General features: G+C 72.4%; 59 protein-coding genes. 27 read left to right on the top strand and 32 right to left on the bottom strand.

The genetic code is table 11. The features are described from left to right. Positions 1–613 (bottom strand): maltotransferase domain-containing protein (locus ACIBK5_RS33850; protein WP_399025651.1); only part of this gene is annotated, 613 nt, incomplete at its 3' end. Between the two features lie 75 nt (positions 614–688). Further along, on the bottom strand, positions 689–1012 hold the full coding sequence (locus ACIBK5_RS33855) for a DUF5133 domain-containing protein (protein WP_382589715.1): 324 nt from the start codon (positions 1010–1012) through the stop codon (positions 689–691). Between the two features lie 365 nt (positions 1013–1377). Between ACIBK5_RS33855 and ACIBK5_RS33860 the strand changes: the two genes are divergently transcribed. Together ACIBK5_RS33860 and glgX are read left to right on the top strand one after the other, a co-directional pair. Continuing rightward, positions 1378–1890, top strand: a complete 513-nt coding sequence (locus ACIBK5_RS33860; RefSeq protein WP_399025653.1) for a pep a2 — start codon at positions 1378–1380, stop codon at positions 1888–1890. Further along, positions 1887–4031 carry a glycogen debranching protein GlgX gene (glgX, locus tag ACIBK5_RS33865; protein ID WP_399025654.1) on the top strand — a complete coding sequence of 715 codons (2145 nt, stop codon included), beginning with the start codon at positions 1887–1889 and terminating at the stop codon, positions 4029–4031. The genes ACIBK5_RS33860 and glgX overlap by 4 nt, the downstream gene beginning before the upstream one ends. A gap of 6 nt (positions 4032–4037) precedes the next feature. Here the strand turns inward: glgX and ACIBK5_RS33870 are convergent, their stop codons facing one another. Further along, positions 4038–4841: a VOC family protein gene (locus tag ACIBK5_RS33870; RefSeq protein WP_399025656.1), complete on the bottom strand. Its 804-nt coding sequence runs from the start codon at positions 4839–4841 to the stop codon at positions 4038–4040. A 251-nt stretch (positions 4842–5092) separates the two neighbouring features. On the opposite strand from ACIBK5_RS33870, the gene ACIBK5_RS33875 reads away from it, so the two are divergent. Further along, the gene (locus ACIBK5_RS33875; protein ID WP_399025657.1) at positions 5093–5413 is read left to right on the top strand and encodes an ANTAR domain-containing protein; all 321 of its coding nucleotides are present in this window, start codon (positions 5093–5095) and stop codon (positions 5411–5413) included. 20 nt (positions 5414–5433) lie between these two features. Here ACIBK5_RS33875 and ACIBK5_RS33880 read toward each other — a convergent pair whose 3' ends face one another. Beyond that, positions 5434–6225, bottom strand: a complete 792-nt coding sequence (locus ACIBK5_RS33880) for an RNA polymerase sigma factor SigF (protein ID WP_328336187.1) — start codon at positions 6223–6225, stop codon at positions 5434–5436. A gap of 248 nt (positions 6226–6473) precedes the next feature. On the opposite strand from ACIBK5_RS33880, the gene ACIBK5_RS33885 reads away from it, so the two are divergent. From ACIBK5_RS33885 to ACIBK5_RS33900, 4 genes are all read left to right on the top strand, one after another. After that, a complete protein-coding gene (locus ACIBK5_RS33885) occupies positions 6474–6929 on the top strand; it encodes a MarR family winged helix-turn-helix transcriptional regulator (RefSeq protein WP_399025660.1) in 456 nt (151 codons plus the stop codon). Continuing rightward, positions 6926–7783: an ABC transporter ATP-binding protein gene (locus ACIBK5_RS33890; protein ID WP_399025661.1), complete on the top strand. Its 858-nt coding sequence runs from the start codon at positions 6926–6928 to the stop codon at positions 7781–7783. The genes ACIBK5_RS33885 and ACIBK5_RS33890 overlap by 4 nt, the downstream gene beginning before the upstream one ends. After that, the gene (locus ACIBK5_RS33895) at positions 7743–8603 is read left to right on the top strand and encodes an ABC transporter permease (RefSeq protein ID WP_399025662.1); all 861 of its coding nucleotides are present in this window, start codon (positions 7743–7745) and stop codon (positions 8601–8603) included. The genes ACIBK5_RS33890 and ACIBK5_RS33895 overlap by 41 nt, the downstream gene beginning before the upstream one ends. Positions 8604–8794: 191 nt before the next feature. After that, positions 8795–9316, top strand: a complete 522-nt coding sequence (locus tag ACIBK5_RS33900) for a hypothetical protein (RefSeq protein ID WP_215123975.1) — start codon at positions 8795–8797, stop codon at positions 9314–9316. Positions 9317–9344: 28 nt separating this feature from the next. Here ACIBK5_RS33900 and hemC read toward each other — a convergent pair whose 3' ends face one another. From hemC to ligD, 4 genes are all read right to left on the bottom strand, one after another. Further along, positions 9345–10280 (bottom strand): hydroxymethylbilane synthase, encoded by a 936-nt coding sequence (hemC, locus tag ACIBK5_RS33905; RefSeq protein WP_215123976.1) that lies wholly within the window; start codon positions 10278–10280, stop codon positions 9345–9347. A gap of 68 nt (positions 10281–10348) precedes the next feature. Continuing rightward, positions 10349–11371 carry a questin oxidase family protein gene (locus ACIBK5_RS33910; protein ID WP_399025665.1) on the bottom strand — a complete coding sequence of 341 codons (1023 nt, stop codon included), beginning with the start codon at positions 11369–11371 and terminating at the stop codon, positions 10349–10351. A gap of 98 nt (positions 11372–11469) precedes the next feature. Further along, positions 11470–12243 (bottom strand): NPP1 family protein, encoded by a 774-nt coding sequence (locus tag ACIBK5_RS33915; protein WP_399025667.1) that lies wholly within the window; start codon positions 12241–12243, stop codon positions 11470–11472. A 142-nt stretch (positions 12244–12385) separates the two neighbouring features. Continuing rightward, positions 12386–13366: a non-homologous end-joining DNA ligase gene (gene ligD / locus ACIBK5_RS33920; RefSeq protein ID WP_399025669.1), complete on the bottom strand. Its 981-nt coding sequence runs from the start codon at positions 13364–13366 to the stop codon at positions 12386–12388. Between the two features lie 134 nt (positions 13367–13500). Here ligD and ACIBK5_RS33925 point away from each other — a divergent pair, with 134 nt between their 5' ends. From ACIBK5_RS33925 to ACIBK5_RS33940, 4 genes are all read left to right on the top strand, one after another. Next, the gene (locus tag ACIBK5_RS33925) at positions 13501–14241 is read left to right on the top strand and encodes a response regulator transcription factor (RefSeq protein ID WP_399025671.1); all 741 of its coding nucleotides are present in this window, start codon (positions 13501–13503) and stop codon (positions 14239–14241) included. 129 nt (positions 14242–14370) lie between these two features. Next, complete coding sequence (locus ACIBK5_RS33930) at positions 14371–15600, top strand: cytochrome P450 (protein ID WP_399025673.1); 1230 nt, start codon at positions 14371–14373, stop codon at positions 15598–15600. Positions 15601–15632: 32 nt separating this feature from the next. Next, positions 15633–15827, top strand: a complete 195-nt coding sequence (locus ACIBK5_RS33935; protein WP_399025675.1) for a ferredoxin — start codon at positions 15633–15635, stop codon at positions 15825–15827. A gap of 48 nt (positions 15828–15875) precedes the next feature. After that, a complete protein-coding gene (locus ACIBK5_RS33940) occupies positions 15876–16391 on the top strand; it encodes a MarR family winged helix-turn-helix transcriptional regulator (RefSeq protein WP_399025677.1) in 516 nt (171 codons plus the stop codon). A 140-nt stretch (positions 16392–16531) separates the two neighbouring features. On the opposite strand, the gene ACIBK5_RS33945 is transcribed toward ACIBK5_RS33940, so the two are convergent. Continuing rightward, positions 16532–17689 (bottom strand): MFS transporter, encoded by a 1158-nt coding sequence (locus tag ACIBK5_RS33945; protein ID WP_399025937.1) that lies wholly within the window; start codon positions 17687–17689, stop codon positions 16532–16534. Positions 17690–17779: 90 nt separating this feature from the next. On the opposite strand from ACIBK5_RS33945, the gene ACIBK5_RS33950 reads away from it, so the two are divergent. The 4 genes from ACIBK5_RS33950 (at position 17780) to ACIBK5_RS33965 (ending at position 21849) form a co-directional block, all read left to right on the top strand. Next, a complete protein-coding gene (locus ACIBK5_RS33950) occupies positions 17780–18526 on the top strand; it encodes an AraC family transcriptional regulator (RefSeq protein WP_399025679.1) in 747 nt (248 codons plus the stop codon). A gap of 75 nt (positions 18527–18601) precedes the next feature. Further along, complete coding sequence (locus tag ACIBK5_RS33955; RefSeq protein ID WP_189729852.1) at positions 18602–18982, top strand: DoxX family protein; 381 nt, start codon at positions 18602–18604, stop codon at positions 18980–18982. Then, positions 18979–19446, top strand: a complete 468-nt coding sequence (locus ACIBK5_RS33960; protein ID WP_399025681.1) for a peroxiredoxin — start codon at positions 18979–18981, stop codon at positions 19444–19446. The genes ACIBK5_RS33955 and ACIBK5_RS33960 overlap by 4 nt, the downstream gene beginning before the upstream one ends. 60 nt (positions 19447–19506) lie before the next feature. Beyond that, a complete protein-coding gene (locus tag ACIBK5_RS33965; RefSeq protein ID WP_399025683.1) occupies positions 19507–21849 on the top strand; it encodes a SpoIIE family protein phosphatase in 2343 nt (780 codons plus the stop codon). A gap of 15 nt (positions 21850–21864) precedes the next feature. Here ACIBK5_RS33965 and ACIBK5_RS33970 read toward each other — a convergent pair whose 3' ends face one another. Both ACIBK5_RS33970 and ACIBK5_RS33975 read right to left on the bottom strand, forming a co-directional pair. After that, on the bottom strand, positions 21865–22473 hold the full coding sequence (locus ACIBK5_RS33970; protein WP_399025685.1) for a DNA polymerase ligase N-terminal domain-containing protein: 609 nt from the start codon (positions 22471–22473) through the stop codon (positions 21865–21867). Between the two features lie 36 nt (positions 22474–22509). After that, the gene (locus ACIBK5_RS33975; RefSeq protein WP_399025686.1) at positions 22510–23340 is read right to left on the bottom strand and encodes an aldo/keto reductase; all 831 of its coding nucleotides are present in this window, start codon (positions 23338–23340) and stop codon (positions 22510–22512) included. A 104-nt stretch (positions 23341–23444) separates the two neighbouring features. On the opposite strand from ACIBK5_RS33975, the gene ACIBK5_RS33980 reads away from it, so the two are divergent. Beyond that, positions 23445–24509 (top strand): LacI family DNA-binding transcriptional regulator, encoded by a 1065-nt coding sequence (locus ACIBK5_RS33980; protein WP_399025688.1) that lies wholly within the window; start codon positions 23445–23447, stop codon positions 24507–24509. Here the strand turns inward: ACIBK5_RS33980 and ACIBK5_RS33985 are convergent. The 4 genes from ACIBK5_RS33985 to ACIBK5_RS34000 are packed head-to-tail and all read right to left on the bottom strand — an operon-like array spanning position 24472 to position 29085. After that, on the bottom strand, positions 24472–25854 hold the full coding sequence (locus ACIBK5_RS33985; protein WP_399025689.1) for a glycoside hydrolase family 32 protein: 1383 nt from the start codon (positions 25852–25854) through the stop codon (positions 24472–24474). The genes ACIBK5_RS33980 and ACIBK5_RS33985 overlap by 38 nt on opposite strands. Continuing rightward, the gene (locus ACIBK5_RS33990) at positions 25851–26705 is read right to left on the bottom strand and encodes a carbohydrate ABC transporter permease (RefSeq protein ID WP_399025690.1); all 855 of its coding nucleotides are present in this window, start codon (positions 26703–26705) and stop codon (positions 25851–25853) included. Before ACIBK5_RS33990 ends, ACIBK5_RS33985 begins: the two co-directional genes overlap by 4 nt. A gap of 17 nt (positions 26706–26722) precedes the next feature. Next, on the bottom strand, positions 26723–27679 hold the full coding sequence (locus tag ACIBK5_RS33995) for a carbohydrate ABC transporter permease (protein WP_399025692.1): 957 nt from the start codon (positions 27677–27679) through the stop codon (positions 26723–26725). Then, positions 27676–29085, bottom strand: coding sequence for an extracellular solute-binding protein (locus tag ACIBK5_RS34000; protein ID WP_399025694.1), 1410 nt, complete (start codon positions 29083–29085; stop codon positions 27676–27678). Before ACIBK5_RS34000 ends, ACIBK5_RS33995 begins: the two co-directional genes overlap by 4 nt. 163 nt (positions 29086–29248) lie before the next feature. On the opposite strand from ACIBK5_RS34000, the gene ACIBK5_RS34005 reads away from it, so the two are divergent. The 3 genes from ACIBK5_RS34005 to ACIBK5_RS34015 all read left to right on the top strand — a co-directional run bounded on the left by ACIBK5_RS34005 (position 29249) and on the right by ACIBK5_RS34015 (position 32383). After that, positions 29249–30787, top strand: coding sequence for a glycoside hydrolase family 32 protein (locus ACIBK5_RS34005; RefSeq protein WP_399025696.1), 1539 nt, complete (start codon positions 29249–29251; stop codon positions 30785–30787). A gap of 89 nt (positions 30788–30876) precedes the next feature. Further along, positions 30877–31851 (top strand): TauD/TfdA dioxygenase family protein, encoded by a 975-nt coding sequence (locus ACIBK5_RS34010; protein ID WP_399025698.1) that lies wholly within the window; start codon positions 30877–30879, stop codon positions 31849–31851. 106 nt (positions 31852–31957) lie between these two features. Next, positions 31958–32383 carry a peptidoglycan-binding protein gene (locus tag ACIBK5_RS34015; protein WP_399025700.1) on the top strand — a complete coding sequence of 142 codons (426 nt, stop codon included), beginning with the start codon at positions 31958–31960 and terminating at the stop codon, positions 32381–32383. Here the strand turns inward: ACIBK5_RS34015 and ACIBK5_RS34020 are convergent. The 5 genes from ACIBK5_RS34020 to ACIBK5_RS34040 form a co-directional block, all read right to left on the bottom strand. Beyond that, positions 32284–33432, bottom strand: a complete 1149-nt coding sequence (locus ACIBK5_RS34020) for an LLM class flavin-dependent oxidoreductase (RefSeq protein ID WP_399025702.1) — start codon at positions 33430–33432, stop codon at positions 32284–32286. The genes ACIBK5_RS34015 and ACIBK5_RS34020 overlap by 100 nt on opposite strands. Positions 33433–33517: 85 nt before the next feature. Next, positions 33518–35023, bottom strand: a complete 1506-nt coding sequence (locus tag ACIBK5_RS34025; protein ID WP_399025704.1) for a metallophosphoesterase family protein — start codon at positions 35021–35023, stop codon at positions 33518–33520. A gap of 46 nt (positions 35024–35069) precedes the next feature. Further along, positions 35070–35915 carry an MHYT domain-containing protein gene (locus ACIBK5_RS34030; protein ID WP_399025706.1) on the bottom strand — a complete coding sequence of 282 codons (846 nt, stop codon included), beginning with the start codon at positions 35913–35915 and terminating at the stop codon, positions 35070–35072. A 122-nt stretch (positions 35916–36037) separates the two neighbouring features. After that, positions 36038–36793 (bottom strand): dienelactone hydrolase family protein, encoded by a 756-nt coding sequence (locus ACIBK5_RS34035; protein WP_399025708.1) that lies wholly within the window; start codon positions 36791–36793, stop codon positions 36038–36040. A gap of 193 nt (positions 36794–36986) precedes the next feature. Further along, entirely contained in the window at positions 36987–37607 is a 621-nt protein-coding gene (locus ACIBK5_RS34040; RefSeq protein ID WP_399025710.1) for an L-threonylcarbamoyladenylate synthase, read from the bottom strand. 136 nt (positions 37608–37743) lie between these two features. Between ACIBK5_RS34040 and ACIBK5_RS34045 the strand changes: the two genes are divergently transcribed. Further along, on the top strand, positions 37744–39237 hold the full coding sequence (locus ACIBK5_RS34045; RefSeq protein WP_399025712.1) for a helix-turn-helix domain-containing protein: 1494 nt from the start codon (positions 37744–37746) through the stop codon (positions 39235–39237). Between the two features lie 213 nt (positions 39238–39450). Here the strand turns inward: ACIBK5_RS34045 and ACIBK5_RS34050 are convergent, their stop codons facing one another. Genes ACIBK5_RS34050 through ACIBK5_RS34075 form a run of 6 tightly spaced genes read right to left on the bottom strand, consistent with a single transcriptional unit; the run spans position 39451 to position 45066 of the window. Continuing rightward, positions 39451–40677 carry a cytochrome P450 gene (locus tag ACIBK5_RS34050; RefSeq protein ID WP_399025713.1) on the bottom strand — a complete coding sequence of 409 codons (1227 nt, stop codon included), beginning with the start codon at positions 40675–40677 and terminating at the stop codon, positions 39451–39453. Then, the gene (locus tag ACIBK5_RS34055) at positions 40674–41912 is read right to left on the bottom strand and encodes a cytochrome P450 (protein ID WP_399025715.1); all 1239 of its coding nucleotides are present in this window, start codon (positions 41910–41912) and stop codon (positions 40674–40676) included. The genes ACIBK5_RS34050 and ACIBK5_RS34055 overlap by 4 nt, the downstream gene beginning before the upstream one ends. Further along, on the bottom strand, positions 41909–42535 hold the full coding sequence (locus tag ACIBK5_RS34060) for a GTP-binding protein (RefSeq protein WP_399025717.1): 627 nt from the start codon (positions 42533–42535) through the stop codon (positions 41909–41911). The genes ACIBK5_RS34055 and ACIBK5_RS34060 overlap by 4 nt, the downstream gene beginning before the upstream one ends. Beyond that, the gene (locus tag ACIBK5_RS34065) at positions 42507–42869 is read right to left on the bottom strand and encodes a DUF742 domain-containing protein (protein WP_399025719.1); all 363 of its coding nucleotides are present in this window, start codon (positions 42867–42869) and stop codon (positions 42507–42509) included. Before ACIBK5_RS34065 ends, ACIBK5_RS34060 begins: the two co-directional genes overlap by 29 nt. Next, a complete protein-coding gene (locus ACIBK5_RS34070) occupies positions 42866–43288 on the bottom strand; it encodes a roadblock/LC7 domain-containing protein (protein WP_399025721.1) in 423 nt (140 codons plus the stop codon). Before ACIBK5_RS34070 ends, ACIBK5_RS34065 begins: the two co-directional genes overlap by 4 nt. Then, positions 43285–45066: an ATP-binding protein gene (locus ACIBK5_RS34075; protein WP_399025723.1), complete on the bottom strand. Its 1782-nt coding sequence runs from the start codon at positions 45064–45066 to the stop codon at positions 43285–43287. The genes ACIBK5_RS34070 and ACIBK5_RS34075 overlap by 4 nt, the downstream gene beginning before the upstream one ends. 253 nt (positions 45067–45319) lie before the next feature. Between ACIBK5_RS34075 and ACIBK5_RS34080 the strand changes: the two genes are divergently transcribed. From ACIBK5_RS34080 to ACIBK5_RS34090, 3 genes are all read left to right on the top strand, one after another. Then, positions 45320–45520 carry a hypothetical protein gene (locus tag ACIBK5_RS34080; RefSeq protein WP_399025725.1) on the top strand — a complete coding sequence of 67 codons (201 nt, stop codon included), beginning with the start codon at positions 45320–45322 and terminating at the stop codon, positions 45518–45520. A gap of 209 nt (positions 45521–45729) precedes the next feature. Further along, a complete protein-coding gene (locus ACIBK5_RS34085) occupies positions 45730–46791 on the top strand; it encodes a hypothetical protein (protein WP_399025727.1) in 1062 nt (353 codons plus the stop codon). A 320-nt stretch (positions 46792–47111) separates the two neighbouring features. Then, positions 47112–48539 (top strand): alkaline phosphatase family protein, encoded by a 1428-nt coding sequence (locus ACIBK5_RS34090; RefSeq protein ID WP_399025729.1) that lies wholly within the window; start codon positions 47112–47114, stop codon positions 48537–48539. A 49-nt stretch (positions 48540–48588) separates the two neighbouring features. Here ACIBK5_RS34090 and ACIBK5_RS34095 read toward each other — a convergent pair whose 3' ends face one another. Continuing rightward, positions 48589–49443 (bottom strand): fructosamine kinase family protein, encoded by an 855-nt coding sequence (locus ACIBK5_RS34095; RefSeq protein ID WP_399025731.1) that lies wholly within the window; start codon positions 49441–49443, stop codon positions 48589–48591. Positions 49444–49504: 61 nt separating this feature from the next. Then, positions 49505–49960, bottom strand: a complete 456-nt coding sequence (locus tag ACIBK5_RS34100; protein ID WP_399025733.1) for a hypothetical protein — start codon at positions 49958–49960, stop codon at positions 49505–49507. Positions 49961–50183: 223 nt separating this feature from the next. Here ACIBK5_RS34100 and ACIBK5_RS34105 point away from each other — a divergent pair, with 223 nt between their 5' ends. Next, positions 50184–50507, top strand: coding sequence for a hypothetical protein (locus tag ACIBK5_RS34105; protein WP_399025735.1), 324 nt, complete (start codon positions 50184–50186; stop codon positions 50505–50507). Between the two features lie 30 nt (positions 50508–50537). Here the strand turns inward: ACIBK5_RS34105 and ACIBK5_RS34110 are convergent, their stop codons facing one another. Further along, positions 50538–51074: a hypothetical protein gene (locus ACIBK5_RS34110; RefSeq protein ID WP_399025737.1), complete on the bottom strand. Its 537-nt coding sequence runs from the start codon at positions 51072–51074 to the stop codon at positions 50538–50540. After that, complete coding sequence (locus tag ACIBK5_RS34115) at positions 51071–51703, bottom strand: hypothetical protein (protein WP_399025938.1); 633 nt, start codon at positions 51701–51703, stop codon at positions 51071–51073. Before ACIBK5_RS34115 ends, ACIBK5_RS34110 begins: the two co-directional genes overlap by 4 nt. 253 nt (positions 51704–51956) lie before the next feature. On the opposite strand from ACIBK5_RS34115, the gene ACIBK5_RS34120 reads away from it, so the two are divergent. Continuing rightward, a complete protein-coding gene (locus ACIBK5_RS34120) occupies positions 51957–52487 on the top strand; it encodes a hypothetical protein (protein ID WP_399025739.1) in 531 nt (176 codons plus the stop codon). Between the two features lie 118 nt (positions 52488–52605). Then, a complete protein-coding gene (locus tag ACIBK5_RS34125; protein ID WP_399025741.1) occupies positions 52606–53571 on the top strand; it encodes an NAD-dependent epimerase/dehydratase family protein in 966 nt (321 codons plus the stop codon). Between the two features lie 149 nt (positions 53572–53720). Here ACIBK5_RS34125 and ACIBK5_RS34130 read toward each other — a convergent pair whose 3' ends face one another. Further along, positions 53721–54284 carry a hemerythrin domain-containing protein gene (locus ACIBK5_RS34130; protein ID WP_399025743.1) on the bottom strand — a complete coding sequence of 188 codons (564 nt, stop codon included), beginning with the start codon at positions 54282–54284 and terminating at the stop codon, positions 53721–53723. Between the two features lie 80 nt (positions 54285–54364). After that, positions 54365–54898 (bottom strand): DoxX family protein, encoded by a 534-nt coding sequence (locus ACIBK5_RS34135; RefSeq protein WP_399025745.1) that lies wholly within the window; start codon positions 54896–54898, stop codon positions 54365–54367. 209 nt (positions 54899–55107) lie between these two features. Here ACIBK5_RS34135 and ACIBK5_RS34140 point away from each other — a divergent pair, with 209 nt between their 5' ends. Further along, positions 55108–55296, top strand: coding sequence for a hypothetical protein (locus ACIBK5_RS34140; RefSeq protein ID WP_399025747.1), 189 nt, complete (start codon positions 55108–55110; stop codon positions 55294–55296). The last annotated feature ends 177 nt before the right edge of the window (positions 55297–55473 follow it).

The following is a 55473-nucleotide window of genomic DNA, read 5'->3' on the forward strand; positions in this document are numbered from 1 at the left end:
CGTACCAGGAGCCGTACAGGGCCCGCTCCCGCTCGACGAGGAGCGGCAGCGGCTCGGAGGTGGTGACCAGGTCCCGCAGCGGATGCCGGGCCAGCGCCTCCTCCACCTCCGGCGTCAACGCCGCCGCAAGCCGCTCCGGAGGAGGCAGTGAGTCGTCGCGCAGCGTCTCCGCCGCGCCCAGCAGTACGCCGCGGCCGTCGTTCTTCGGTACGCCCGCCGCCGCGCGCTCGTGGAGTTCGGCGCCCTCCTCCAGGACCAGGCCCGGGTCGATGCCGGCCGGCACCTTGATGCCCGCCGCACGGCGCCAGGTGGCCACCGGATCGCTCCAGGCCTGCACCCGGTACGACCAGCGGCCGACCGCGTCGGCGGTGACCTCGGCGCCCCAGCGGTCGCTGCCCGGGGCCAGCTCCCGCATCGGCGTCCACGGCCCGGGGCGGCCCTCGGGGTCCTTGAGCACGACATTGGCGGCCACCGCGTCGTGCCCCTCCCGGAACACGGTGGCGGTGACCTCGAACGCCTCTCCCACGACCGCCTTCGCCGGCCGGTTGCCGCTCTCCACGGCCGGCCGGACATCCCGTACCGGGATACGGCCGATGGCCCGGGTCCTACTCATGGTCCTCACCTCCACCGTGCTCGAAACCGGGCCCCCAGGGCCCGGTTCATGGGGACAAGATGTGCGGGAAGGCCCTTACCTTCCCGCTGGGTACCGCCGCTCCGCCGTCGGCGGTCTTCGTCGCACCGCGGTGGCCGGACGGGGCCGTTCGTTCTGTTCCTGCAGACAGGTGACCTGCTGTTCCTGCAGATACGTGAGCTGGTTGGTGCGCAGATACCGCTCGGCCGCGTCCGCCGCCTCCCGCGCGCAGCGCTTCCCCATCAGCACGCAGAGCGTGTAGCCGGAGTCCTCGAACGTGGTCCGCACCGTGCGGTCGTTGGGTGCCGCGAGCATCACGCGTTCCCAGGCCCGGTAACGCCGCAACTGCCGGGCGACTTCGGCTTTGGCGGGTAGCAGCATGGCGCCGATCACCTTTCGGGCTCGAGGGGCACGGTCTCCCGACGGTCGGACGGCGGCCGCGCGCACAGCGACACGGACCCGTCCCGGCGATCGAGTTCTGTCACACATGGTGCATGTATGACCACGCAACGTCCTGTTAGAGCTTCAACCAGTGGCGCGTCCGGGTGATCCGTCCAAGCCGTAGAGGTCCGTTCGGTCGCAGGCCCCGACCGCCCCGGCCGTGCGCTCGTGTTGCACGAACGGGCTAGCCCCCTCACTCTGAGGGTGACTCAGAAGCGATACACGCTCACGTTCCGTGCTCGGGGCTCGTCCCGCAGGACTGCGGGAGCGAGGAGGAGCTGAGCCTCGCGGTGAGGAGCCGACCGATGAAGACCGCAGTGCCCTGCTACTACCACCTCGACGTGGAAGTCAGCCCGGAACGGGTGGGACAGGTCAGCCGCATTCTGGCCGCTCACCTGAAGTTCTGGGACCTGGACAACCTGATCCAGCCCGTCTGCGGCGGTGCCGAGATGCTGCTCGAGGCCATCGACGAACACGCCACGGACAAGAACACCTCGATCGAGATGTGGTGGAACGGGCAACACCTGATCACCGCCATCGGGGACAACGACCGCGCCCTGCGACCCGACCGGGAACTGCGAGGCTGCCTGGAGCACCTCGCGGCGATGAGCGACGGCTGGGGCTGCTGCGCCACCGAGACCGGCAGCAAGGTCATCTGGTTCTCGCAGCGCGCCCGCGCCGGCGAACGCGTCCCGCTGGTACCGACCGCGCCCGCCCCGCGGGCGAGCGAGGGCCTCGACGTGCCCCGCGAGGTGCGCGTCGCACAGCTGGCCGGCCCCGCGGGCACACCGGACGAGGTCCTGGAGGAGGCCCGGTGACCCGTCGGCAGCACCGGAGAGGGGCGTCCGCCTGGAGCGGGCGCCCCTATCCGCTGGGCGCGTCCTACGACGGGGAGGGCACCAACTTCGCCCTCTTCAGCGAGGTCGCCGAGCGTGTCGAGCTGGTCCTCGTCGACGACGACGGCACCCACACCCGGGTGCCGCTGGCCGAGGTCGACGGCTTCGTGTGGCACGGCTACGTTCCCGGCGTCGGCCCGGGCACACGCTACGGCTACCGTGTGCACGGCCCCTGGGCGCCGGCCGCCGGCCACCGCTGCAACCCGGCGAAGCTGCTCCTCGACCCGTACGCCCGTGCGGTGGACGGGCAGATCGACAACCACCCCTCGCTCCACGAGCGCGACCCGGACGGCCCCGACCCGGCCGACAGCGCCGGGCACACCATGCTCGGCGTGGTGACCGACCCGGCCTTCGACTGGGGCGACGACCGCCCGCCCAGCCGTGCCTACGCCGACACGGTGATCTACGAGACCCACGTCAAGGGCTTCACACGCACCCACCCCGGGGTGCCCGCCGAGCTCCGCGGCACCTACGCCGGACTGGCACACCCCGCGGCCGTGGAGCACCTCACCTCGCTGGGCGTCACGGCCGTGGAGCTGATGCCGGTCCACCAGTTCGTCCAGGACGGCGTGCTCCAGGGCCGCGGCCTGGCCAACTACTGGGGCTACAACACCATCGGCTTCTTCGCCCCGCACAACTCCTACGCCGCGCACGGCACCCGCGGCCAGCAGGTCGCCGAGTTCAAGTCGATGGTGAGGACCCTGCACGCGGCCGGGCTCGAAGTGATCCTCGACGTGGTCTACAACCACACCGCCGAGGGCAACGAGAAGGGCCCCACCCTCTCGTTCCGCGGCATCGACAACTGCTCGTACTACCGCCTGGTGGACGGCGACTGGGAGCACTACTACGACACCACCGGCACCGGCAACAGCCTGCTGATGCGCCACCCCTACGTGCTCCAGCTGATCATGGACTCGTTGCGGTACTGGGTCACCGAGATGCACGTCGACGGCTTCCGCTTCGACCTCGCGGCCACGCTGGCCCGGCAGTTCCACGAGGTGGACAGGCTGTCGGCGTTCTTCGACCTCATCCAGCAGGACCCGGTGATCAGCCGCGTCAAGCTGATCGCCGAGCCGTGGGACGTCGGCGAGGGCGGCTACCAGGTGGGCAACTTCCCGCCGCTGTGGTCGGAGTGGAACGGCATGTACCGCGACGCCGTCCGCGACTACTGGCGCGGCGAGGACCATACGCTCGGCGAGTTCGCCTCCCGGCTGACCGGGTCCTCCGACCTCTACGCCCACAGCAGGCGCCGGCCCCGCGCCAGCGTCAACTTCGTCACCGCGCACGACGGTTTCACCCTGCGCGACCTCGTCTCCTACAACGACAAGCACAACGAGGCCAACGGCGAGGACAACCAGGACGGAGAGAGCACCAACCGGTCCTGGAACTGCGGCGCCGAGGGCGCCACCCGCGACCCGGCCGTACGGGAACTGCGCACCCGCCTGCAGCGCAACCTCCTCGCCACGCTGCTGCTGTCCCAGGGCATCCCGATGCTCTCCCACGGCGACGAACTCGGACGCACCCAGCTCGGCAACAACAACGCCTACTGCCAGGACAACGAGATCTCCTGGATCGACTGGCGGCTCACCGAGGAGCAGCGCGATCTGCTGGAGTTCACCCGGTACGTCATCCGGCTGCGCACCGGGCACCCCGTGCTGCGTCGGCGCCGCTTCTTCCTGGGCGAGACCCTGACCCGCGCGGACCAGCCGCTGCCCGACCTGGTGTGGCTGGCGCCCGACGCCCGGGAGATGGCCGACGACGACTGGCAGCGCGGCGACGCGCACTCGGTCGGCGTCTTCCTCAACGGCGACGCCATCGCCGAACCCGACCCCCGCGGCAGGCCCGTCGTCGACGACTCCTTCCTGCTGCTGACCAACAGCCACTGGGAGCCGGTGGACTTCCTCCTGCCGGACGCCGCCTACGGCGAGCGCTGGACGGCGCTGATCGACACCGCGGACCCAGGGGGCACCCCGGACGAGGCGGAACACAAGGCGGGCACGGGCCTCACCGTCGGAGCGCGCAGTCTGGTCCTGCTGTCCCGGCCGTCCCGGAAGAGCGGCTGAGCCTGCTCAGCGGCCGCGGCGCGAGGTGACCGTGAACTGGGCGCCGTCGTGGTCGCGCAGCACGGCCTCGTCGCCGCCCTTGGACAGCACGCTGCCGCCGTGCAGCTCCGCGGTCCGGGCGCAGGCCTCCACGTCGTCGACGGTGAAGTGGACCTGCCAGTGCGGCCGGATCGTGGGGTCGGGGGCCGCCTCCAGTGCCCCCGACTCGATCCGTGCCACCACGTCACCGCGGCTGCGCAGCACGACCTCCCCGCCCTCGTAGTGGACCTCGCAGCAGCCGGGGCGCTGCGTCGCCCAGTCGAGGACCTCGCCGTAGAAGATGGCCGCGTCGAAGGCGTCACGCGTGTGCAGCGTGATGAAGACCGGCTGCGCGTTGCGCCAGGTCTCCCAGTCGGTGAACAGGTCACCCTCCCAGATACCGAAGGTCGCCCCGTCCCGGTCCGCCAGCAGCGCCGCCCGCCCCGGCGGCAGGGAGATCGGCCCGACCGCTACCGTGCCCATGCGCTCCTGCACCCGCGCCACCGCCTCGTCGGCGCTGCGTACGGCGAAGTACGGCGTCCACGCCACTGCCATCTGCCACATGGTCGCCACGCCCGCGATGCCGGCCACCGGCGAGCCGTCCGCCAGCGCGATCCGGTGCCGGTCGCCCAGCTTGGCCGGCCGCCACTGCCAGCCCAGCACGGCACTGTAGAACTCCTCCGTCGCCTTGACGTCCCGGCTGGTCAGGCTCACCCAGCAGGGCGCGCCGACCACGGAGTGTGATGAGACGACGTCCTTGGTGCCGGAGGGGGCGGGCATGTCGTGGTTCATGGTGTCGCGTCCTGATCTCGTCGGCCTGGCAACCACCGGAGGATTGCACCCAGTGTCCAACCGGAACCGCTGTGGGCGCCTGCCGAGTACCCCGGCGACGACGCACAAACGGTGTCCCGAACCGGCCTGGTCCGCCCCGGTGGCACCGGGCGGGCCGAGTGACGACGATGGATGGGTCGGACACTGCGTCAAGGCACTCAAGCACCCTGTGAGGCCACACGGACAGCGGCGCACCGGACCCGGAGGTGACCATGCCCACGGACGGGGGCTCGGAGCGGATCTTCGCGCTGGAGGAGGAGATCCAGCAGCTGAAGGAGGCGGTCGTCTCCCACGCCGTCGTGGACCAGGCGATCGGGATGGTCGTGGTGCTCGGCCGGGTCTCGCCCGACCAGGGGTGGGCCGTACTGAAGGAGGTCTCCCAGCACACCAACATCAAGCTGCGCAACGTCGCGGAACTGATCCTCGTCTGGGGGCGCACCGGCATGATGCCCGGGGAGATCCGGGCCGCACTGGAGGACGCCCTCGACCGCGCCGGACCGACGCAGATCCCGGGAACACCGCCGGAGGCGTGATCCCCGGCGGTCCGCGTCGCTCACCCGGTCTCGGTCAGCAGTTCCTCACGCAGATGGGCGAAGCAGCTGCTGAGCAGCCGGGAGACGTGCATCTGCGAGATGCCGAGCTGCTCGGCGATGCGGCTCTGCGTCATGCCCTTGAAGAACCGCAGATAGAGGATGATCCGCTCGCGCTCCGGCAGCGCTTCCAGGCAGGGCCGGACGGCCACCCGGTTGACGACGGTGTCGAAGGCCGGGTCCGGCCCGCCGATCGCGTCCCCGAGGGCGTAGCCGTCCGTCCCCGGCATCTCCGCCTCCAGCGACAGCGCGGAGAAGCACTCGAGGGCCTCCATGCCGGTGCGTACCTCGCCCTCGGTGAGGTGGGCGTACTCGGCGATCTCGGCGACCGTGGGGGAGCGGCCGGGGGTGGTCTGCGACAGCTCCTTGGCGGCGTGCCGCACCCGGTTGCGCAGGTCCTGCACCCGGCGCGGCACGTGCAGCGTCCACATGTGGTCACGGAAGTGGCGCTTGATCTCGCCGGTGACCGTCGGCACGGCGTACGCCTCGAAGGCGTTGCCGCGCGCCGGGTCGTAGTGGTCGACGGCCTTGACGAGACCGAGGGCGGCCACCTGGTACAGGTCCTCCAGGGCCTCGCCCCGGCCGCGGAAACGGACGGCGATCCGCTCGGCCATGGGCAGCCAGGCCTCGACCAGCTCGTCGCGCAGGGCCTTGCGCTCGGGTCCCTCGGACAGCCGCGCGAGACGTTCGAACGCCGCGGCGGTGTCGGGGGCGTCGTCGTGGGGGTGCGTTCTGGTGCTGCCGGCGATACGCATGGTGCGCACCTCCCTGAGCAGGTGCCGAATGGACAGACACCGTGGGAAGCGCGGACTCGGACCTCACGGCAGGCACCGGGGGCCCGGGCGGCTCCCACGGACGTGCCTCCTGTCCGAAGCACTTCACAGCCCATTCCCGGGCGGGAAGATTACGAAACAATTCAGACAATACGCCCACTGGCCTTTCTTGACTTCTCTTGACCTCTCCTTGGATCGATTAGCTCTGCTACAGAACTAATCTCGGCCGCATGGAGCCCGAGACCTTCCCCGACGAGCTGGCCGACGCGCTCGTCGGGGTCCAGCGGCTGATCCGACGGCGTCTGCGGAGGGACATGCCCGACCCGCGGCTGCGCGGCGCCGAGGCGGAACTGCTGCGGCTGGTCGTGACACGGCCCGGGATCGGCGTCTCCGACGCCGCCAACGACCTGGGTCTGGCGGCCAATTCGGTGTCGACCCTCGTCAATCGGCTGGCAGGGGCGGGCTATCTGGTCCGCGAGACCGACCCGGCCGACCGGCGGGCCGCCCGGCTGCTGCCCACCCCCGCCGCACGGACCCGGCTCGACGCATGGCGCAGGCGCCGCGCCGCCCTCGTACGACGCCATGTGTCCCGCCTCGACGAGCCGGACCGCCAGGCACTGCACGCCGCGATCCCGGCCCTGCGCAAGCTGGCCGACACCCTGCACGAGGAGGCCGAGGAGTCATGACCCGGGACACTGCACCGCCCCAGGACGACGCCGTCACCTGCACCGGGCTCGCCTACGCCTTCGGCGACACCAACGCCGTGGACGGGCTCGATCTCACGGTCCGGCGGGGCGAGGTCTTCGGGCTGCTCGGCCCCAACGGCGCCGGCAAGACCACGGCCATCCGCTGCGTCACCACCCTGCTGCCGGTCCCCGCCGGGATGGTCCGCGTCTTCGGCCACGACATCGCCCAGGACCGCATGGCCGTACGCCGTCTGCTCGGCTACGTACCGCAGCAACTGTCAGCGGACGCCGGTCTCTCCGGCCGGGAGAACGTCGCCCTGTTCGCCCGCGTCTTCGACGTACCGCGCCGGGAACGTGCCGAACGCGTGGGCCAGGCCCTGACGGCCGTCGGCCTCGCCGACGCCGCCGACCGGCTGGCCGCCACATACTCCGGCGGCATGGTCCGCCGGCTCGAACTCGCGCAGGCCCTGGTCAGCGCCCCGCGCCTGCTGATCCTCGACGAGCCCACCATCGGCCTCGACCCGATCGCCCGCACCGGCGTGTGGGAGCACATCGGTGCCGTCCGCGCGGCCACCGGCATGACCGTGCTCGTGACCACCCACCACATGGACGAGGCCGACCAGTACTGCGACCGGGTGGCCCTGATGCACCGCGGCCGGATCCGGGCCCTCGGCACCCCGGCCGAGCTCAGGGAAGCGCTCGGCGCGCGCCGCCGCGCCGCGGGCAGGGCCCCGGATGCGCTCCCCACGCTGGAGGACGTCTTCCGTGACGTGGCCGGCAGTGGTCTCGACGACGAGGCAGGAGATTTCCGCGATGTCCGAAGCACCCGCCGCACCGCCCGCCGGGTCGGCTGACCCCGTCCGTGACGACGCCGTCGCACTGCTGCTGAAACCCCCGCGGCCCCGCGCGGGATGGCGGCTGCTGCCCGCCCGTGTCGGCGCGATGTGCGCGGTCGAACTGCAGAAGCTGCGCCACGACCGCACCGAGCTGTACACCCGGGCCGTCCAGCCGGCCCTCTGGCTGCTGATCTTCGGTCAGACCTTCACCCGCGTCAGGGCGATCCCCACCGGCGGCATCCCCTACGTCGACTACCTGGCGCCCGGCATCATCGCCCAGTCCGCGATGTTCATCGCCATCTTCTACGGCATCCAGATCATCTGGGAGCGCGACGCCGGAATCCTCAACAAGCTCCTCGTCACGCCGACTCCGCGATCCGCGCTGATCACCGGGAAGGCCTTCGCGGCGGGTGTGAAGTCGCTGGTCCAGGCGGTCGTCGTGCTGCTCATCGCGGCCCTGCTCGGTGTGGCGCTGACCTGGAACCCGATCGAACTGCTCGCCGTCGCCGCGATCGTCGTCCTCGGCTCGGCCTTCTTCTCCTGCCTGTCGATGACCATCGCCGGCATCGTCCTGAGCCGTGACCGCCTCATGGGCTTCGGGCAGGCGATCACCATGCCGCTGTTCTTCGGCTCCAACGCCCTGTACCCGGTGTCCGTGATGCCGGGCTGGCTCCAGGCCGTCAGCAAGGCCAACCCGCTCAGCTACGAGGTGGACGCCCTGCGCGGCCTCCTCCTCGGCACACCCCACCAGCTGGCGGCCGATTTCGCGGTGCTGCTCGTCGCCGCCGCGCTCGGGGTCACCGCGGCATCGGCCCTGCTCGGTCGGCTGGCCCGTTGATCTTCACTCGGGAAAGTGATGTGCGGCACGCCTCGGCAACCGCTTTCTCCAACTGTTTCCGGATAACCGCTGGGCACGGCTTGATCGCCGATCAAATGGGGTGAACTGCCTGGCCACAGCGCATTCTGCTCATTTGACAGTGCGCTGAGACCACAGATAGGAAGCAGCTTCCAGAGGTCGAGAGGGGCACCGTGTACGAGCCGAACGTGGTCGGGGACTGGCAGGAGTACGACGAGCATGCCGGTCTGCGGGTCCGCGTCCACCGTCTGGAACCGGCCGAGCCGCCCCGCGGCCGTGACGACGCCGCCGACGGGCTGACGTACTTCTGCCTCCGCGTGACGGTCGAGAACCGCGGCCGCCGGCACCTCGGTGTCCACCTCGAGGACGGTCAGATCGACGTACGGATCGGCCCGGACGGGGAGAGTGCCTTCCTCGACTGGCGCAACTCGCAGTTCATCGAGGGCTTCGACGTCTATCCGCTGCGCCGGGCCACCGCCGTGCTGTACGCGGCCGGCACCGAGGCGTCCCTGAGCCTGGTGGACGTCCAGGTCCAGCTGCGCGTCGAGGAGGAGTGGACCGAGCGCCGGCTGTGGTCGGGCGGCATCGGTGTCCACGAGGGGCCCGCGGGGACCCAGCAGGGCGCGGTGCGGGACAGCCTGGCGCACCAGGTGAGCGTGTTCCTGCGGGACCAGGCGGAGGAAGGCACCGCCTGATCCGGCGTGAGCGCCGCAATTCCGCCGGTCAGTGCGGGATGCCGTCGATGATCTCGCGGGCGCCCTGGCGCAGCAGGGCCACGGCGACCGAGGTGCCGAGCGTGGCCGGGTCGAGCCGGCCCGCCCACTCGTGGGCGTTCAGCCGCGTCTTGCCGTCCGGGGTGAACACGCAGGCCCGCAGGGACAGTTCACCACTGCGGTCCACCCGTGCGAACCCGGCGATCGGGCTGTTGCAGTGCCCCTGCAGCACATGCAGGAACATGCGCTCGGCGGTCGTCTCCCGGTAGGTGTCCGGGTCGCCGAGGCCGCTCACCGCGTCGATGAGGTCCGCGTCGCCCTCGCGGCACTGGAGCGCCAGCACGCCCGCGCCGATGGGCGGCATCATCGCCTCGGTGGACAGGATCTCGCTGATCACGTCCTCGCGGCCGATGCGCTCCAGGCCCGACACCGCGAGCAGCAGCGCGTCGGCCTCTCCGGCGGCGAGCTTCGCCAGGCGACGGTTGGCGTTGCCGCGGAACGGCACGCACTCCAGGTGCGGATGCGTGGCGGCCAGCTGTGCGACCCTGCGGACCGAGGAGGTGCCGATCCGGGTACCGGCCGGCAGTTCGTCCAGGGTGAGCCCGCCGGGGTGGATCAGGGCGTCCCGGATGTCGTCCCGCTTGAGGAACGCGGCGAACACGGTGCCCGCGGGGAGCGGCCGGTCGGCGGGCACGTCCTTCATACAGTGCACGGCGAGATCGGCCTCCCCGGCCAGCAGTGCCGCGTCGACCTCCTTGGTGAACGCGCCCTTGCCCTCGACCTGGGACAGATCGCCCATCCACTTGTCGCCGGTGGTCTTCACCGGCACGACCTCGGTGCGCACTCCGGGGTGGGCGGCGGCCAACTCGGCCCGGACACGCTCCACTTGGGCGAGCGCCATGGGCGAGTCGCGGGAGACGATGCGGATCAGTTCGGGGACGGACATGCGGACACGATAGACCCTCCCGGGGATGCGTTCGTGCCGTACCTCCCCCGACCGCCCGGCATCGCGCGTCAGTTCGGGACGAGCGGCTCGCTCAGTTCGACCGCGCGCAGGGCCGCGGCGAGGGCCCGCTCGTCGCCGACGTCGAGAGCGGTGTCGGTGAGCTTGATGACGTGCTCGTCGCCATGGGCGAGGGCCGCTTCCAGCACCTCCTCCGCCGTGCGGCCCGGTGCGGGGACGGCGGCGACGGGCTCGGCGGGGGCGTACATGGCGGTGACCGCCGCCGACGCCGTCCACGCCGCGTGCAGGCTCGGTGCCCACAGCTCACGCGGGAGGGAGGGGAGAGAGCGCAGTACGGCGTTGGGCGCCGTCGCCGCGTGCACCAGCATGGTCTCCTCGCCGTGCCCGTGGGTGGCGTACCGGTGGGTCGCGGCCCGCACCAGCTCGGTGAGACGGGCCCGGGCCGTGTCCGGATCGGTCACGTCGCCCGCCCACAGCGGCAGTCGCCGTACGGCAGTCAGCCGGTCGGGGAATCCGCCTCGGGGATCGTCGATCGGGGGCACGGCGCCCAGGGACCGCGCCGCGTCCGGGTCGGCGGGCAGGGGTGCGATGCCGGAGACGGGGCGGTGCCGGGCCGCCCAGTAGCCCAGGCCGTGCGCGAGTTCGGCGAGCCGCGGCGCGTTCCCGCCGGCCTCCAGGGCGCGTACGGCATGCCCGACGCGGATCACGGGATGAGTGGAGCCGCCGTACATGCCGGGCAGCAGCCGCGGCCACCACACGGCGAGGACGTCCCGCCACGGACGCTCGGCGAGCGCGCGGGTGAAGTGGGCGATCCAGTCGGCGGCCCGGCGCGGATCACCCAGGGCCTCCCGCCAGTTGGCGTCGGTCACGGGGGCGAGGGGTGCGGGGAAGTCCTCCAGCTTGTGCCGGTACAGATCCAGCCAGCGGTGCACGGCACCCGGCCGGCCGTGCGCGGTGAGCGCCTCCACGACCATGGGGGCGTGGTTGGTGAGTCTGCCGAGCCGCTCCGGGCCCGAGCCGTGGAGCCGTTCGAGAGCTTCCTCGAGGGTCCCGGTCGTGTCGTGGGTGTCCATGGCGGGACGCTATGCGGCTGCCCCGCGCCGGCGGATCGGACGCGGGGCGGAAGCCGGACCCGCCGGGGGGCCTAGGCCCCCCGGCGGACCGGGCGAGATCAGGCGTAGGGGTCGAACGCGATGCCGGAGGGCTTGGCCGAGGCCAGGTGGTTGGCGAAGTTGGCGTCCTTGAGGCCGAAATTGGCGCTGCCGAAGTTGTACGCGGAGAGCTTGTCGCGCACGCCCGCCGGGTAGCCGTTCCAGCCGACCAGCGGCGGGTACTGCCAGGTGCCCTTGTGGTTCTCCGGCGGCTCGTCGTTGGAGTTGGCCAGGCGGAAGCAGTGCGTGCTGACGCCGTCCTTGTGATACACGATCTTCGCGTGCGTGCCGTCGAAACGGACCGCGGACGCCGCGTGCACGTCGAACGAGCCGTGGGCGGACGTCGACACATACTTGACCTGGTTGTCCTGCACGAACACCGCGACGTGCTCGAAGTCGTGCCGGTGGCCGCCGATGCCGCTCCCGGCGACGGCCTGGTCCTTCTCGAAGTAGAGGGCGTACAGGATGGCGCACCAGCCGTTGTTGCACTTGGAGCGCGAGTAGCCGTTGGTGTTGTCGAGGTCCGAGGCGTCACGGCAGTCGCCGTTGAGGGCGCCGGTCGGGTTGAGCCCGCCGTTGACCGTGCCGTCCGCGCCGATGGCGGGCGTGGAGTAACAGCCGTCGGTGTCGTAGTCGTAGGCGGGCTGGTACGTCTGTTCCAGCGACTCCGCGTTGGCGGGCAGCGCCCTCGGCGGCGCGGCGAAGGCCGTGGCGGGGAAGGCGAGGACGAGGGCGGCGGCACCGGCCAGTCCGGTGAACCATCTCCTGCGGTGTGCGAACGGGCGTGACGACACTGCGTCCTCCTCATGTCCGGGCGCAGCCCAACGGCTGTGGGGGAAAGGGAGGTTCAGCTTCCACGGTGAACGCGTTCATGCCAAGAGTGGTGGGGATCCGAGGAGTGAATCACTGCCCAACAGTCGGCGCCCGGGTGCCGCTTCAGACCAAGTCGTCCGGGATGTCGGCCGCCGCCTCCCCGGGCGCGAGGTCCGGCCGGAGCCGCAGCCAGGACGGCTGCCGCAACAGGCCCTCCCGGGTGCGGGTGCTGTAGCGGACCTCGCCGACCAGTCGGGGGACGACCCAGTGCGCGCCCGGAGCGCGTGGGGCCGGGTCGAAGGGGCAGACATCGCTCGCGGCGGCCCGCAGCAGCCCGGCGAGTTCCGTCCGTTCGGCCTCGCTCCAGCCGGTGCCCACGCTCCCGACATAGCGCAGCCGTCCGGCGGCGCGCTGCCCGACCAGCACCGCGCCCGGCAGTCCGGTGAGTCGTCCCTTGCCGGGCTGCCAGCCGCCGACCAGGACGTCCTCGGTGCGCATGTTCCGGATCTTGATCCAGGCCCGGGAGCGCGTCCCCGGTTCGTACACCGAGTCCAGCCGTTTGCAGACCAGGCCCTCCAGACCGTGCGCGCGGGTGGCGGCCAGGGCCTCGGCGCCGTGGCCGACCAGGGCGGCCGGGGTCGACCAGGCGGGCCCGGCCAGCCCGAGGTCCTCCAGCGCCGAGCGACGTCGCGCGTAGGGGAGCCGGATCAGCGAGTGGGTGTCCAAGTGCATCAGATCGAACAGCACGAGATGGACCGGGACCTCCGCCGCCCGCCGCGCCGCCCTGGCCGGCGCGTGGGCCAGGCCCATACGGGACTGGAGCAACTGGAAGTTCGCACGGCCCTGTTCGTCCAGGGCCAGGATCTCCCCGTCCAGCACGGCGGGCGTGGGCCCGAGGGCGGTGCCCAGCGGCCGCAGTTCGGGGTACGCGGCCGTGATGTCCTCCCCGGACCGGGCCCGCAGCAGCACGCTGCCGTCCCCGGGGAGATAGGCCACCACGCGCTGGCCGTCCTGCTTGGTCTCATAGGCCCAGCGCGCGTCCTGCGCGGCGGACGGCAGGGTGCCGGGCGTGGCGAGCATGGGCGGGATCAGCGGCAGGTCCACGGGTTGAGGTGTGGACGTACCGGAGTGCGGTCACGCGCGTTTGCCGCGTCTTTCGCCTGAACGGCGTCGATGCCCGGAGTCGGGCGAAGGTGAGTATTGCTTGAGTCAGGCAAGTAGAGCGGTAGGGTGGGCGTATGGCTACCTCGTCGCCGTACGGCACTCTCCGTGAGACGTCGACGCTCGCGCGCGGCGACGGGCAGCGTGTGCTGGTCGTCGCGCGGGAGCCGGAGCTCGCGGAACTGCTGTCCACGACACTGCAGTTGGCGGGATACCGGATCGGTCTGGCCGACTCCGGGGCGGCGGCGCTTGCGCAGGTCGAGCGGCAGCGGTTCGATCTCGTCGTCCTCGACGGGGAACTGCCCGACATGGCGGAGCTGGGCCGACGGCGTCCCGCCACGCTCGTCCACCGTCCGCCGGCTCTCCTGCTGACGGTGTGCGACTCCCTCCCCGCCCTGCTGCCCGAACTCGGCCCGGGGGAGAGGGACTACGTCACCAAGCCCTTCCGAGTGGCCGAAGTCCTGGCCCGTATCCACGTCTTACTGCGTGCCTCGGTCCCCGACCCGGGCCGTGCCGAGGAGCTGGGCTACGGCGATCTGATCCTGGACGACGCCCGGTGCCGGGCGCGCCGCGGGGGGCGAGCGCTCGACCTGACCCCCGCGGAGTACCGCCTCCTGCGTCACCTCCTGGTCAACGCGCACCGGGTGCTCTCCAAGGTGCAGATCGGCAGAATCGTCTGGGGCGACCCGCGTGGCGGCAACGCGATCGAGCAGCTCGTCTCCCGGCTGCGCCGCAAGGTCGACCAGGACGCACCGGCGCTGATCCACACCCGCCGCGGCTTCGGCTACTGGCTCGGGCGTGCCGACCTCGAACCCTGACGCCCTGTGAGCCGGGTCACGTCAGCCTTCTGTCAGGGGACTGACGGGAGGGCGTCAGCCTCCTCTGTTTGCATGGGCGCACCGAGGCCTCGACAGCGCACTCAGCCCCCCCCACGACCGAGGAGAAGCATGGCCGACACCCTCGCCGGCGCGGCAGCGGTCCACGAGTACCCCATGGCCTACCCCATGGCCCGGGCCGCCGGCTGTCCCTTCGACCCGCCCCCTGACCTCACCGCCCGGCAGGACGAGGGCCGGCTCGTCAAGGTCCGCCTCTGGGACGGCAGTACGCCCTGGCTCGTGACCCGGTACGAGGATCAGCGCGCCCTGCTCCTCGACCCCCGGGTCAGCGCCGACATCACCCGGCCCGGATACCCGCTCCAGGCCGCGGCCGGCGGTGGTGAGAACAACGCCAGCTTCATCCTCATGGACGACCCGGAACACGCCCGGCTGCGCCGCATGGTGACCGCGCCGTTCGCGATCAGGCGCGTGGAGGCGATGCGGCCCGGCGTGCAGAAGATCGTGGACGACTTGATCGACGACATGCTCGCCGAGTCCGGCCCGGTCGACCTGGTGGAGGCGTTCGCGCTGCCGGTGCCCTCGCTGGTGATCTGCCAGATGCTCGGAGTGCCGTACGAGGACCACGACTTCTTCCAGGAGAACAGCCGGATCCTCATCAAGAGGGACGCGGCCATGGAGGACCGCATGGCCGCCCACGGGCGGCTCGTCGCGTACCTCGACGAGCTGATGGGCGAGAAGACGGCCCGCCCGGCGGACGACCTGCTCTCCGGGCTCGTCGAGCGGGTCAGGTCCGGGGAGCTGTCCCGGCTCGAATCGGCCCGTATGGGCGTGCTCCTGCTCATCGCCGGGCACGAGACCACCGCCAACATGATCGCGCTCGGCACCCTGGCCCTGCTCGAACACCCGGAGCAGCTCGCGCGGCTGCGCGACACCGACGACCCCAAGCGGGTCGCCGCCGCCGTCGAGGAACTGCTGCGCTATCTGACCATCGTGCACAACGGCCGCCGCCGCGCCGCCCTCGAGGACATCGAGATCGGCGGGCGGACCATCCGGGCCGGCGAGGGCATGGTCATGCCCAACGACCTGGCCAACCGCGACCCCGCCGCCTTCACCGACCCGGACCGGCTGGACCTGAGCCGCGACGCCCGCCGGCACATCGCCTTCGGCTTCGGCGTGCATCAGTGCCTGGGCCAGCCGCTGGCCCGGATGGAACTCCAGGTCGTCTACGGCACCCTCTACCGCCGCATCCCCACCCTGAAGCTCGCCGCCCCGGTGGAGAGCCTGCCGTTCAAGCACGACGGATCCGTCTACGGCGTCTACGAACTGCCCGTCACCTGGTGACACCGGCACCCGATTCGAGCGAGGAGACAACCGTGCGAGTGGAACTCGACGAGCCGAAGTGCGTGGCGTCGGGGCAGTGTGTGATGGCCGCCCCCGAGGTCTTCGACCAGCGTGAGGAGGACGGCGTCGCCTTCGTGCTGGACGAGCGGCCTCCGGCGGACTCACTGGAGGAGGTGCGCGAGGCCGTGGCGATCTGCCCGGCCGCCGCGATCAGGCTGGTGGAGTGAGCCACTCGATTTACTTGAGTTACGCAACGAGATGGTAAAGTGGCCTCCATGTCCACACCACCGCTCCCCGACGTCCCCTCCCCGGAAGTGATCGAGATCGAGCGCGCGCTCACCCGTATCACGTACCTGAGCACGCGCGCCCGCCAGCACGAGCGACTGATGGCTCTGGCGGGCGTGCCGCTCGACCGGGCCGCCGTCGCACTGCTGCGGCAGGTCGCCGACTCCGAGCCGCTGCGCCCGGGGGAACTCGCCGCGCGGCTGGGTGTGGAGGCCTCGCACGTCACACGCACGGTGCAGCAGTTGCAGAAGTCGGGCTACGTCACCCGCGTCCCCGACCCCGACGACCGCCGCGCCCAGCGCATCGAGCTCACCGACGCCGGGCGGCAGGCCATCGCCAAGGTCCGAGAGGCGGGCGTCCGCGGCATGCAGATGGCCCTGTCCGCCTGGTCGCCCGAGGAACTGCGGCAGCTCGCCGGCCTCTTCCACCGCATGGTCGACGACTTCCTCGCCCACGCCGTCGAGGAGGAGCCCGAACCCCAGACCGCCCCGGTGGGCCGCGCCTGATCCGCCGGCGCCGCGTGATTCCGGGTCGCCATACGCCCCGGCGGGCAGCCTGTGATCCCCGGGGTGCACGCGGCCACCGAGCGGGCAGTGTCTGCCCCGGTTCCGTCCGTCCCGGCGGGCGGGCAGGGTGTGAGCCCCGGTCATCGTGCGGCCGGGTCACGCGGGTCCGCCCGCTCGGCGACCGCGGGGCCAGGTGGCGCGGGCTCGGGCAGCCGGGACAGGAGCAGCCGGCCCAGCGCGGGCAGCGCGATCAGCGGCAGCAGCGCGGTCCGCAGGGACGTCGCGTCGGCCAGCGCCCCGATCGCGGGAGCGGCGAGGCCCCCGACGCTCACGGTCAGACCCAGCGTGACACCGCTCGCCGTGCCCACGCGCCCCGGCAGAAAGTCCTGACCCAGGGTGATGTGCAGCGAGAACGGCACGTACAGGCCCGCCGACGTCAGCGCGACGAACAGATACACCGGCGGCCCGGGCACCAGGACCAGCCCGGCCACGGCCAGGACGGTCAGGGCGTACGACCGGCGCACCACCGCCATCCGCCCGTACCGCTCGGCCAGCCTGCCCCCGGCCAGCGTGCCCACCGCACCCCCGGCGTAGAGCACGAACAGCGCCGCGGTGCCGGCCGCCTCCCCACCACCGACGCGCTCCCGCACGTACAGCGAGACGAACGCGCTCAGACCGACGAACACGACCGAGCGGCACACCACCGCACCGGACATCCGCAGGAAGGACGCCCAGTCGTCCCGGCCTGTGGCGACGGACGAACCGGCACTGCCGGCGGCGGACCCGGCCGAACGCACCGCCGCCGCGCACAGGGCCGCTCCCGCCAGGGCCGGGACGACCAGGAGCGGAGAGGCGCGCAGTCCGCCCGTGGCCACCACGGCGAAGACCAGCAGGGGTGCCAGCGCGAAACCGGCGTTGCCGCCGAAGGAGAACCAGCTCATCCCCGTGTGCCGGCCGCGGGCCACGGCCCGTGCCACCCGGGCGGCCTCCGGATGGTAGGCGGCCACACCGACCCCCGACACGGCGACCACCGCCAGAGTCAGCGGGTAGGAGCCGGTCACCCCGCTCAGCGCCACGCCGGCCCCGGCCGTCAGCGCGCTGAGCGGCAGCAGCCACGGCATCGCCCACCGGTCGGTGAGCACCCCGAACAGCGGCTGCACCAGCGACGACAGCAGCGAGGCCGCCAGCACGACACCGGAAGCGGCGGCATAGGAGTAGGCGCGCTCGGCGACGAAGTACGGCACCAGAGCGGCCACGGCCCCCTGGTACACGTCCACGCAGGCGTGCCCCAGGGACATCAACAGGACGGGTCGGTCGCGTCTCGAAGCGGTCACCCGGCGATCGTCGTCCGCCGCGCCCGTGGCCCGCTTCCGATAATCTGCCGGACTGTGCCGAACATCCGCCACACCCCCGAGGCGCCGACCCGCGCCCAGCGCCTGACCGCCGGCGACCGCATCGACGCGCACCGGCACGACGACCACCAGATCGTCTACGCGGGCTCCGGCGTCGTCGCCGTCACCACCGACGCCGGCACCTGGTTCGCGCCCGGCACGCGCGCCATCTGGGTGCCCGCCGGCACCGTGCACGCCCACCGCGCCCACGGCCGCCTCGACCTGCACCTGGTCGGCCTGCCCGCCGACGACAACCCGCTCGGCCTGGACCACCCCGCCGTCCTCGCCGTCAGCCCGCTGCTGCGCGAGCTGATCCTCGCCTACACCCGCGACCCCGGTGACCACAGCCCCGAGCGCCGCCGGCTGCGCGACGTCCTGCGCGATCAGCTGCGCCTCTCGCCGCAGCAGCCGCTGCGCCTGCCCACGCCCGCCGATCCGCGGCTGGCCGCCGTCTGCGCGCTCGTGCACGCCGATCCCGCCGACACGCGCACCCTCGCCGCGCTCGGCGCCGCGACCGGGGTGGGGGAGCGCACCCTCAGCCGGCTCTTCCGCGCCGAGTTCGGCATGACCTTCCCGCAGTGGCGTACGCAGTCGCGGCTCTACCACGCCCTGCGGATGCTGGCCGACGGCCTGCCCGTGACGACCGTCGCCCACCGCTGCGGCTGGTCCTCCGCCAGCGCGTTCATCGATGTCTTCCGCCGCTCGTTCGGCTACACCCCTGGCGCGCACAACCGCCGCGCCTGACCTGGTGAACCCCCCGCTCCGCCCGCCCCTTTACCGCCCGGTAATATCGCGCGGCAGGCCATCAGAGGAGGAACCGTGTCCCGGTCCGAACGCTCGCCCCTGCTGCTCGCCGGCCTGCTGGCCGCCGCGGGGGTCGCCCACTTCGCCGCCCCACGCTCGTTCGACGCGACCATTCCGCGCGGCCTGCCGGGCACGCCCAGGACCTGGACCTACGCCAGCGGCGCCGCCGAGCTGGCGCTGGCCGCCGGACTGGCGGCGCCGCGTACCCGCAAGGCGGCCGCGCTGGCCACGGCGGCCTTTTTCGTCGGGGTGTTCCCCGCCAATGTGAAGATGGCGGCCGACTGGCGCCACCGCCCCACGCCGCAGAAGGCGGCGGCCTTCGGGCGCCTGCCGCTGCAGGTCCCCCTCGTGCTCTGGGCCCGCGGCGTCGCACGGAACGCGGAGGGCCGGTCGTGAGCGCGCGCGTGGAGACCGGGGACAAGGTCGAGGACTTCGAGCTGCCCGACGAGACCGGCACCGTCCGCAGCCTGTCCGGGCTGCTCGCCGAGGGGCCGGTCGTGCTCTTCTTCTACCCGGCGGCCCTGACCCCCGGCTGCACCGCCCAGGCCTGCCACTTCCGCGATCTCACCGCCGAGTTCGCCGCCGCCGGCGCACGCCCCGTCGGCATCAGCGGGGACACCGTCGAGCGCCAGCAGGAGTTCGCCGGAGCGCACTCCCTCGGCATGCCCCTGCTGTCCGACGCCGACGGCACGGTCCGCGAGCGGTTCGGCGTGAAGCGCGGCTTCTCCCTGGCCCCCACCAAACGGACCACGTTCGTCATCGCCCAGGACCGCACCGTCCTCGACGTCGTCCGCAGCGAGCTGCGCATGAACGCCCACGCCGACCGGGCGCTCGCCGCCCTGCGTGCTCACCGGAGCTGACACCGTCACGAATGCGGCGCCGCAGTTGATAGCGGGCGGCAAAGGGATGATCCTGGACGAATGGAGGACGCCTCCGCTGCTGCGATCATCGACGCCCGCGGCATCGTGACGGGGTGGAGCGACGGTGCCCGGCGGCTGACCGGCTATCCGGCCGAAGAGGCCGTGGGCCGGGCCGTACGGGAACTGCTCGCCGAGGACGTGCCGCGCGAGGCGGTGTCCGCGCGGTCGGGCACCGTCATGGTGCGGCACCGCGACGGCTATCTGGTCGGGGTCCGGGTCAGCGGGTGTGCCGTGACGGGCCCGGGCGGGGAGCCCGGCGGATTCGTGATCACCGCCGAGCCGCCCGGCGGTGAGGAGACGTCCCTGGCCGGGCAGGCGTTCCAGCAGGCGTCCATGTCGATGTCCGTGTTCGACGTCGGCCAGCGGTACATGCGGCTCAACGACGCGGCCTGCCATGTCATGGGCGTGTCCGAGGAGACCCTGCTGGGCCGGCACTTCCCGGAGACCGTCGAGGAGGCCGAGCACAGCAAGGGCTTCAACTGGCATCTCCGGCACGTCGTCGAGACGGGCCGGCCGCTCCGCTACGAGAGCTACACCGGCGCCCCGGCCCTGAACCGGGAGCACGCCTGGGTCACCGAGATGTGGCCGGTCCGCGACCCCTCCGGCGAACTCCTCGGCACCGCCCTCGCCGCCTTCGACAGCACCGAGCAGTACTGGGCCCGGCAGCGGCTGGCCCTGCTGAACGAGGCCGCGGCCACCATCGGCACCACCCTGGACGTGGTGCGCACCGCCGAGGAACTCATCGAGGTCGTGGTGCCCCGGTTCGCCGACTTCGCCAGCGTGGACCTCTTCGACTGGGTCCTCGGCGCCGAGGAGTCGCCCACCGTGCCCACCGAGGAGATCGTGCTGCGCCGCGTCGCCCACGGCTCCCACACCGAGGGCACCCCGGAAGCCGCCGTCCGCCTCGGCGAAGTGGACGTCTACCCCGGCTTCTCGCCCATCGCCCGGGCGATGCGGGAGGGCCGCGCGATCCTCAGCCAGGCGGGGGAGCCGTCCTTCATGCGGTGGGTCGCCGAGCGCAACACGCGCGCCCCGCAAGGACGCCCCTACCGCAAGGGCGTCCATTCGATGATGGCGGTGCCGCTGCGGGCCCGCGGCACCACCCTCGGCGTCGCCGTGGCCGTGCGCATCAAGCAGCCGGACGACTACGCCGCCGACGACGCCGTCTTCGCCGAGGAACTCGCCAGCCGGGCCGCGGTCTGCGTCGACAACGCCCGCCGCTTCGCCCGGGAGCGCACCACCGCGCTGGCCCTCCAGCACAGCCTGCTGCCGAGAGGGCTCCCCGGCCAGGCCGCCGTCCAGGTGGCCCACCGCTATCTGCCCTCCGGCTCGGCGGCCGGCATCGGCGGCGACTGGTTCGACGTCATCCCCCTCTCCGGCAGCCGGGTCGCGCTGGTCGTCGGGGACGTCGTGGGACACGGCATCCCCTCCTCGGCGACGATGGGCCGGCTGGTCACGGCCGTACGCACCCTCGCCGACGTGGACCTGCCGCCGGACGAACTCCTCACCCACCTGGACGACCTGGTCACCCATCTCGCCTCGGACGACGAGGGCGACGAGGTCGCCGAACTCGGCGCGACCTGCCTCTACGCCGTCTACGACCCTGTCACGCGCCGGCTGAACCTGGCCGCGGCCGGGCACCCCGCCCCCGCCCTGGTGCTGCCCGACGGATCCGCCCGGCTGATTCCCATGAGCGCGGGGCCCCCGCTGGGCGTCGGCGGGCTGCCGTTCGAGGCGACGGAGCTCCAACTGCCCGAGGGCTCCGTCGTCGCCCTCTACACCGACGGACTCATCGAGGACCGCGACCGCGACGTCGACCACGCCACCGACGAGCTGTGCCGCGCCCTGACCGTGCCCGCCGACTCGCTCGACGCCCTCTGCGACACCGTGCTGAAGGCCGTACTGCCCGAGGAGCCCAGCGACGACGTGGCGCTGCTGCTGGCCCGCACCCGGGCGCTGGGCGCGGACCGGGTCGCCACCTGGGACGTCACCGGGGACCCCGCGGAGGTGGCCGCCACCCGGCAGGCCGCCACCGACCAGCTCACCGCGTGGGGGCTGGACGAGACGGCCTTCGTCACCGAACTGGTCGTCAGCGAACTGGTCACCAACGCCATCCGGTACGGCGCCCCGCCCATCCAGCTGCGCCTGATCCGCGACCAGACCCTCATCTGCGAGGTGTCCGACGGCAGTTCGACCTCCCCGCACCTGCGGCGGGCCCACCAGGACGACGAGGGCGGCCGCGGACTGCTGCTCGTCGCCCAGCTCACCCAGCGCTGGGGCAGCCGGCAGACCACCAGGGGCAAGACCATCTGGTGCGAACAGCCGCTCACCCCGCTGTTCTGACCACGTCCCGGCGCGTCATTCCCCGGCCGCGTCCGAGGCCACCTGGGCGAGGGTGCGGCCGGACCTGGCCGAACGCGCCCGGCGCGGATCGGGTGCGCCGTGCGTACGGGCGCCCCCGGCCCGCCTCACCAGCAGCCAGGCCTCCTCGCCCCCGTCCGACCCGTCGCGGAACCGGGTGAGGGCGTACTCGCCGCGCAGCTTCGACCCGCTCAGCCGGAACGTGGCGTGCCCGCGCTCCAGCGACTCCGCGAAGTCCACGGGCCTGCCCTCGCGGTCGTGGCTCAGCGGCTCGTACGTGCCGTGGTCCCAGACGATCACGGTGCCGCCGCCGTACTCGCCGCGCGGGATCACGCCCTCGAACTGCTCGTACTCCAACGGATGGTCCTCCGTGGGCATGGCCAGCCGCTTGTCCTTCGGATCCGCCGAGGGGCCCTTGGGGACCGACCAGGACCTCAGCACGTCGTCCACCTGCAACCGGAAGTCGAAGTGCATCGTGCGCGCGTCATGGATCTGCACCACGAACCGGGGCCCGTGCCCTGAGGCCGCCCCACGCCCCCGGGGCTCGCCGGTCCGGCCGAAGTCGCGTTTGCCGCAGTAGTCCCGCAACCGGTCCCGCTCAGCCACGAGCCGCTCCTTCCTGCCGGGGGCCCCGGGTACCCGTCAGAACTCCTCGTGCACCTCCGGGTCCCCGCCGACCCGCCGGTGCGCCCGGTCGGCGACGGCCCGCAGCTCGTCCTCGCTCAGCTCGAAGGCGAACACGTCGAGGTTCGCGCGCTGCCGCTCGGGGTTCGCCGACTTCGGGATGGGCACCGCGCCCAGCTGTGTGTGCCAGCGCAGGACCACCTGCCCGGCCGACACCCCGTGCGCCTCGGCGATCCGCGCCACGGCCGGGTCGTCCAGCAGGGGCGTGCCCCGGCCCAGCGGACTCCAGCTCTCGGTGACGATGCCCTTGCCCGCGTGGAAGGCGCGCAGCTCCTCCTGCGGGAGGAACGGGTGCAGCTCGATCTGGTTCACGGAAGGCAGGACGCCGGTCTCCTTCTCCAGGCGCTCGATGTGCCCGGCCGTGAAGTTGGAGACGCCGATCGACCGGACGAGCCCGTCCTCGCGCAGCTTGATCATGGCGTTCCACGAATCGACGTACCGGTCCTGGCGCGGCAGCGGCCAGTGGATCAGGTAGAGGTCGACGTACTCCAGGCCGAGGCGGGCCCGGGACTCCTCGAACGAGGCGAGGGTCTCCTCGTAGCCGTGGTGGCGGCCGGGGAGCTTCGTCGTCACGACGATCTCCTCACGTGGCACCACGCCGGAGGCCACGCCGCGGCCGACCCCCGTCTCGTTGCGGTAGTTCGTCGCCGTGTCGATCAGGCGGTAGCCCCCTTCCAGGGCCGAGAGCACCGCCTGCTGGGCCTCGTCGTCGCCCAGTGGCCAGGTGCCGAGGCCGAGGGCGGGGAGCGTCGTACCGTCGTTGAGTGTGTGCGTCGGGATGCTGATCACTGTCGGACCTTCCCGTTGACTGTCGGCTGTGTCCTCCCTCCAGCGTCACGGATAGGGTGGGCGATGATCAACCGGACAGGTGGGGGATGAGGACGGCGGACGGCATGGACAGCGCCGGGAAGAAGCCGGTGACGGGATCGGGACGTCCCACCTCGCGGGACGTGGCCCGGCTCGCCGGCGTGTCGCACACGGCGGTGTCCTTCGTGTTCAACGGCCGGGCCGACGGCAACCTCTCGCCCGCCACCCAGGAACGCATCCGGCAGGCCGCGACCCAGCTCGGCTACCGGCCCGACCCCGTCGCCCGCGGCCTGCGCCGCAGCCGTACGGCCGTGGTCGGCCTGGTCACCGACGAGATCGCCTCCTCGCCCTTCGCCGGACGGCTGCTGCGCGGCGCCATGGACACCGCCTGGGCCGGCGAGCACCTGGTCCTCACCGTCGACTCCGGCGGCGACCCGGCCAAGGAGGACGCGGCGGTCGCCGAGCTCCTCGACCGGCGTGTCGACGGCATCATCTACGCGGCCATGTCCCTGCGCCGTGTCCGCGTCCCCGAGGGACTGCACCGCACCCACTCCGTGCTGGCCAACTGCCTGCCCGAGGACGGCTCGCTGCCCGCCGTCATCCCCGCCGAGCGCGCGGGCGGCCGGACGGCGGCCCGGCTGCTGCTGGAGCAGGGGCACCGGCGGGTCGCGCTCGTCGGCGGGCAGGACGACATCGCCTCGGTGGAGCGGCTGCGCGGCTTCCGCGACGCGCTGCGCGCCGAGGGCATCACGGTGCCCAGGGACTGGGTCGTACGGACCGGAGGCGAGATCTCCGGCGGATACGAGGGCGCCCTCCGGCTCTTCGACGGGACATCGGCCGACCTGCGGCCCACCGGGATCTTCGGCTACAACGACCGGGTCGCGGCGGGTGTCCTGCACGCCGCGGCCCGGCTCGGGATCTCCGTGCCCGGTGAGTTGTCGGTGGTGGGCTACGACGACCAGGAACACATGGCCGCCTACCTCGCACCGCCCCTCACCACCGTCGCGCTGCCCCACCGGGCGATGGGGGAGGCCGCGGCGGGCCTCCTCCTCGAGGCAATCGCCACCGGACGAACACCGCCCGCCACCGTGCGGCGCCTGGCCTGCCCGGTGATCAGCCGCGCGTCGGTGGGACCAGCGCCCATCCGGTGACGGCCGCCCCGGAGGGCACGCTCAACTCCCCTGCGTCATCGGCGCGTCGGTAGATCCGCTCGGTGACCGTGGCCCGGTCGCCGACGAACAGCTCGTACAGCGAACCGTCGACGAGGAAGCGCACCGTGAGCTCCTCGTCGGGCGGTACCTGGACGACGATCGGCTCGGCTGTCCCGGCCTCCTTGCGGGGCCAGCCGGCCCGGTCGAGTGTCACGGTGCCCTCGCCCGGGTCCAGGGACACCGTGAGCTCGGCGCCCGAGGCCGACCGCAGCAGCGTCACGGTGGTGCGGTCGCGGGCGCTGACGGTCAGGTCGTAGGCCCCCGGGAGCGCGGTACGGCCCGGGGCGGTGACGAACGGCTCCGCCGCGTGCAGCCGGTGCAGCTCCGGGGCCGGGGCCACCCGCAGGGCACCGTCCGGATGGACGTCGACGACGCGGGGGGCGGTCAGGACACCGGCCCAGTCGTGCTCGCCCTGCTCCCGGGCCTCCCACGACCAGCCCCACATCAGGGCGCGGTCCGGCTCCTGGAGCACGGCGGGCGCGTAGAAGTCACGGCCGTGGTCGAGCAGGCCGCCCGTGCGCGCGGTGAAGCGAAGATCCGCGTCCAGACGGCCCGTCAGATAGCCGGTGGTCCACGGCTGGCCGTCCCACAGCGACACCACCAGCACCCACTCGCCGCCCCGCGTCGCGTACAGCTGCGGGCACTCCCAGCCGGTCGCCCGGCCACCGAACGCGGCCCGGGCGGCCGGGTCATGGCCGTCCAGGAGCACTCCCGCGAACCGCCAGTCGGTGAGATCGTCGCAGTCGTACAGCAGCACCGACGGCGTGCCGTCGCCGTGCCCCGCGCCGACCAGCGCCCAGCGCCGTCCCTCGTGCCGGAAGACGAACGGGTCGCGGAACATCACCACGTCCAGCCCCGCGGGCGGGCCCGACACGACCGGCGTGGGCAGGGGAGTCCACTCGGTCAGCGTCTCGTCGCCGGGATCCGCCGCACGGGCCAGGCAGATCGCGCCGAGGCCGGTGTGGTGCCGGTCGACCCCGGTGTAGACGGCCGTCGGCACGCCGTCGTCGTCGACCACACACCCCGACCAGCAGCCCGCCTCGTCCGGGCCGCCCGGTGCCGGGGTGAGCGCGACCGGATGGTGCTCCCAGTGCACGAGGTCGGGGCTGGAGGCGTGCCCCCAGTGGACGTTCGCGTGCACCGGGGCGTCCGGGTTGTGCTGGTAGAACAGGTGGTGGCGGCCACGCCAGCGGAAGGGCCCGTTCGGGTCGTTCATCCAGTTGGCGGGCGGGCGGACCCGGTAGCGCGGGGCGTGCGGGTCCTGCGGGGGAGCGGTGAGGCTCAACGGTTGACTCCTGCGGAGGTGATGCCCTCGCGCAGAGGGCGCTGGCCGACGACGAACACGGCGACGGCGGGAATCATGGAGAGGACGACACCGGCGAGCACGACGGAGATCGAGCCGGTGCCGAGGTTGCCCTGGAGGGACACGAGACCCAGCGGCAACGTGTAGTTCTGCCCCGACGTCTCGAGGATCAGCGGCCGGAAGAACTCGTTCCAGTGGTAGTTGAAGGCCAGGACGCCGACGATCGCGAGGCCGGGCGCGGCCAGCGGGGCGTACACGGACCGGAAGGTCCGCCAGGGCCCGGCGCCGTCCAGCATCGCCGCCTCGCCCAGGTCCTTGGGCATGCCCAGGAAGTACTGCCGCATCAGGAACGTGCCGAAGGCGGTCGGGAAGGCCGGGATGATCAATCCCAGCAGGGTGTCGGTGAGGCTCATCGACTTCAGCACCAGGAACACCGGCACGATGGTGACCTGCAACGGCACCATCATCGTCGCCAGGACCAGCCCGAACAGCGGCTTCTTGAAGCGGAACTCCAGCCGTGCGAAGGCGTATCCGGCAAGGCCCGCCGTGATCATCTGGCCGATCGCGATCAGCGCGGTGACCAGGGTGGAGTTCAGCGCCAGCAGCCAGACGTCGATCTGGTCGAACACCCCGCTGTACGCCTCGGTGGAGGGGTTGGACGGGATCAGCTGCGGCGGCAGGTCGAACGCCTCGGCGGGGGTGCGCAGCGAGGTGGAGACCGTCCACACCACCGGCCCGAGGGTGAGCAGGGCGCATACGGCCAGACCGGCGATCCGCGCCCAGGGCGCCAGCCGGTACCGCACACGGCCGGAGGAAAGGGTTGCTTGGCTCATGGGAGGACTCACCCGGCTCACTGGTAGTGGACGAAACGCCGGCTGAGCCGGAACTGGAGGGCCGTGACCGCCATGATCAGCACGAACAGCAGCACACCCACCGCGGACGCCTCACCGAAGCGGAGCTGCTCGAACGCCGTCTCGTAGATGACCATCACGACCGTGCGGGTGGAGTCGCCCGGACCGCCGTTGGTGAGGACGTACGGCTGCTCGAAGACCTGGAGCGCGTTGATGATGCCGACCACCGAGGCGACCAGCAGCGTCGGTGACAGCAGCGGCAGGGTGACGGTGAGGTGCTTGCGCAGGCCGGTCGCGCCGTCGAGGGCGGCGGCCTCGTGGATCTCCTTCGGGATGTTGTTCAGACCGCCGACGAACAGCAGGAACGAGAAGCCGAACTGCTGCCAGACATAGACCAGCACCACGGTCGCCATCGCCGCGTTCTCCGACGTCAGCCAGGGCACCGGCGCGATCCCGACGAAGCCGAGCAGCCAGTTGATGACCCCGAAGTCCTGGTTGAACAGGTACTTCATCACCACCGAGATCGACGCTGCGGACAGCACCAGCGGGAAGAAGAACGCCGAGCGGAACACCGACCGCAGCCACACCGGCATCCGCCCGTTCAGCGTCAGCGCGAGGGCCAGCGCGACGAACAGTTGCAGTGCCACCGCGAACACCATGAACACCAGCGTGTTGCGGAAGGACACCAGGACGGTCTCGTCGCCGAACACCTCCCCGTAGTTGGAGAGCCCGGCGTAGGACGGCGAGTCGATGACGTTCCAGTGGAAGAGGCTCAGCACGACCGAGCCGGCGATCGGCACGACCGTGAAGACGACGATGCCTACGATCGTCGGCGTCAGGAACAGCGTGGCCAGCAGGCGGCTGCCACGGTCGCGGGCCGGGGGACCCTTCGGCGCCGGGGCCGGCGGGTCCGCGGGGCGTTCGGCGCGCGCCGGCGGTATCTGGGTGTTCGTCATGCGTCACGCTCCATGGCCTTCTCCAGGTCGCCCTGCATCCGGCGCAGCGCGGGACGCACCGAGCGCGGGGAGGCCAGGGCCGTACCGGTGTGCTTCAGCAGCACCTGCTCGACCTCCGCGACCTGCGGCGGCGCCGGAATCGGGCCCGTGTCGGGGAACCGGTCGAGGGTGTCGTAGAAGACCGGCCAGTGCTCCGGGCCCGTCTTCTCGTAGCGGTCGGCGGTCAGCAGCGAGCGGCGCGCCGGGGTCGTCTGGTTCGTGGCGAACAGCCGCGTCAGGGTGTCCTTCTTCGCGGCGTACTTGATGAACTCCCACGCCTCGTCCTGCATCTTCGAGGTGCGCAGCAGCGCGTAGCCCGCCGCCCCGTACTGCATGCGCTGGGTGCGCCAGCGCGGGAAGTACTGCACGTCGAACCCGTCCCGCTCCATGCCGGCCAGGTGCAGGCCGCCCGCCCAGAAGCCGCCCGCCGGTGTGACACCGACCCGGCCGGTGGAGAACACGCCGATGAGGTTCTGGCCGTTGCCGCCCTCGGGGCGCGTGCACAGGCCGTCCTGGATGAGGGAGGCGAGATAGTCGTAGACCTCCTCCACGCGGTCGTGGGTTGCCTGCGGCGTCGTCCAGCGGAAGCCGCCGCCGCGGCCCTTGCGCCGATCCGCCGGATAGAAGCCGTCCCAGAGCCACTGCCCGCCGGGCGCCTTGGACTCGGTGAGCAGGTTGGTGTCGTTCGCGAACAGCCAGGGCACCACGCCGCCCCAGAGCCGGTTGGTCCAGAAGTACGGTGTGAAGCGTGAGCCGCCGGACTCCTTCATGTCCCGCAGCAGGGTGGTGAAGTCGTCGCGGGTCCAGTCGGCCGGCGGGAAGTCGGCTCCGGCCCGGCGCAGCACCTGCCGGTTGAAGTACATGTCGGCCGCGTTGAACTCCACCGGGAGCTGGTAGAGGCTGCCCTCGTACATCATCGACTCCACCAGCGACGGGTGGACGTCGGCGAAGTACTCCTTCAGCTCGGCAGCGTCCCGCCGCACCCACTTGTCCAGGGCCACGCCGAGCCGCTGCGCGAACAGCTGGACGCCCTCGGTGGCGACGTAGACGAGGTCGGGGGCGGTGCCGGCGGCGACCTGGGTGAGGATCTTCGCGAAGAAGTCCGACCAGTCGACGGCCTGGACCGCGTTGATCCGGAGTTTGATGTCGGGGTGCAGCTCGCGGAAGCCGTCCTGGAGCGTGCGGATGGCCTCCGGCCCGTAGGCGGGGCCCAGCGTGGCGACGACCAGGGAGCCGTCGTCGCGGCCGGGGATGTCGGCTCCGGTGAGCCGGTCCCAGCTCGCGGCGGTGCCGGCCAGGGCGGCGGCACCCGTGCCATAGGCGCCGTACCGCAGCAGGGTGCGGCGGGTGAGGTGCGAGTCGGTCATCGTGGATGGGGCCTAACTCGTGTTAGTCGAGGGTTGATGCCCCAGATGATGTGAGCGGCGCGCGTACCTGTCAAGGCGTGCGACCGCTTGACCTTTAACGAGTTAGGTCCGAGAGTCCTGGTCCCATGAGCCGCCGTTTCCGACGAGAGGAACGAGGTGTGTGATGGGCGGGATCACCAGGAGAGCGCTGTTCGCCGGGTCGGCCGTGGGTGCGGCCGGCGCGTTACTGCCGGCTGGTTCGGCCGGGGCCGGGCCCCGGCGGGCCGCGGTGAGCTACCGGGCGGCGTACCACTTCACCGTCCCCGAGCAGTGGAAGAACGACCCGCAGCGGCCGGTCTGGATCGACGGCGCGTATCACTACTACTACCTCCACAACGCCGACTACCTCACCGGTGAGATCGGCACCGCCTGGCGGCTGGCCACCAGCACCGACCTGGTCTCCTTCACGGACCGGGGGATCGCCGTGCCGAAGGACACCACCCCCAACGGGGATGTCTGGTCGGGCTCGGCGGTGGTCGACAGCGGCGGTACGGCGGGTTTCGGGGCGGGAGCGGTCGTCGTCCTGGCCACCATGTCCCCGCACGACGGACCCGCCGACCAGGCGCAGTACCTGTACTACTCCACCGACGGGGGCCGTACGTTCACCCCGCACGGCACCGATCCGGTGCTGCCCAACCCCGGAGTGCGCGACTTCCGCGACCCCAAGGTGATCCGCGACGAGGAACGCGGCCGATGGGTGATGACCCTCGCCGAGAACGACAAGGTGGGCTTCTACCACTCTGCCGACCTCCGGTCATGGAGGTATGTGAGCGGTTTCGTCAGGGGCGGCATCGGTGTGCTGGAATGCCCCGACCTGTTCCGGATCCGCGCGGCGGACGGCACGGTGAAATGGGTGCTCGGTGTGAGTGCCAACGGCAAGGCCGCCGGGCTGCCGAACACCTACGCGTACTGGACGGGCTCCTTCGACGGCAGTGCCTTCACCGCCGACGTGTCCGAGCCGCAGTGGCTGGACCACGGCTGGGACTGGTACGGCGCCGTCACCTTCGACAAGCGCGGCGCCGACGGCACGCTCGACGAGGAGACCCGCTGTGCGATCGGCTGGCTGAACAACTGGGACTACGCCCAGATCACGCCCACCATCGACAGCGACGGCTTCAACGGCACCGACTCGATCGTCCGCGAGATCACGCTGAAGCGCGGCGCAGACGGCACCTACCACCTGGCGTCCCGGCCGGTCACCGCTCTCGACCGGTACGTCTCCCGCACGGTCCGGCTCGGCGACCTGGAGGTCGAGGGCACCCGCCTCCTCGACTACCGGGGCACCGCCTACGAACTGACCTGCGAGATCACCTGGGACCAGCTCACGGGCGCGGGAGTGCAGCTGCGGCGCTCCCCGGACGGCGTCCGGCACATCGACGCCGGCGTCCACCGCGACTACGCCTACCTCAACCGCCGGGCCACCGTGTCCCCCGACATGTCGGGCAGATGGCAGGAGAGCCACAGCCCCTTCGACCCGGCCCGGCGCTCGGTGAAGCTGCGGATCCTGGTCGACCGTACGTCCGTGGAGATGTTCGTGGACGACGGCCGGTACGCGCACTCCTCGGCGGCCTTCCCCTACCTGGTCGACGCGGGGCTCGCGCTCTTCACGGTCGAGGGGAAGGCGGTGTTCCGGAACACGGTGGTCCGGGAGTTCACGGTGTGAGGGGCGTCGGGGCGGTGTCGCCCCGGGCTGAGATCACTGTCACGATCTTCGGGACGGCAGACACACGCCCACGACCCAGCGGAGCGCTCATGACGACGGACGGCCCGATCACGGACGAGGCGGCGCGGGACGCCGGGGTGGAGGTGAATCCGGTCGCCGGGCACATCGGCGCCGAGATCAGCGGCGTCGACCTGGCCGTGGACCCGGACGACGCCGTGATCGCCGCGATCAGGGCGGCGGTGCTGCGGTGGAAGGTGGTGTTCTTCCGGGGCCAGCGGCTGGACCACACCGGACATGTGGCGTTCGCGCGCCGGTTCGGCGAGACCGTGGTGCTGCCCCGGCGCGGCAAGGCCTCGCCGCCGGACTTCCCCGAGATCGAGACGACCGCCGACCGTCTCGAACTGGGCGGGCGGTTCGGCATGGAGCACGACGAATGGCTGCGGCGCCGCCGCCACACCCTGCTGCGCGGCTGGCACTGCGACCACGGCGCCCGCGTCGACCCGCCGGCCGCGACGATCCTGCGCGCCGAGACCGTACCGCCCTACGGCGGCGACACCACCTGGTCGAACCTGGCGGCGGCGTACGCGGGACTCTCCGCGCCGCTGCGGGAGTTCATCGACGGGCTACGGGCCGAGCACCGGCTCGGCGTCGGCTACCAGCCCCGGCCCGGCGACGACGCGTACGTCCGCCACCTGCTGGACCGTCAGGTCGCCTCCCTGCACCCGCTGGTGCGCGTCCACCCGGAGACGGGGGAGCGGATCCTCTACGTCAACGGCTACTACGTCGAGCAGATCGCCGGTCTCTCCCGGCCCGAGAGCGGCGCGATCCTGGACCTGCTGCTCGAGCAGGCGGTCCGGCCCGAGTACACGGTCCGGTTCCGCTGGGAGCCCGGCAGTGTGGCGTTCTGGGACAACCGCGCCACCATGCACCTGGCTCCCGGCGACACCGCGCACCTCGACCACCCGCGGATCATGCACCGGGTGATGCTCGCGGGGGACGTGCCCGTCGGGGTGGACGGCAAGGCGTCGGAGCCGATCACCGGGACGGCACCCGGGCGTTGGTGACCCGCGCCGGTGCGGCGGCCGGGGCGCAGCCGCGCCGCCAGCCCGAGATGCAGCCCGAGTGAGGGAAGCGCACGATGAGAAGGGATGTTCCTCGGAGGTGACCAGGATGCGACGTGTGCTCACCGCTGCAGCGGCCCTGACGCTCTGGATTTCCCTTGCAGGACCACCCGCTGTCGCGGCATCGCACGGCACTCCTGCCTCCGCGGCGGCGACCAGCGCTCAGGCCTCACACAAGTTGAAGCGTCCAGCAACCCTCGTGGCCCAAGGACCGGACGACGTATGCGACTACACCAACAGACGACCGGGCCTCAGCCTGGGGTCGTCCGGATCAGCGGTCCAGCAAGCCCAGTGCTACTTGAATCACGCCGTCGGCGCCGGCCTGGACGAGGACGGTGACTTCGGCCGGGTGACGCAATCCGTGACAGAGGACTTTCAGCGGTGTGCCGGCATCGTCGTCGACGGGCGCGTCGGATCCCAGACCTGGTCGTTCCTTTCCTTCTGGGCCAACGCGCCGGACGCACCCTTCTGTTGAGGGGATGTCCCTGTCGAGGGCGAGGCTGATCCCCGCCACCCCAGCGCCGGCCCGAGCTTCGTCGCCATGTCCGTGAGGATCTGTACGTAGTCCTCGTGCTCGAACGTGAACGGCAGCGCGAACGCGACCTCGTCCACCTCACGGAAGGCGGCGTGCGCGTGCATCCGCTCGGCGATCTCGGCCGACGTGCCCACCAGGTCGGGCGCGAACAGCAGCCGCGCCGGGCCCTGGGGTTCGGCCGTACGAGGAGTGCGCTGGGCGGCGTACTCCTCGTACCGGGCGCGCTGTTCGGGTGAGGCCGAGTCCGTGGGGATGACCACGAGGCCCTGCGAGACCCGGGCGGCCTCGCCGTCGGGGTGGGCGGCGCGGAAGGCGTGGATGTGGGAGAGCTGGATCTCCGCGAAGTCGTAGGGTCCGTCGGGGTCTTCGGCCTTCACGACGCTGCTGGTGAGGAGGTTCATGCCGTGCTCGCCCGCCCATCGGGCCGAGCGCAGGCTGCCGCCGCCGTACCACATGCGCCGGCCCAGGCCGGGGGAGTGCGGTTGCACCCGCCGTGAGAAGTCCTCGAAGCCTTCCCGCCCGCTGAAGCTCGTCGCCGACTCGCCCCGTACGAAGTCCAGCAGCCGCTCCGCCCGTCCGTAGCCGAAGTCCTCGGTGTCGGCGGTGTCCGGGTAGAGCGCGCCCTTGACCTGGTCGAAGTGCATCGGCGGGCCCACGCTGACGCCCGGGTTGAGGCGGCCGCCGGACAGCAGGTCGACGGTGGCCAGGTCCTCGGCCAGCCGCAGCGGGTTCTCCCAGCCGAGCGGGATGACCGCCGTGCCGAGTTCGATGCGGCGGGTGCGCTGGGAGGCCGCGGACAGGACGGCGACCGGGGAGGAGATGCCGTACTGGAGATGGCGGTGGCGTACCCACGCGCTGTCGAAGCCGAGCCGCTCGCCCAGCTCGATGATCTCCAGCGTCGACTCGTGGCCACGGCGTGGGTCCGCCTCGTCGAACAGTCCGATCGTCAGGAAACCCAGCTTGCGCAGCGGTCGTGAGGTCGGTGGCACGGGCCCTTCATCATTGAATGTTCAATGGGTGTGGATGTGCCAACCCGGCGATGGCCCGCCCTGTTCCCGCCGCCCCGCGCCCGCGTCAGCGCAGCGGGATCGTCACCTCGTCCTCGATGGGCGGGGCGAGTTCCTGGGCGCGGTCGCCGGTGGCCGCGTAGCAGCGCAGGCGGACCGAGTCCGGGGAGACGTCCAGGCGCAGGAAGCACTTGAAGAACGGCGGGCTGTAGGTCGCTGAGCTCGGTGAGAACAGCGACGTGTAGATCTTCCGTACGGGCAGCCGGAACCGCTTGGCCTTGTCGGGCCGGCGGCCGGTGCCGAGCAGCCCGGCGACCAGGCGGACGCGCCGGGTGACGCGGGTCGAGGTGGCCGGCGAGCGGGCGGGCCGGATGCCGAGACGCTCGGCGATCACGGCCGTGGCCTCGGCCTCGGTGAGCGTGAAGAAGCGGCGCATGCGCAGCCGGCGGCCGTAGAGCCGGCTGTAGAAGGCGAGGGAGTCGCCGCGCAGCGGATAGCAGCGGAAGTCCTGCTCGGTGACGTCCGCGACGGAGACGCGGGGGATGGTGTGGGTGGCGTGCATGAACGCCCCGCCGCCGCCCGCGACCACGTACTGGAGGGTGCGTCCGTCCTTCAGCCGGACCGGGTAGCGCTGGTAGTTGTGGATGTCGCCGCCGATCGCCGCCACATAGTGGTGTGCCGGGTCGCGGACGATCTCGTCGACCGTGCCGCCCCCTTCGATGGCGCAGGGCTCGTGCCTGCCGTCCACGTACAGGGGCGAGCCGGTGACGAGGATCTTCGGGCGGGTGCCCCGGGAGACCTCGCGCAGCCAGGCGCCCTGCTCGGCGTCGAGGGTGCCCAGCAGGCCCGTGTCGATGCCGATGATCCGCACCGGTCCGGCGTCGATCGCCCAGTACGGGCCCGGCTGGACGGCCTGCTGGGCGGGGGAGGAGCGCAACTTGCGGGCCTCGGCGAGGTGTTGCCCGTCGTCCGGACGCGCCTTGTGCCACAGCAGGGAGCGCAGCCAGGCCCGGCTGAGGGGACGCGGCCGCGGCTCGGGCGGCAGCGGCGGGGCGTCGTCGCAGAAGACGCGCATGAAGCCGCCGAGGTCCTCGTACCAGTCGTGGTTGCCGGGTATCGCGTAGATGGGCGCCTGGTAGTCCTGGTACGGGCGGAAGAACTTGGTGTCGTAGTCGTCCGCGCTGCCCACCGGGTAGATCACGTCACTGGCCAGCACGGCGAAGCTGGTGTCCTGACCGGTCTTCAGAAAGCCCGGCACGACGGCGTACTGCGGGTCGTCGCCCTCTCCGGTGTCGCCGATGACGAGGAAGGAGAAACGATCCGGCTCCGCGCGCCGGATCACCTTGTCGGCCGGTGCGCCGGTGGCCTCGCGCTGTGCCACCCACCGGCCGCGGATCCGGCCGGTGGGGTCGCCGAACCAGGAGGCCAGTACGCCGTTGCGGGCGGCCCACAGCGTCTTCGGGTTCAGCCAGGAGATCTTCTCGGCCCGCCGCGGCATCAACTGCTGGTACGCGCCGCGTTCGGTGCTGTTCCAGCCGGCGCCTTCGGCGGTATCGCGTGAGGAGTCAGACACCGATGCACCGTAACAATCGATCCGGAGGCCGTCCGCGGCGGGTTGCTCAGCGCTTGCGGGTGGGCCAATTCGCCGTATGCCGCGAACCACCCTGCGACGCGGCGGAGTTGGCGGTCGAGCCCCGGCCGTTGGTGCCCGGGTGCGATGCGGAGGACCGTTCGCCCGCCACCAGCAGCGGATCGAACATCACCACGACCCCGGCCAGCAGCAGGAAGACGACCGGTCCCAGCAGCATCGGCAGCAGCAACGACATGGGCGAGTCGCCCTCCCACGTCCCGTTGGCCGCGTCGTGCACATGGACGCTGACGGCGGCCATGCCCGAGTAGTGCATCCCGGACACCGCGACACCCATCACGAGGCTCGCACCGAGGCTCATCAGCAGACCGCGGATCGTGACGGCCGACCACAGCGCGGCGGTCGCGGCGGCGATGGCGATCAGCACGGACAGCGCGACGCCGAGCGGGTCGTAGCCGACGTCGCCGTTCAGCCGCATCGCCGCCATGCCCAGGTAGTGCATGGTCGCGACGCCCAGTCCCGTGACGGTACCCGCGACCGCCAGGACCGTGCGGCCCGTGCCGCGGTAGCCGACGATGAACACGCCGATGCCGACCACGACAACGGCCACGACGAGACTGAGCACCGTCGTGGCCGCGTCGTAGCGGATCCGGGTCTCCTCCACGTGGAAGCCGATCATGGCGATGAAGTGCATCGTCCAGATGCCGCACCCGATGGAGGCGGCGCCTAACGCCAGCCAGCCGGGCTTCCAGGACCGCGAATCGAGCAGCGAGCGCACGATGCACCGCAGCCCCAGTGCCCCTCCCAGGCAAGCCATCAGATAGGCCGCAACCGGGGTCACCGCACCGTAGCGGAACCCGTCGACCGTGCCGTCCATGAGCCAACTCCCCCCAGAGTCTTGGCTGGTGTGGAGGCAAGGTTTACGTGCAGTGGACACGTGAAAGCAAGCCCTTACCGTCGGTAGATCGACAACTTGCGTTCATCGAGTGTCGACTTCGGTCAGAATGTGCGCTTCAGGAGGTCGAGCAGGGCCGCCCAGTGCCGCTCGTCGCCCTCCTGGTGGTACGACGCCGTGTCCGCCTGCGTGAAGCCGTGGGGCGCGCCCGGATACACCTCGCAGCGGTGGCGGACGCCCGCCGCCGTCAGGGCCTCCTCCAGCCGCTCGATCTGCTCCGGCGGCAGCGAGGGGTCCTGGTCGGCGTGGCCGAAGTACAGCTCGGCGGTGATCCTGCCGGCCACCAGATGCGGGCTGTCCGGTGTGTCCGTCGCCAGGCGCCCGCCGTGGAAGCCGGCCGCGGCCGCGACCCGCTCCGGGTAGGTGCCAGCGGTGAGCAGCGAGAGGCGAGCGCCCATGCAGTAGCCGGTCAGTGCGACCGGTCCGTCCGCCACCGCGGGAGACCCGGCCAGCCAGCCCAGATAGGCGGCGGCGTCCCGCATCGCGACGTCGGGCGTCAGGGTCTGCATGACCGGCATGATGCGCTCGAATATCTCCGGACGCGCCCCCGGGTCGATGAACTCGGGCAGCTCGAACAGCGGGGCGCGACCGTGCCGGTAGAACACGTTGGGCACCAGCACGGCGTAGCCCTCGGCGGCCAGCCGGTCGGCCATGGACCGCAGTCGCGGACGCAGTCCGAAGGCGTCCATGTAGAGCAGGACCGCCGGATGGGCGGCCCCGTCGCCGGGGCGGGTCAGATACGCGTCCGCGGTGCCGTCCTCGGTGGGGATGTCGACTTCGGTTCCCTGTACGGCGGTCATGGCTGGGCTGCCTCTCTGCGGGGTGTCGGGGCTGCGGGGGTCTCGGACCCGCGAGGTGCCGGACCTGCGGGGTCCGGCCAGGGACCCGTCCGCGTGACCGGGCGGATCAGGGGCATCGTGACACGCGCTTTCCCGGGGCATTTCGCCCACCCCCCGCACACGGTTCAACCGTGAACGGCCCTTGGCGTGCCCTTTACTCGAACCGTGTGGTGTCGCCCGCGCCGTGCCGCACGATCTCCGCCTCCCCACCGGAGAAGTCGATGACCGTCGTCGGCTCGGTGCCGCAGTCGCCGGAGTCGACCACCCCGTCCAGGACGTGGTCGAGCTCGTCCTTGATCTCCCAGCCCTGCGTCATCGGCTCCTCCTCGCCGGGCAGCAGCAGCGTGCTGGACAGCAGCGGCTCACCGAGCTCGGCGAGCAGGGCCTGGGTGACGACATGGTCCGGGATCCGGACGCCGACCGTCTTCTTCTTGGGGTGCTGCAGCATGCGCGGCACCTCCTTCGTGGCGGGCAGGATGAACGTGTAACTGCCGGGCGTCGACGCCTTGATCGCGCGGAACACGTCCTTGTCGACCCGCACGAACTGGCCGAGCTGCGCGAAGTCCTGGCACACGAGGGTGAAGTGGTGCCGGTCGTCCAGCTTGCGGATCGACCGGATCCGGTCGATGCCGTCCCGGCTGCCCAGGCGGCAGCCCAGCGCGTAACAGGAGTCCGTGGGGTAGGCGACAAGAGCGTCCGCGCGGATGCTGTCGGCGATCTGGCCGATGGTGCGCGGCTGGGGGTTGTCGGGGTGCACGTCGTAGTACTTGGCCATCTGCCGAGCTTATGCCGCCCGCGAGGGCCGGTGGCGCAGGGTGGGGTCTCGGCCCGGGATGAGTGCGTGGCACACGTGAGGTAACGTCCCCGACCGGTGCGCCGGAGGCGGTGCGAGAAGCGAGGGGAAGGCCGAGGTGGCTGGCCGAGAGGACGGGAACCGGCAGCAGGAGACGCAGGCCGGCGCGGGTCCGGCGTGGGCGGAGGAACTGCTCGAGCATCTGCGCCCGGCGGGACGCGACGTCCGCAGGGTCGTCGCCTGGCTGGCCGGCGCCGTGCGCGGATCCGTGGCCCTGGAGGACGCCGCCGGGAATCTCATCGCGGGGAACCGGCTGCCGCTGGACGAGGACCTCGTCTCCGACATCACCGCGGGCCGGATCGCCTCCGCGGCCTGGGAGAGCCGGGAACGCCACCTGCGCCTGGTCCGGGTGGAACACCCCTCCCACGCGTGCGTGCTGGCCGTCTCCCGCGAGGCACCCTTCGACCGGCGGGCCTCCGACGTGGTCACCCGCACCGCCCAGGTGATCGAGCTCCTGCTGACGGCGCGCGAGTCGACCGCGGCGGGGCACCGGCTCCGGCGGGCCACCTCCGACCTGCGCCTGGCCATCCTCCAGCTGCTCATGGTCGAGGACACCGTCGCCGCCCGCCGCGTCGCCGCCGGGCTCTGGCCCGGGCTGCTCGACGCCGAGACGGCGTGCGTCTACGTGGTCGAGTCCGGCCCCGCCGTACGCGACCGCATCGCCGAGGAGTGCCTGGACAGCACCGGCGAGGAAGCCCTGGTCGTGCGCTGCCCGGCCATGGACGGGCACGTGATCGTCGTCAGCCCCCGTGACGCCACGCGTGAGGCCCTGCGGTCACTGGTGGGACGGCACCCGGACCTCTTCCTCGGCGGCAGCGTCCGGCAGAGCCTGGCCCGGACCGCCACCGCGTACGGACAGGCCGTCAGCGCCCTCGCAGTCGCCCACTTCCGGCCCGACAAGACGGCCGTGTACGCCGAGCGCACCCACCCGGAACGCCTGATGGACCCGGTGGCGCTGCGCGGCTGGACGTCCCGCGTGCTGCGCCCGCTCGACACCCTGCCGCACCACACCCGCGCCGAACTGCTCGCCACCAGCCGTCTCGGCCTGGAGTTCACCGCCGTCAACGCCGCCAAGGTCCTCGGCGTCAGCCGCAACACCGTCCGTGCCCGCATGGAACGCGTCGAGGGCCTGCTCGGCACGGACTTCGCCGACCTCACGGTCCGGGCCGTCGTCCACCTGGCGCTCAACACCCAGATCGGCCTGCCCGACGCGCACCCGGCGGGCGACACCGGCAACCCCGGACTCCGGTTCTCCGACCTGCTGTCCGGGCCCGCCGTGCGCACCTGGGCACAGGACCTGCTGGGCCGGCTGGACGCGGACGCCAGGAACCCGCGCCGGACCCTGCGCACCTGGATCGCCGCCGGCGGCAACGCCGAACGGGCGGCGCAGACCCTGGGAGTGCACGCGCAGACGGTGCGGGAGCACGTCCGCAGCGCCGAACCCGTCCTGGAGCGCCAGCTGCTGGCCGCGGGCACCGACCTGTACGAGGTCGTGCTCGCCCACCTGGCCGTCGGTGACCTCGACCTGCCGGTTTTCCGCCGCCACGGCTGACCGGTTTGCCTCTGGGGCAACCGGTTGGCCAGGTCCAGGCGGGACGAAACCGGGCCAACCGGACTCAGCTGTGCACGGGTGAGCCTTGTTGAGTGCGCAACGGGCATCGGCGCGGTTCACAAGGCCTCTGCCATGGACGTAAGTTCAACGCACCGCGGGGGCACGACCGGAACGGGGGACCGGTCGCGCTCCCGCGAGCTGCCGTCGGCCGCCTCAGCCCCGCAGCCGCACCGGGATCTCCTGCCAGCCGAAGGCGATGAAGGACGGCACCTGCCGCAGGTCCTCGTCACCGGTGGCCAGGGACAGGCCGGGGAAGCGGTCGAACAGGGCGGGCAGCGCGGTGAGCGCCTCCAGACGGGCCAGTGGTGCGCCGATGCACCGGTGGACCCCGATCCCGAACGCCAGATGGTCGTCGGCGGCGCGTGTGGCGTCGAAGATGCCGGCGTCCGCACCGTAGTGCTCGGGGTCGAGTCCCGCTGCGGCGTACGTCGTGATGATGGCGTCGCCGGCCGGGACCGTGATGTCGCCGACGGTGAGGTCGGTGACCGCGAACCGCAGCGGCAGGGACGCGATCGACGGGTGCGCGCGCAGCGTCTCGTCGACGACGGCGTCCCAGCCGATCTCCCCGGACCGCACGGCGGCCAGCTGTTCGGGGCGCCGCAGCAGAGCCACGGCCGCGTTGCCTATCAGATTGACGGTGGTCTCGAAGCCGGCCCCGATGACCAGCAGCAGCGTGTACAGCAGCTCCTCGTCGCTGAGCCGGTCGCCGTCCTCGTCCCGGACCCGGATCAGTTCGGTGGTCATGTCGTCACCCGGGTGCGCGGCCTTGTGCGTGATCAGCGCGGGCAGCACCGTGCCGATCTGCCGCTGGACGGAGGCCGCGTGCTCCGGGCTCGGGTCCGTGGTGTCCATGATGGCCGCGATCATCCGGGCGGTGTCCTCCCGCAACGCGTCAGGGACACCGAACAGTTCGCAGATCAGCCGCATCGGCAGCGGATGGGCGAACCCCTCCTTGATGTCCACCACCTCGTCGTCGGTGGCGTCGAGCGCGTCCAGCAGCTCCGCCGTGATGGCCTCCACGCGGGGCCGCATCGCCTCGGTGCGCCGGTGTGTGAAGCTGGGCGCCACCAGCTTGCGCAGCCGCGTGTGGTCCGCGCCGTACGTGGAGAGCATGTTGACCACGCCCACCCAGCCCAGGATCCAGCCCCAGGACGGGTGCTCGCCGACCTCGGGCCACAGCCGCCAGTGCAGCCGCGGGTCCCTGCTGACCCGCGGATCGAGGATGAGCTCCTTCAGCGTGTCGTGGCGCGTGGGAGCCCAGGCGGGGATGCCGCCGGGCAGCTCCACGGGCACGATCGGGCCGAGGGAGCGCAGCCGCGCGCTCTCACCGGCGATGTCGGCGCCGAACGGGTCGAGAGCGATGCGGTCGGTCACGGTCACGGTCGTCCTCCTGGCTGGTCGGGGGAGCGGGGGCTGAAACGGACGGGCAGCGCCGTCAGCGAGCGGTGGAAGGGCCCGGGGCGCCAGGTGAGGCGCTCGCGGGGCAGCACGGGTTCGAGGTCGGGCAGCCACTGGGTGAGCCGTTCGATCGCCTCCGTGGCGATGAGCAGCGTGTGCTGCTTCACCGGGCAGGCGTGCGGGCCCGCCGACCAGGACAGGTGGGAGGCGTCCCCCGGGTGCCGGTCCGTGCCGCGCTCCTGCTCGGCGGCCTGTGCCAGAGCCCCGTAGGAGATCACCACCGGCACCGCGGCCCTGAGCAGCACGCCGTGGAAGGTCACGGGTGTGCGGGCGTAGTGGATGCCGTAGTTGGCGAGCGGTGTCTCGTGGTGCAGCACCTCCAGCACCGCGTCCGTCACGGGGCGGGCGCCGCTGGTGAGCGTCGAGTAGTAGGCCGGGTTGCCGAGGATCCTGGACAGCGCGTTGGACACCAGGTTGGCCGTCGGCTCGTGCCCCGCGCCGAGCGTGAGGAACACCTGCCAGGTGACCTCCTCGGGGGTCAGCCCGGCCGGATGGTCCAGCAGCCAGCTCGGCAGGTCGTCGCCGCGCCGCTCGCTCTTGGCGGCGATCAGCTCCAGCACGTACCCGCCGAACTCGGCCTCGCCCTCCGCCGCCTGCGCGCCGCCCTCGATCAGCTTGCCGAGCGCGGAGTCGAGCCGGTCGCTCGCGCTGTCCGGCAGCCCGAACAGGCTGTTGAACACCAGCGCCATCAGCGGCCTGGTGAACTCGCCGACCAGGTCGGCCTCGCCCCGCGGCCCGAACCGGCTCACCAGCAGGTGCACCGCCCGGTGGATCCGGTCCCGCAGATCGTGCGGCTCCACCAGGTCGAAGGCGTCGAGCAGCGCGGTGCGGTAGCGGATGTGGGCGGCGCCGTCGGCGAAAAGCGTGTTGGGCCGCCAGCGCATCATCCCGAGCACGGGGGAGTCGTCGGGGACGGTCGCCTCCCACGGCCGGGGATCGTGCGAGAACGTCTCCGTGTCGTGCAGCAGGTCCAGCGCCGCCCGCCGGTCCGTGACGACGTACGCCGCCACACCGGGCGCGAGCTCCGCCCAGCCGACCGGGCCGTGGGCGCGCAGCGCCGCGTAGTAGGGGGAGGGGTCGCGGGCGAAGGCGTCCTCCCACAGGCGTACGGGCGCCGCGGGGGAGAAGGTCTGCTCGGCGGGGGACGGACGGTTCACCGGTGCTCCGCGGGTCGGTGGTCGATCAGGTGCTGGACCAGGGCGAGCAGGGAGTCGATCGAGGAGTCCGCCTCCCGCGCGTCGCAGGTCACCATCGGGGTCGTCGGCTCCAGGTCCAGCGCGGCGCGCAACTGCTCGGCCGTGTGGTGGCGGGGCGCGTCCGGGAAGGTGTTGAAGGCGACCGCGTACGGCAGCCCGGTCTCCTCGACCAGCCCGAGCACGTCGAACGAGGCGTCGATCCGGCGGGCGTCGACCAGGACGAGCGCGCCGAGCGCCCCGTAGGCGATGTCGTCCCACAGCGGCCGGAACCGCTCCTGGCCGGGCGTGCCGAACAGGTACAGCACGATCCCGCCCGGCAGGCTGATCCGGCCGAAGTCGATGGCGACCGTGGTGGTCGACTTGTCCCGCACCCCGGCGAGATCGTCCACCTGCGCGGACGCCTCGGTGAGCTGCTCCTCCGTGTGCAGCGGGCGGATCTCGGAGACGGAGCGGATCAGGGTGGTCTTGCCCACCCCGAAAGGCCCTGTGACCAGGATCTTCACCAGGTCGCGCGCGGTGTCCGGGAGGTGGATGTCCGTGTCGACGGGCTGGGTGTCAACGGTGCTTGAGGTCGCGGAGGCCATCGGCCACTCTCTTCAGCAGGTCGGGGTCGAAGCGTCGGGCGGGCGGGATGGGCGCGCGGGCCAGCGCCAGGTCACGGTCGACGAGGCCGGCGGCCAGCACCAGCACGGCGGAGACCGGCAGCCGCAGCAGAGCGGCGGCCTCCAGAACCGTCAGGGACCCGTACTCCAGCTCTTCCAGCAGGGCCGCCTGGGCGGCGGGCAGATCGGGGGGAGCCGGCGCACCGCTTCCGGTGAGCACGGACAGCCGCTCCAGATGGGCACGGCTGGGCCGCGCCACCCCGCCGGTCGACAGGTACGCGGGAACCAGGGGACGGCCGCCTCTGCGGCCGGTCATGCCGGCGTGCCGCCGTCGGCACCTCGGGGCCCCGCGGCCATCGCCTTCTCGCCCAGCCGGGCGACCTGCGAGTGCACCCGGTGGGCGAGCAGGTCGAGACGCACCTCTGGATCGCCGTACGCGGCCACACAGGTCCCGTGGTCGGTCGGCACGATGAGCACATAGCCGTGGTCCGACTCGATGACGAGCTGCCGTATCTCGGCCCGGTCGGTGTCGGCGAACGCGGCCGCCGCGGTACGGCAGGCGCCCTGGACCGTGCTGGTGATGGCGGCGACCCGCTCGGCGGACGGCTGGGACAGCGCGTCGGTGTAGCCCGTCACGAGCCCGTCCCGGGTGAGCAGGACGGCGGCCACGACGTGCGGCACCTCCAGGACCGGTTCGAGCACCCATGCCGTGTCCCCCGCTGCGCGGCTGGTCATCGAGCCGTTCCCCCTTCGTGGTCGTTCCGGTCGTGGCCGGTGTCGTCGGATGCCGCGTCGGCCGTGGTCACGGCCGGGGCACCCTCTGGTACGGCTGGGAAGGCCCCCGTGTTCGGCCGGGCGGTGGCGGATCGGCCGGCCGCCGTGCCGGACTGGAGCGCGCCGAGGGCGGCGGCGGACTCCTCGGGGCGCCGGGTCCGGCGCTGCGGCGCGGGTGTGGACGCGGGTCCCTGGGTGTCCGACGCCGGCGTGGCCCGGCTGCGGCGACGGCGCTGGGGGAGGCCGCCGCTGTCACCGGGGCTGTGGTGGCCCGGGGCCGGGGCGGCGGCACGGTCGTCCTCGTCCGTGCCGTAGCCGTGCTCCCGGTCGGCGGCGGTGGGGGCCGGCCCGGGCGTCTCGGGGACGGCGGTCGGTTCGGGCGACCGGGGTCCGGCGGTCGGCCCGGGAGTCTGGGGTCCGGCGGTCGGCTCGGGCGACTGGGGTCCGACGGTCGGATCGGGCGACTGGGGTCCGGCGGTCGGCTCGGACGCGTCGGACCCGTGGGGCTCGTCGGTTCCGCGGGGCCCAGCGGAACCGTGGAGGCCGTCGGACGTGGCGGCCGGGGTCGTTTCGGTCCCGTGGGACGGGGACGGGGACGGGGCGGACGCGGCCGGCTCCGTGCCGCGGGGCGAGGCGGAGCCGCCCGCCGTGTCCCGCACGGCCTCCTTGCGGGTGGAGCGCGGGGCGCTGGCCGCCGGGGGCAGTTCCTCGGGGTCGATCCGCGTCAGCAGATGACGGTCCACCCGCAGCACCGCCCGCACACCGCCGTACGGGGACGGGGAGGACAGGTCGACGCTCAGATCGAACTGCCGGGTCAGCTGGCCGATCGCGGCGAGTCCCATGCGCGGCGGGTCACCGAGCTCGGTGAGCAGGATCGGTTCGCGACCGCCCACCATCCGCTGGGCCCGGGCCCGTTCGTCCTGTGTCATGCCGAGCCCGGCGTCGTCCACGGTGACACAGACACCGTGGTGGACGGCCTCGAGGTTGACCACGATCCCGGTGTCGGGCGCGGAGTGCCGCAGCGCGTTGTCGAGCAGTTCGGCGACGATGATGGCGACCGGCTCGACGGCGTGGGACACCAGAGCCGTGCCGGCCTCCAGGTGGTTGTGGATCCGGACGCGCTGGTAGCCCGCGAGCCGGGCCTGACCGCCCGTCACCGCGTCCACGAGGTGCGACTCCTCCCGGGCGAGCCCGACCCAGGCCCCGCACACCACCGCGGCGATCTGCGCGCGGCGCAGCGACTGCTCGTTCTCGTGGTCCAGTTCGAAGAGGGTCTGTGCCAGCTCGGGGTCGTCGTAGCGCTGTTGCAGACCGCGCAGGGCGTCCTGCACCCGGTACAGCGCCGCCTGGATCTCCCGGGTCGCCCCGCGCATCCCGGCCTGCGCGGCGGCGTCGATCCGGGTGCGCTGCGCGGCGAGTTCGGCGTGCAGCCCCTTCAGCACCTGCTCCAGCGCGAATCCCAGGGGCGAACCCGCGAGCTGCGGGCTCAGCGGGCCGGGTACGGCGATGTGGGGGTGTGCGACCTGCCGGGCGGCGGAGGGCAGGCGCCGCGCCGCCAGATGCTCGACCTCGGCCGTGAACGCCCGGGAGGTTCCGTCGAGTTGCGCCCGTAGCGCGGCCGTCTTCGCACGCTGGGCGGCCAGTTGCCGCCGGGAGCGCAGCAGCCCGCCGCCGAGGGCGAACGCGGACAGGGTGCCGAGGGCGAGACCACCGACGGCCAGGTCCGGTAGTTCGATCATCGAAGAGATTCCAGGGAGAGTCGGGCAGGGCGGGGTCCGAGGCGCTCTGGCGAGCTACCCGCAGCACAGTACACACCGTCATCGACTGATCTCGCACGGTGGAGCGCCAGTTCGTTCCGAAAGTGATCGCTGTCTGTTCGCATCTGGGGCAACTGTCGGGATTGGCGCGCGGCGAAGGTCGGTCTGATTGTCAGTGGCGGATGCCACGATGCCGACAGCTCGCCACTCCATCCCTTGCGAGGAGGAGTTGATCGTGCGCAGGCCGGTCGAGGGAGAGGTGCATGTGCACTATGGCCAGATCTATGTCGAGAGCGACCCGGACGGCTACGGGGACGGCCTCGCCGAGGCGTTCGCCGGGCAGAGCACGGGGCTGTGCGGGGCGGCGTCACCGGGCTTCCTCTGGCTGAGCACGGGCCTGCACACCGGCGACGTCGGCTTCACGGTCGAGGTGTGAGCAGGCCCCGCCGCTTGACCCGGTCTGGGAGGACGTGGTGGAGGTGTCCTTCCGTCCGGTGTCGCGGGACGCCGCGCTCGTGGAGTGGGCGGGCGAGGCGTCCTGGCCGCTCGGCCTGGAGGAGGCCGACTACCGCGTGCGGTACTGCGCCCAGGGCATGGACCGGGCCGGCGACCGGGACATCCGGATGGACGGCGAGCCCCAACCGGATGGACGGCGAGCCCCAACTGGACCGCTACCTCCTGCAGTTCTGGCCCGCCCCGCCCGGGCCGGACCGCATTCTGAAGCAGACCTCGCTGAGCGCCGCCCACTGGCACCGTTACGCCCGCGAACTGCCGCCGCCCACCCCGGCCGAACGCGCCGAAGCCGAACGCCGGGCCCGCCTCGCCGAGGAGACGGCGCAACGGGAGCGCCGTCTTGCCCGTGAAGGGTGGGAGTGGGGCGGACGGCCGCCGAGCCAGGCCCTGCGCGACGTCGGCGGCAATGTCCGCGGCCTCCTCCCGTTCGACCCCGCCCTGCTCCACGCCCTCGACGCCTCCGGTCCCGTCACCCAGCGTGCGGTGGCCCTGCTCGCCGCCCGCCGTGCCTGCGAGGCGGCCGGTCTCACCACCCTCGACTGGGTCGCCGGCGCGCTCACGGCCCTGGCCGAAGGCCGCCCGCTGCCGCCGCCCTTCGACGACGACGCCCGCATGTGGCAGACCCTGGCCACCGACCCACGCGTCCCGGACCGCACCGTCGGCCATGCCGTCCCGCCCGAGCGGCCCCCCTTCCGGCCGCCCCTGTCAGGGCGCGACCGAGGGCTGGACCCCCAGGAGGCGGCACAGGCCGTGGTCGGCCCGGCAGCGGCCGTTGCGAGGACGGTGACCACCGAGGCCGGACCGCCGCCGACCATGGCCGAATCGCCGACCGCCGAGGCGGGACGGTCGATCGCCGAGGCCGAACCGCCGACAGCCGAGCCGGAACGGTCGATCGCCGGGGCGGACCGGTCGATCGCGTGGTCGGTCGACGAGGCGGAATCGCCGACCACCCTGGCGAATCCGCCGGCCTCCGACTCCACCTGGAACGGCGCGATGTTCACCGTCGGCCGGCCGAATCCGGCCGCGCGCATCTCACAGCCTTACGCAGCCCTCCCCGCCATCACCGGCGCCGCCGAATCCGACCCGCTCCAGGCGGCCCTCGACGCGGTGTACGCGGCCGTGGTCACGTACGGCGAGGACCACCCGGCCCTTCTCGCGGAGGTCCGGTCCGCGGTCGAGGGGCGGCGTTCGTAGCCCGGCCCCCGACCGAGCCCCCGACCGAGCCCCCGACCGAGCCCCCGGCCGAGCGCTCGGCCGAGCCCTCCACCGCGCCCCGGTTCACGCGCTGACCATCCGTCCCCCAAGCCCGGGCAACGCGCTGGGAATGCGGGGATATGGCCGGTCAGGTCTTGGCCAACCGCACCCCGCGCATTGGTCACCTGTTCACCGACTGCCCCTGACACGCCCGGTCCCGCCGGGCGGAGAGTGATCGACGGCCCGGAGCGAACCGGGCCGGCCGGCCCTCCGGAGAGCCGCAATCGCTCACCCTCCCTGTCAAGCAAGAAGGGGCAGACATGGCCGAGTTGACCCGTCGTAGACTCCTGGGTTCCGCCGCGGGCGCGCTGGGCGGCGCCGCGGCGCTCTCCCTCCTCCCGCCGAGCGTCCAGAAGGCCGTCGCCGCCGAGCCGCCGAAGCACAGCTCGCTGCGCGACATCGAGCACGTCGTCATGCTGATGCAGGAGAACCGTTCCTTCGACCACTACTTCGGCACGCTCTCCGGCGTCCGCGGCTTCGCCGACCCGCACGCCCTGCGGCTCGACACCGGACGGTCCGTCTTCTACCAGCCGGACTCCGAGAACCCCAAGGGCTACCTGCTGCCCTTCCACCTCGACACCCACACGTCCAGCGCCCAGGCGATCCCCTCCACCAGCCACGCCTGGTCGGTGCAGCACGAGGCGTGGAACGGCGGCAGGATGGACCGCTGGCTGCCGGCACACCGCAAGGCCGACGGCGTCAACGGCCCCTACGTCATGGGCTACTACACGCGCGAGGACATCCCCTTCCAGTTCGCCCTCGCCGAGACCTTCACCGTCTGCGACCACTACTTCTGCTCGGTGATGGGCCCGACCTGGCCGAACCGCCTGATGTGGATGACCGGGTCCATCGACCCCGGCGGCACCCGGGGCGGCCCGATCCTCAGCAACGTGGCGCCCACGCCGTACCGCTGGACGACGTACGCCGAACGCCTCCAGGCGGCCGGGATCAGCTGGAAGGTGTACCAGCAGGACGACGACTACGGCTGCAACATGCTGGAGCAGTTCGCGACGTTCAAGGACGCCCGGCCCGGCTCCGACCTGTACGAGCGGGGCGTGCGTCCGCAGCCGGAGGGCACCTTCGAGGACGACGCCCGGGGCGACCGGCTCCCGGCGGTGTCGTGGATCATGCCGACCAGCTACCAGTCCGAGCACCCGGACTATCTGCCGGCCGCGGGCGCCGACTTCGTGGCGTCGAAGATCGAGGCGATCGCGTCGAACCCGAAGGTGTGGCGCAAGACCGCCTTCATCCTCAACTACGACGAGAACGACGGCCTGTTCGACCACGTGGTCCCGCCGACCCCGGCCGACGGCACGAAGGACGAGTTCGTCCAGGGGCTGCCGATCGGCGGCGGCTTCCGCGTCCCCGCCATCATCGTCTCGCCGTGGACGGTCGGCGGCTGGGTCGCCTCCGAGCCCTTCGACCACACCTCCGCGCTGCGGTTCCTGGAGCGGTTCACCGGAGTCGAGGAGCCCAACGTCAGCGACTGGCGGCGGGAGACCTTCGGCGACCTGACCTCCGCCTTCCGCTTCCCGCACGCCCGGCCGCGCCCGCCCCGTCTGCCGGACGACACGGCCGAGCAACTGCAGAAGGCCCAGCAGGAGGTCGCCACCCTGCCCGAGCCGACACTGCCGGGAGCCGACCAGCGCTTCCCGCGCCAGGAGAGGGGCCGCCGCCCGCACGTGTGACACCCGCCCGGCCGGCCCGCTCCACGGCACGTCGTGACCCGCCGACCGGTCACCCGGCCAGGGCGCTACGGGCCACCGAGAGGGCCTGTTCCGCGTAACCCCGGCCGAACAGCACGGCGTGCACCAGCAGCGGGAACAGCTGGTGCACGCCGACACGGTCCGCCCACCCGTCGGCCAGCGGCGCCTGCTCCTGGTAGCCCTCCAGCACGGCCTCCAGATGGGGACAGCCGAAGAGACGCAGCATCGCCAGGTCGGTCTCGCGATGCCCGCCGTGCGCCGCCGGATCGATCAGCCACACCTGCCCGTCGGACCCCCACAGCACGTTGCCGTTCCACAGATCGCCGTGCAGCCGGGCGGGCGGCTCGGCCGGACCCGCCAGCCCGGGCAGTCGCTCGCACAGCCGCTCCACGACGGCCGCCTCACCGGGGCGGACGGTGCCCTGGTCCACGGCCCGCCGCAGATACGGCAGGACGCGGTGCGCGGCGTACCAGCGCGGCCAGTCGGTGCCCGGCTCGTTGCGCATCGGGGCGAGCCCGATGTACGCGTCGGCGGGCCCTTCCGGTGGCGGCGCGCCGAACGCGGGCGCCCCGGCGGCGTGCAGGGCGGCCAGGTCACGACCGAAACGGGCCGCCGCCTCCCGGCTCGCCCGCCCCTGCGGAACCCGGTCGACGACCAGCCAGCTCCCGTCGTGGCCGTGCACGGCCGGCACCCGCACCGCCCCGGCGCCGGCCAGCCAGCGCAGCCCGGCCGCCTCGGCCCACGTCGCCCCAGGATCGTCGGCACGCTTGACGACCACCACCCGCCCGTCGTCGAGAGTGACCTCCGCGAGGCCCCCGGACAGGGGCCGTTCGCCGGTGACCACCCGTCCGGTGAGCCGGGCGGCGGCGTCCGTGCGGGCGGTCATACGTGGTCCTCCTCGACTCCGCGGTTGATCTCCGGCCAGCCTACGGTCGTGGCGGAACCGCTCAGCTCCCCGAACCGCAGTCGACGTCGAGCAACTGGATGGGCCGCGTCGCGTCCAGGTCGACGTACGCCGTGAAGTCGGCCTTGCCGGACCCGCCGCTCCAGTACGTGCTCACGGTCGCCCAGCCGACCCGCGCGGACTGGGCCGTGGTGACCGGGCCGATGTCGATGGACGCCGGGATGTTCTGGGCACACAGCAGGACGTCGAACTCCGGGTTGCCGGCGACCTTCTCCTTGAGCTGCGGCGAGATGCCGTACTTGCGGGCGAAGTCGCCGGGGCCGTGCTCGCCGTAGAAGTCCTCGAGGAAGGTGTGGATCTCCTCGGCGGTGTACCGGTCGTCGGCGTCCGCGGCGGGCGCGGCGGCGGCCGGGACCGCGGCGGCGGCGATACCGAGTGCGGCGACACAGCCGACGGCGCAGGCGCGCCACCTGGCAGGGCGCGCGGCGTTGCGGAACATGTGGATACCCCCGTTGTGGTCTCTTCGACGTGCTCCCCGTGCCGCGGCGCGGCCGTTCGCCAGGGAGCCGTCGCAGGAGGAGACCGCTCGTGTCCGGCCGCCGTTGCGCCCGTCTCGACGGCCGTTTCGATTCCGGGACATTCGCCACGCACCGGTCACGCGGGACGGTGAAATCCCGCCGCCCACCGACAGAACAGGCCGCCGCCGGGGGAGCGATCGGGGCATGACGACTTCACCGTTCCAGCGCACCATCGCCCTGCCCGCCCCCGTGTGCGAACAGGCCGCGCAGCACCTGGAGCAGGCCGCGCAACGGGCCATCGACGGAGCCGCGATCCCCCTGAAGGCGTTCCGCGCGGCCGCCGACAGCGACTTCGTCCTCCCCGTGCCGGTCGTCGAGCAGGCGGCGGCATGTCTGCTGGTCCTGGCCACCGAGACCGCCCAGACCGTACGCCCCTCGGCCCTGCGCGCCACCATCAGCGTCGCGCTGCGGCTCCGCGACGCGGTGGATCTGACGCATCAGCCCGCCCTCAGCAGCAGATTCTGGTGAAGCCGGGCCGATCTTCCGGGGCCCTGCGCGTCAGCTGGTCTCGCGGAAGGCGACGTCGACCTGTCTGCGGCGCAGTTCCTCCAGCGAGGTGTGCTGCCGGCGGGCCCGTTCGACCAGGTCGTCGAGCTGCCGTGCGTCGAGGCGCCGGTCCGTGCCGGCCAGGGCGCGGAGCGCCTGCCAGACCGCGGTCTTGCCGTCCACTCCCAGCCGCAGCGCCTCCAGCTCCCACAGCGTGCTCAGCGGGGAACGCCGTACCAGGCTGCCGTTGCTCTTCAGACGCCCCATCTGCTCGGCCGCCCGGCCCGCGTAGACCTTGTAGCGCCGCACCGGGACATCGAGCCGCCGCATGATGTGGAGCAGGCTCGCCCGGTCCTCGGCGATCTCGTCCGCGATCGGGGCCAGCGCGTCGGCGAGCGCCGGATCACCGCACGAGCGCAGCAGATAGCGGACGCGAGCGGTCCCCGCGGTGGCTCCGGCGAGATGGTCGTTGAGGTAGATGCCCAGCAGGGACATGTCCGTGGCCGGAGCACCCGGTGCGCCCGGCGGGTCCGCTCGCTGTTCCGTCATGGCACTGCTCCTGTTCCGCTCCGCCCCTGTGCCACGGCCACCCGCGTGGTGACGCGTACGAGGCAGGGTCTTCGGGGCGTCGAGCCGGGCCCGAACCGCACGGGAGGCTCGACCGGGGCGAGGGCGCCGAGGCTCTCGCCCTCGTAGGTGACGGTGGCCGAGGTGACGGGGCGCAGGTCCCGGACGCCGTACCACTGGTGCCGGCCGGCCCGGGCGCTGCCGTGGGTGCGCGCGCCCAGCAGCAGCCGGGCGGGCCGGTCCCACAGCGCGATCCAGCCCGGGCTGGTGGCGAGCCGGACCGGCACCGCCCGCAGCGCGAGGCCCGGCAGGCCCCTGCGGCCCGTGCTGAAGCGCAGCTCGAGCGGCGGCGCCGAGACGGCCCAGTGCCGCCGGTCGGTGACCCGCACTCCGACCGGCACGACCCGCACCTCGTCGAAGGCATACGTAGCGGCCACGAAGTCCGCCGTCTCCCGTGAGGGCGCCAGCAGCAGCCGAGACCCGCCGCGCCCCTCGAACATCACGTCGCTGAACGGCCCGAACGGCGACCTCGCCCAGTGCCCGAGCACCACACGAGCGCCGGACGCCGTTCCGAGCCCCGCGATCCAGCCGTCGAAGCGCAGAGCACGCAGCGGCGACCGGGTGCGGGTACGCCGGGCCGGACCACTGGGTTCGCCGGACTCACCGGGACCGTGGAAGAGCACGCGGCCCGGGTGCCCGGCCCCTGCGCGGCGAAACGGCACCGGGGCTCCTCCGTCCGGGCTCCGGCGATGTGGCCGAGGCCACGTCACGGACGAGGTCCCTGTCACGCCCGGGCGAGCACGACGGCGGCTACCGTCTACGAGCGGATCCCCCACTTCCCCCACCCTTTCGGACGGCCCGGCAGTGCAAGCAGATCTCTCCCCTGTCATCGCGGCGACCGCCCAGTGGCTGACCCACGCCTACCCCGCCTCCGGCGGCGCGCTGGCCTCCGCCCTGTGCGAGGTGCAGGCCCGGCAGGCCGTGACGGTCGCGGCGTGGCTCAGGTACCCGACGGAGACGGACGCCGCCCTGCTCGGCATGGCGGGCCCGGGCGGCTCCGCGCGGCTCGACTGGGCCACCGGCGCCGACGCGGCCCCGCGCGACGACGAGGACGACGCGCACGCCTGGCGCACCTGGGTGGACGAGGTCGTCGCGAGCTGGGCGGCCTGTCTGCTCGGCGACCCGGAGCTGGCCGGCCGGGCGGTGGCCGCGCTCGCCGAGGGCAGCCACAGCACCGGCACTCCGGCCGAGTTCCGCAGGCTCCTCGCCCCCGACGACGGCGACCGCCGCGCCGCCGCCCTGCTGCGCCACCCCGATCTGCTCGCCCCGGTGGCCGGCCTGCACCACTCCCGGCTCCTGGCCCGCCTCCACCCGGGCCGCACGCTGATCGCCTGACACGGCGCCCGTCCCTCACCCTCCGTCACTCACCTCTTTGCCGTACACGACCGTGCCCCGCTCGCACGGGCGGCGGACGCTGAGCGGGGGCAACGCCGCTGACGGAGGAGAGACCGACATGACCACCGCCCTCTCGCGGAGCTGGGAACACGCCGTCGTCACGGGCGGTGCCGGGTTCGTCGGATCCCATCTGTGCGGGGCCCTGCTGGACGCGGGCGCCGCCGTCACCTGCGTGGACGACTTCAGCACCGGCAGGCCGGAGAACATCTCGCCGCTGCTCGAACGGCCCGGCTTCACCCTGGTGCAGGCCGACGTCGCGGAGGAACTGCCCGTCAAACAGCGGCCCGACCTCGTCCTGCACTTCGCCTCCCCGGCGTCCCCGTCGGACTATCTGCGGCTGCCGCTGCACACCCTGGACACGGGCAGTCTCGGCACCCGCAACGCCCTGGACCTGGCACACGCCGCCGGCGCCCGCTTCGTCCTGGCCTCGACCTCCGAGATCTACGGCGACCCGCGGCAGCACCCCCAGGACGAGCGCTACTGGGGCAACGTCAACCCCGTGGGCCCGCGCAGCGTCTACAGCGAGGCCAAACGCTTCGGCGAGGCGCTGACCACCGCCCACGCCGAGACCCGCGGCACCGACACCTGCGTCGTGCGGCTGTTCAACACCTACGGCCCCCGGATGCGGGGCGAGGACGGACGAGTGGTGCCCGCCTTCGTACGGCAGGCACTGGCGGGCGAGCCCCTCACCGTGACCGGCGACGGCCGGCAGACCCGGTCGCTGTGCTACGTCGACGACACCGTGCGCGGCGTTCTGGCGGCGGCCGCACACGGCATGCGCGGCCCCGTCAACATCGGCAGCCCGACCGAGATCAGCATGCTCGACCTGGCGCGCCTGGTCGTCGAACTCGCCGGGTCCTCCTCGGAGATCCGCCCCGTCGCACGCCCCGTGGACGACCCCGCCGTGCGCTGCCCGGACATCACGCTCGCCCGCGACAAGCTCGGCTGGGAACCGCAGGTACGCGCCGAGGAAGGGCTGCGGCGCGCGATCGCCTGGTTCCGCGAGGAGGCGACGGACGGCTGACCCACCCGGGCACGCCCCCGGTTCCTGGCCGCGGCACCGCCCCGCTCTCCGCGGCGAGCGGGCACCGCCCCGCTCTCCTCGGCGTGCGGGGGCTGCCCCAGGTCCTGTCGTTCGGATCACGCCGCAGACGCGGGGCCGAACGACGGGGCCTAGTCGAACTTGCCGCGGCCGGTCAGCGCGTCGCGGAGCCGGTCGATCATCCCCGTGCCCGGAGCCAGGAGCTTGTTCGCCGGAGGCTTGTCGGGGGCGGCCGGGTGGGGCCGGGTCGGGGCGGTCTTCTTCGCCTTGCGGACCTTCTCGCCCAGCTCGTTGAGCGTGTCCATCGGACAGGCCTGCCGCAGCGCGGGGAAGAGGGTTCCCTCCTCCTCCGCGAGATGCGAGCGGATCTCGCTCATCAGCATGCCCATCAGCCGGTCGAAGTCCCGGTCGCCCGCGTCGCAGCCTTCCAGGTCCTTCATGATCCGCTCGGCGGTCGCGTGGTCGGCGAGTTCCCGGTCGGCGAGCGCGTCCCCGTTGGCCACGTGCTCGCGCACGGCCGGATACAGATAGGCCTCCTCGGCCACCGAGTGCCGTACCAGCTCGATCGTGACCTGGTCGGCGTACACCTTGCGGTCCTGGTGACCGGACGGCAGCGCCTCGATCCTGCCGAACATCTCCTCGACTTCGCGGTGATCGGTCACCAGCTCGTCGATGACGTTTCCTCCGTGTCCCATGTCCTTCACCTCCAGCCCCCGGGTCCCCCCTGCCACGAATGGCCTAACGCGCGGTCCCGGACACGCACAGCGCCGACGGCTCAGACGGGGAGCCTGGCCCGGACCCGGCCGGCCGCGGCGGCCGGCCGGGCGGTGGCACGGACGGAGCGGCGCACCAGTCCCGCGTCGTGCCGCAGGCCATGGGCGGCATGGGTGCCGCGCCACAGCAGTGAGGGGCGGGCGCCGGTGTCGTCGGCGGCTATCAGCAAGCCGCCGAGCATGGACATGTTCTTGAAGAAGTGGATGCGCTGCCGGTCCCGTTCCGAGGGGTCCTCCACCTCCCAGAAGCGGTGCGCCGCAAGCGTCGTGGGCACCAGCGTGGCCGCGATGGCCAGCGCGGCCGGACGCGGCATACGGCCCGTGGCCAGCATCAGGCCCGCCACGACCTGCACGGCGCCGTTCAGCCGTACGACCTGCTCGGTGCGGTCGGGCAGCGCCGAGAGGCGTTCGGTGACCGGTTGTACGACAGGCTCGGCGACCGGGGCTATCTCATCCGGGGCACGGACGGAACTCAGGCCGCCCGTCAGGAACATCGAGGCCAGCATGGGGCGGCCGAGCACTCGCAACAGGCTCATGGTCCTCTCCAGGGTGTCGGTGGGCACAGCGCTCGCCGGGTTCCCCGCCAGGGGCGAAAGCACGCACCCGGTCCGGCCCGTGGGGCTGATACGCGTGCGTCGGATGTTGAACATGTGATGTAAATAAACTCATGGGTAAGTTGGCATGATTTGTTCCCATCAGGTGCACTAGAGGAGAAAGCATCCGCTTCCCTCAAGGAGATGGTGCAATGTCCCCCACCGAGAAGGTCACCAAGGAACTGACGGGCATCCAGAGTGCCGACATCGAGGCGGCACTCGACCCGGCAGAAACCGACGGCATCTACCGCGACAGCCGTGAGTGCGCCGCACTCGCGCTGTTCAAGGGCGGATTCGGTCTCCTCCTGTCGCCGCCCACCCCGCGACCCAAGAAGGGTTGAGTGGACCGACAGGAGCAACCATGAAGCAGTCAGGCACTTCGTCTCTCTTGCAGGACGCGGTGCAGGACCTCGCTTCCGGCGTGGGGGGCCCGCGGGGGGGGGGGGGCCCCCCGCGGGGGGGCCCCCCCCCGGGGGGGGGCCCCGCCCCCGGGGGGCCCGCCCCCCCCGGCCGTCCTG

This window comes from Streptomyces sp. NPDC050546 (genome assembly GCF_044457425.1).
Taxonomy (GTDB): domain Bacteria; phylum Actinomycetota; class Actinomycetes; order Streptomycetales; family Streptomycetaceae; genus Streptomyces.

Coding starts and splice junctions, on each gene's coding strand:
- ACIBK5_RS33855 (WP_382589715.1), bottom strand. CDS start 1,012: ATGCTGCTACCCGCCAAAGCCGAAGTCGCCCGGCAGTTGCGGCGTTAC.
- ACIBK5_RS33860 (WP_399025653.1), top strand. CDS start 1,378: ATGAAGACCGCAGTGCCCTGCTACTACCACCTCGACGTGGAAGTCAGC.
- ACIBK5_RS33870 (WP_399025656.1), bottom strand. CDS start 4,841: ATGAACCACGACATGCCCGCCCCCTCCGGCACCAAGGACGTCGTCTCA.
- ACIBK5_RS33875 (WP_399025657.1), top strand. CDS start 5,093: ATGCCCACGGACGGGGGCTCGGAGCGGATCTTCGCGCTGGAGGAGGAG.
- ACIBK5_RS33880 (WP_328336187.1), bottom strand. CDS start 6,225: ATGCGTATCGCCGGCAGCACCAGAACGCACCCCCACGACGACGCCCCC.
- ACIBK5_RS33885 (WP_399025660.1), top strand. CDS start 6,474: ATGGAGCCCGAGACCTTCCCCGACGAGCTGGCCGACGCGCTCGTCGGG.
- ACIBK5_RS33890 (WP_399025661.1), top strand. CDS start 6,926: ATGACCCGGGACACTGCACCGCCCCAGGACGACGCCGTCACCTGCACC.
- ACIBK5_RS33895 (WP_399025662.1), top strand. CDS start 7,743: ATGTCCGAAGCACCCGCCGCACCGCCCGCCGGGTCGGCTGACCCCGTC.
- hemC (WP_215123976.1), bottom strand. CDS start 10,280: ATGTCCGTCCCCGAACTGATCCGCATCGTCTCCCGCGACTCGCCCATG.
- ACIBK5_RS33910 (WP_399025665.1), bottom strand. CDS start 11,371: ATGGACACCCACGACACGACCGGGACCCTCGAGGAAGCTCTCGAACGG.
- ACIBK5_RS33925 (WP_399025671.1), top strand. CDS start 13,501: ATGGCTACCTCGTCGCCGTACGGCACTCTCCGTGAGACGTCGACGCTC.
- ACIBK5_RS33930 (WP_399025673.1), top strand. CDS start 14,371: ATGGCCGACACCCTCGCCGGCGCGGCAGCGGTCCACGAGTACCCCATG.
- ACIBK5_RS33940 (WP_399025677.1), top strand. CDS start 15,876: ATGTCCACACCACCGCTCCCCGACGTCCCCTCCCCGGAAGTGATCGAG.
- ACIBK5_RS33945 (WP_399025937.1), bottom strand. CDS start 17,689: ATGTCCCTGGGGCACGCCTGCGTGGACGTGTACCAGGGGGCCGTGGCC.
- ACIBK5_RS33965 (WP_399025683.1), top strand. CDS start 19,507: ATGGAGGACGCCTCCGCTGCTGCGATCATCGACGCCCGCGGCATCGTG.
- ACIBK5_RS33980 (WP_399025688.1), top strand. CDS start 23,445: ATGGACAGCGCCGGGAAGAAGCCGGTGACGGGATCGGGACGTCCCACC.
- ACIBK5_RS33990 (WP_399025690.1), bottom strand. CDS start 26,705: ATGAGCCAAGCAACCCTTTCCTCCGGCCGTGTGCGGTACCGGCTGGCG.
- ACIBK5_RS33995 (WP_399025692.1), bottom strand. CDS start 27,679: ATGACGAACACCCAGATACCGCCGGCGCGCGCCGAACGCCCCGCGGAC.
- ACIBK5_RS34000 (WP_399025694.1), bottom strand. CDS start 29,085: ATGACCGACTCGCACCTCACCCGCCGCACCCTGCTGCGGTACGGCGCC.
- ACIBK5_RS34005 (WP_399025696.1), top strand. CDS start 29,249: ATGGGCGGGATCACCAGGAGAGCGCTGTTCGCCGGGTCGGCCGTGGGT.
- ACIBK5_RS34010 (WP_399025698.1), top strand. CDS start 30,877: ATGACGACGGACGGCCCGATCACGGACGAGGCGGCGCGGGACGCCGGG.
- ACIBK5_RS34015 (WP_399025700.1), top strand. CDS start 31,958: ATGCGACGTGTGCTCACCGCTGCAGCGGCCCTGACGCTCTGGATTTCC.
- ACIBK5_RS34030 (WP_399025706.1), bottom strand. CDS start 35,915: ATGGACGGCACGGTCGACGGGTTCCGCTACGGTGCGGTGACCCCGGTT.
- ACIBK5_RS34035 (WP_399025708.1), bottom strand. CDS start 36,793: ATGACCGCCGTACAGGGAACCGAAGTCGACATCCCCACCGAGGACGGC.
- ACIBK5_RS34040 (WP_399025710.1), bottom strand. CDS start 37,607: ATGGCCAAGTACTACGACGTGCACCCCGACAACCCCCAGCCGCGCACC.
- ACIBK5_RS34060 (WP_399025717.1), bottom strand. CDS start 42,535: ATGGCCTCCGCGACCTCAAGCACCGTTGACACCCAGCCCGTCGACACG.
- ACIBK5_RS34065 (WP_399025719.1), bottom strand. CDS start 42,869: ATGACCGGCCGCAGAGGCGGCCGTCCCCTGGTTCCCGCGTACCTGTCG.
- ACIBK5_RS34070 (WP_399025721.1), bottom strand. CDS start 43,288: ATGACCAGCCGCGCAGCGGGGGACACGGCATGGGTGCTCGAACCGGTC.
- ACIBK5_RS34075 (WP_399025723.1), bottom strand. CDS start 45,066: ATGATCGAACTACCGGACCTGGCCGTCGGTGGTCTCGCCCTCGGCACC.
- ACIBK5_RS34085 (WP_399025727.1), top strand. CDS start 45,730: ATGGACGGCGAGCCCCAACTGGACCGCTACCTCCTGCAGTTCTGGCCC.
- ACIBK5_RS34090 (WP_399025729.1), top strand. CDS start 47,112: ATGGCCGAGTTGACCCGTCGTAGACTCCTGGGTTCCGCCGCGGGCGCG.
- ACIBK5_RS34095 (WP_399025731.1), bottom strand. CDS start 49,443: ATGACCGCCCGCACGGACGCCGCCGCCCGGCTCACCGGACGGGTGGTC.
- ACIBK5_RS34100 (WP_399025733.1), bottom strand. CDS start 49,960: ATGTTCCGCAACGCCGCGCGCCCTGCCAGGTGGCGCGCCTGCGCCGTC.
- ACIBK5_RS34105 (WP_399025735.1), top strand. CDS start 50,184: ATGACGACTTCACCGTTCCAGCGCACCATCGCCCTGCCCGCCCCCGTG.
- ACIBK5_RS34110 (WP_399025737.1), bottom strand. CDS start 51,074: ATGACGGAACAGCGAGCGGACCCGCCGGGCGCACCGGGTGCTCCGGCC.
- ACIBK5_RS34125 (WP_399025741.1), top strand. CDS start 52,606: ATGACCACCGCCCTCTCGCGGAGCTGGGAACACGCCGTCGTCACGGGC.
- ACIBK5_RS34130 (WP_399025743.1), bottom strand. CDS start 54,284: ATGGGACACGGAGGAAACGTCATCGACGAGCTGGTGACCGATCACCGC.
- ACIBK5_RS34135 (WP_399025745.1), bottom strand. CDS start 54,898: ATGAGCCTGTTGCGAGTGCTCGGCCGCCCCATGCTGGCCTCGATGTTC.
- ACIBK5_RS34140 (WP_399025747.1), top strand. CDS start 55,108: ATGTCCCCCACCGAGAAGGTCACCAAGGAACTGACGGGCATCCAGAGT.